This is a genomic window from Streptomyces sp. NPDC036813, assembly GCF_055609245.1.
This window is the reverse complement of record NZ_JBVJPV010000018.1, coordinates 1-55,892: the sequence shown is the minus strand read 5'-3', so window position 1 is coordinate 55,892 and position 55,892 is coordinate 1. Positions and strand designations below refer to the sequence as shown.

General features: G+C 71.5%; 53 protein-coding genes and 2 pseudogenes (1 of these 55 running past the window's edge). 30 read left to right on the top strand and 25 right to left on the bottom strand.

The annotated features are described in order from the left end of the window. The 3 genes from ACZ67Q_RS31710 to ACZ67Q_RS31700 form a co-directional block, all read left to right on the top strand. Positions 1-462, top strand: the 3' portion of a protein-coding gene (locus ACZ67Q_RS31710; RefSeq protein WP_471189217.1) for a hypothetical protein. 411 nt of this gene lie to the left of the window's left edge; the window shows 462 of its 873 coding nt (coding positions 412-873); its start codon lies off the left edge, out of view; its stop codon occupies positions 460-462. A gap of 325 nt (positions 463-787) precedes the next feature. Then, complete coding sequence (locus ACZ67Q_RS31705) at positions 788-1,462, top strand: RNA polymerase sigma factor (RefSeq protein ID WP_471189215.1); 675 nt, start codon at positions 788-790, stop codon at positions 1,460-1,462. After that, the gene (locus ACZ67Q_RS31700) at positions 1,462-2,643 is read left to right on the top strand and encodes a hypothetical protein (protein WP_471189212.1); all 1,182 of its coding nucleotides are present in this window, start codon (positions 1,462-1,464) and stop codon (positions 2,641-2,643) included. The genes ACZ67Q_RS31705 and ACZ67Q_RS31700 overlap by 1 nt, the downstream gene beginning before the upstream one ends. Before the next feature lie 208 nt (positions 2,644-2,851). Here ACZ67Q_RS31700 and ACZ67Q_RS31695 read toward each other — a convergent pair whose 3' ends face one another. After that, entirely contained in the window at positions 2,852-3,712 is an 861-nt protein-coding gene (locus ACZ67Q_RS31695; protein ID WP_471189210.1) for a L,D-transpeptidase family protein, read from the bottom strand. A gap of 199 nt (positions 3,713-3,911) precedes the next feature. Between ACZ67Q_RS31695 and ACZ67Q_RS31690 the strand changes: the two genes are divergently transcribed. Both ACZ67Q_RS31690 and leuE read left to right on the top strand, forming a co-directional pair. Next, positions 3,912-5,492 (top strand): acyl-CoA mutase large subunit family protein, encoded by a 1,581-nt coding sequence (locus ACZ67Q_RS31690; RefSeq protein ID WP_471189207.1) that lies wholly within the window; start codon positions 3,912-3,914, stop codon positions 5,490-5,492. 69 nt (positions 5,493-5,561) lie between these two features. Continuing rightward, a complete protein-coding gene (gene leuE / locus ACZ67Q_RS31685) occupies positions 5,562-6,221 on the top strand; it encodes a leucine efflux protein LeuE (RefSeq protein WP_471189204.1) in 660 nt (219 codons plus the stop codon). A gap of 31 nt (positions 6,222-6,252) precedes the next feature. Here the strand turns inward: leuE and ACZ67Q_RS31680 are convergent. Further along, positions 6,253-6,638: pseudogene (locus ACZ67Q_RS31680) on the bottom strand (FAD-dependent monooxygenase); the annotation flags it as partial. Here ACZ67Q_RS31680 and ACZ67Q_RS31675 point away from each other — a divergent pair. Continuing rightward, positions 6,639-6,841, top strand: a pseudogene (locus tag ACZ67Q_RS31675) (TetR/AcrR family transcriptional regulator C-terminal domain-containing protein); the annotation flags it as partial. Here the strand turns inward: ACZ67Q_RS31675 and ACZ67Q_RS31670 are convergent. The 3 genes from ACZ67Q_RS31670 to ACZ67Q_RS31660 all read right to left on the bottom strand — a co-directional run bounded on the left by ACZ67Q_RS31670 (position 6,834) and on the right by ACZ67Q_RS31660 (position 10,465). Further along, entirely contained in the window at positions 6,834-7,928 is a 1,095-nt protein-coding gene (locus ACZ67Q_RS31670; protein WP_471189439.1) for an acyltransferase family protein, read from the bottom strand. The pseudogene ACZ67Q_RS31675 and the gene ACZ67Q_RS31670 overlap by 8 nt on opposite strands. 204 nt (positions 7,929-8,132) lie before the next feature. Beyond that, positions 8,133-9,491: a polysialyltransferase family glycosyltransferase gene (locus ACZ67Q_RS31665; RefSeq protein ID WP_471189202.1), complete on the bottom strand. Its 1,359-nt coding sequence runs from the start codon at positions 9,489-9,491 to the stop codon at positions 8,133-8,135. Beyond that, a complete protein-coding gene (locus ACZ67Q_RS31660) occupies positions 9,488-10,465 on the bottom strand; it encodes a glycosyltransferase family 2 protein (protein ID WP_471189200.1) in 978 nt (325 codons plus the stop codon). The genes ACZ67Q_RS31665 and ACZ67Q_RS31660 overlap by 4 nt, the downstream gene beginning before the upstream one ends. A 199-nt stretch (positions 10,466-10,664) precedes the next feature. On the opposite strand from ACZ67Q_RS31660, the gene ACZ67Q_RS31655 reads away from it, so the two are divergent. The 4 genes from ACZ67Q_RS31655 to ACZ67Q_RS31640 are packed head-to-tail and all read left to right on the top strand — an operon-like array spanning position 10,665 to position 15,412. Beyond that, on the top strand, positions 10,665-11,999 hold the full coding sequence (locus tag ACZ67Q_RS31655; protein ID WP_471189197.1) for a DUF6716 putative glycosyltransferase: 1,335 nt from the start codon (positions 10,665-10,667) through the stop codon (positions 11,997-11,999). A gap of 32 nt (positions 12,000-12,031) precedes the next feature. After that, positions 12,032-13,342 carry a cytidylyltransferase domain-containing protein gene (locus ACZ67Q_RS31650; protein WP_471189194.1) on the top strand — a complete coding sequence of 437 codons (1,311 nt, stop codon included), beginning with the start codon at positions 12,032-12,034 and terminating at the stop codon, positions 13,340-13,342. Positions 13,343-13,355: 13 nt separating this feature from the next. Continuing rightward, positions 13,356-14,294, top strand: coding sequence for an N-acetylneuraminate synthase family protein (locus ACZ67Q_RS31645; protein WP_471189192.1), 939 nt, complete (start codon positions 13,356-13,358; stop codon positions 14,292-14,294). A gap of 38 nt (positions 14,295-14,332) precedes the next feature. Continuing rightward, a complete protein-coding gene (locus tag ACZ67Q_RS31640; RefSeq protein WP_471189190.1) occupies positions 14,333-15,412 on the top strand; it encodes a hypothetical protein in 1,080 nt (359 codons plus the stop codon). 218 nt (positions 15,413-15,630) lie between these two features. Here the strand turns inward: ACZ67Q_RS31640 and ACZ67Q_RS31635 are convergent, their stop codons facing one another. After that, on the bottom strand, positions 15,631-16,353 hold the full coding sequence (locus ACZ67Q_RS31635) for a class I SAM-dependent DNA methyltransferase (protein WP_471189187.1): 723 nt from the start codon (positions 16,351-16,353) through the stop codon (positions 15,631-15,633). Positions 16,354-16,660: 307 nt separating this feature from the next. Here ACZ67Q_RS31635 and ACZ67Q_RS31630 point away from each other — a divergent pair, with 307 nt between their 5' ends. The 9 genes from ACZ67Q_RS31630 to ACZ67Q_RS31590 all read left to right on the top strand — a co-directional run bounded on the left by ACZ67Q_RS31630 (position 16,661) and on the right by ACZ67Q_RS31590 (position 27,441). Further along, positions 16,661-17,905 carry a M20 family metallopeptidase gene (locus ACZ67Q_RS31630; RefSeq protein WP_471189185.1) on the top strand — a complete coding sequence of 415 codons (1,245 nt, stop codon included), beginning with the start codon at positions 16,661-16,663 and terminating at the stop codon, positions 17,903-17,905. Positions 17,906-18,427: 522 nt separating this feature from the next. Next, positions 18,428-19,495 (top strand): BMP family lipoprotein, encoded by a 1,068-nt coding sequence (locus tag ACZ67Q_RS31625; protein WP_471189183.1) that lies wholly within the window; start codon positions 18,428-18,430, stop codon positions 19,493-19,495. 196 nt (positions 19,496-19,691) lie between these two features. Next, positions 19,692-20,738: a BMP family lipoprotein gene (locus ACZ67Q_RS31620; protein ID WP_471189180.1), complete on the top strand. Its 1,047-nt coding sequence runs from the start codon at positions 19,692-19,694 to the stop codon at positions 20,736-20,738. Positions 20,739-20,952: 214 nt separating this feature from the next. Beyond that, on the top strand, positions 20,953-22,617 hold the full coding sequence (locus ACZ67Q_RS31615; protein ID WP_471189437.1) for an ABC transporter ATP-binding protein: 1,665 nt from the start codon (positions 20,953-20,955) through the stop codon (positions 22,615-22,617). Then, positions 22,614-23,732 carry an ABC transporter permease gene (locus ACZ67Q_RS31610; RefSeq protein WP_471189178.1) on the top strand — a complete coding sequence of 373 codons (1,119 nt, stop codon included), beginning with the start codon at positions 22,614-22,616 and terminating at the stop codon, positions 23,730-23,732. The genes ACZ67Q_RS31615 and ACZ67Q_RS31610 overlap by 4 nt, the downstream gene beginning before the upstream one ends. Beyond that, positions 23,732-24,994 carry an ABC transporter permease gene (locus ACZ67Q_RS31605; RefSeq protein ID WP_471189177.1) on the top strand — a complete coding sequence of 421 codons (1,263 nt, stop codon included), beginning with the start codon at positions 23,732-23,734 and terminating at the stop codon, positions 24,992-24,994. Before ACZ67Q_RS31610 ends, ACZ67Q_RS31605 begins: the two co-directional genes overlap by 1 nt. Further along, positions 24,991-25,398, top strand: coding sequence for a cytidine deaminase (locus tag ACZ67Q_RS31600; RefSeq protein ID WP_471189174.1), 408 nt, complete (start codon positions 24,991-24,993; stop codon positions 25,396-25,398). Before ACZ67Q_RS31605 ends, ACZ67Q_RS31600 begins: the two co-directional genes overlap by 4 nt. A gap of 75 nt (positions 25,399-25,473) precedes the next feature. Beyond that, positions 25,474-26,751 (top strand): thymidine phosphorylase, encoded by a 1,278-nt coding sequence (locus ACZ67Q_RS31595; protein ID WP_471189172.1) that lies wholly within the window; start codon positions 25,474-25,476, stop codon positions 26,749-26,751. A gap of 96 nt (positions 26,752-26,847) precedes the next feature. Next, a complete protein-coding gene (locus tag ACZ67Q_RS31590; protein WP_471189169.1) occupies positions 26,848-27,441 on the top strand; it encodes a Uma2 family endonuclease in 594 nt (197 codons plus the stop codon). A gap of 8 nt (positions 27,442-27,449) precedes the next feature. Here the strand turns inward: ACZ67Q_RS31590 and ACZ67Q_RS31585 are convergent, their stop codons facing one another. Beyond that, positions 27,450-28,370, bottom strand: a complete 921-nt coding sequence (locus ACZ67Q_RS31585) for an AEC family transporter (protein ID WP_471189167.1) — start codon at positions 28,368-28,370, stop codon at positions 27,450-27,452. Between the two features lie 135 nt (positions 28,371-28,505). Between ACZ67Q_RS31585 and ACZ67Q_RS31580 the strand changes: the two genes are divergently transcribed. Further along, positions 28,506-28,892, top strand: coding sequence for an STAS domain-containing protein (locus ACZ67Q_RS31580; protein ID WP_471189435.1), 387 nt, complete (start codon positions 28,506-28,508; stop codon positions 28,890-28,892). On the opposite strand, the gene ACZ67Q_RS31575 is transcribed toward ACZ67Q_RS31580, so the two are convergent. Both ACZ67Q_RS31575 and ACZ67Q_RS31570 read right to left on the bottom strand, forming a co-directional pair. After that, entirely contained in the window at positions 28,776-29,789 is a 1,014-nt protein-coding gene (locus ACZ67Q_RS31575; protein ID WP_471189165.1) for a sigma-70 family RNA polymerase sigma factor, read from the bottom strand. The genes ACZ67Q_RS31580 and ACZ67Q_RS31575 overlap by 117 nt on opposite strands. A gap of 129 nt (positions 29,790-29,918) precedes the next feature. Next, complete coding sequence (locus ACZ67Q_RS31570; RefSeq protein ID WP_471189162.1) at positions 29,919-31,214, bottom strand: MFS transporter; 1,296 nt, start codon at positions 31,212-31,214, stop codon at positions 29,919-29,921. Positions 31,215-31,277: 63 nt separating this feature from the next. On the opposite strand from ACZ67Q_RS31570, the gene ACZ67Q_RS31565 reads away from it, so the two are divergent. Beyond that, positions 31,278-32,228: a LysR family transcriptional regulator gene (locus tag ACZ67Q_RS31565; protein ID WP_471189160.1), complete on the top strand. Its 951-nt coding sequence runs from the start codon at positions 31,278-31,280 to the stop codon at positions 32,226-32,228. A gap of 10 nt (positions 32,229-32,238) precedes the next feature. Here ACZ67Q_RS31565 and ACZ67Q_RS31560 read toward each other — a convergent pair whose 3' ends face one another. Beyond that, positions 32,239-33,000: an alpha/beta hydrolase gene (locus ACZ67Q_RS31560; RefSeq protein WP_471189159.1), complete on the bottom strand. Its 762-nt coding sequence runs from the start codon at positions 32,998-33,000 to the stop codon at positions 32,239-32,241. Positions 33,001-33,113: 113 nt separating this feature from the next. Here ACZ67Q_RS31560 and ACZ67Q_RS31555 point away from each other — a divergent pair, with 113 nt between their 5' ends. Beyond that, a complete protein-coding gene (locus tag ACZ67Q_RS31555; RefSeq protein WP_471189157.1) occupies positions 33,114-34,277 on the top strand; it encodes an adenosine deaminase in 1,164 nt (387 codons plus the stop codon). A 135-nt stretch (positions 34,278-34,412) separates the two neighbouring features. After that, positions 34,413-34,760: an ATP-binding protein gene (locus ACZ67Q_RS31550; RefSeq protein WP_471189155.1), complete on the top strand. Its 348-nt coding sequence runs from the start codon at positions 34,413-34,415 to the stop codon at positions 34,758-34,760. Positions 34,761-34,821: 61 nt separating this feature from the next. On the opposite strand, the gene ACZ67Q_RS31545 is transcribed toward ACZ67Q_RS31550, so the two are convergent. From ACZ67Q_RS31545 to afsQ1, 5 genes are all read right to left on the bottom strand, one after another. Next, positions 34,822-35,022 carry a PspC domain-containing protein gene (locus tag ACZ67Q_RS31545; RefSeq protein WP_103782080.1) on the bottom strand — a complete coding sequence of 67 codons (201 nt, stop codon included), beginning with the start codon at positions 35,020-35,022 and terminating at the stop codon, positions 34,822-34,824. Positions 35,023-35,086: 64 nt separating this feature from the next. Continuing rightward, positions 35,087-35,659 carry a VanZ family protein gene (locus tag ACZ67Q_RS31540; protein ID WP_471189152.1) on the bottom strand — a complete coding sequence of 191 codons (573 nt, stop codon included), beginning with the start codon at positions 35,657-35,659 and terminating at the stop codon, positions 35,087-35,089. Positions 35,660-35,766: 107 nt separating this feature from the next. After that, positions 35,767-36,372 (bottom strand): hypothetical protein, encoded by a 606-nt coding sequence (locus ACZ67Q_RS31535; RefSeq protein ID WP_471189151.1) that lies wholly within the window; start codon positions 36,370-36,372, stop codon positions 35,767-35,769. After that, a complete protein-coding gene (locus ACZ67Q_RS31530; RefSeq protein ID WP_471189149.1) occupies positions 36,372-37,964 on the bottom strand; it encodes an ATP-binding protein in 1,593 nt (530 codons plus the stop codon). The genes ACZ67Q_RS31535 and ACZ67Q_RS31530 overlap by 1 nt, the downstream gene beginning before the upstream one ends. Then, the gene (afsQ1, locus tag ACZ67Q_RS31525) at positions 37,961-38,638 is read right to left on the bottom strand and encodes a two-component system response regulator AfsQ1 (protein WP_158075115.1); all 678 of its coding nucleotides are present in this window, start codon (positions 38,636-38,638) and stop codon (positions 37,961-37,963) included. The genes ACZ67Q_RS31530 and afsQ1 overlap by 4 nt, the downstream gene beginning before the upstream one ends. 239 nt (positions 38,639-38,877) lie before the next feature. On the opposite strand from afsQ1, the gene ACZ67Q_RS31520 reads away from it, so the two are divergent. Next, a complete protein-coding gene (locus tag ACZ67Q_RS31520) occupies positions 38,878-39,615 on the top strand; it encodes a SigE family RNA polymerase sigma factor (RefSeq protein ID WP_361638369.1) in 738 nt (245 codons plus the stop codon). Positions 39,616-39,804: 189 nt separating this feature from the next. Here ACZ67Q_RS31520 and ACZ67Q_RS31515 read toward each other — a convergent pair whose 3' ends face one another. Continuing rightward, positions 39,805-40,455, bottom strand: coding sequence for a uridine kinase family protein (locus tag ACZ67Q_RS31515; RefSeq protein ID WP_471189148.1), 651 nt, complete (start codon positions 40,453-40,455; stop codon positions 39,805-39,807). Between the two features lie 217 nt (positions 40,456-40,672). Between ACZ67Q_RS31515 and ACZ67Q_RS31510 the strand changes: the two genes are divergently transcribed. Then, positions 40,673-41,119, top strand: coding sequence for a hypothetical protein (locus tag ACZ67Q_RS31510; protein ID WP_471189147.1), 447 nt, complete (start codon positions 40,673-40,675; stop codon positions 41,117-41,119). 79 nt (positions 41,120-41,198) lie between these two features. On the opposite strand, the gene ACZ67Q_RS31505 is transcribed toward ACZ67Q_RS31510, so the two are convergent. From ACZ67Q_RS31505 to deoC, 3 genes are read right to left on the bottom strand one after another with little or no spacing between them, the layout of a single operon-like run. Then, positions 41,199-42,089 (bottom strand): aldehyde dehydrogenase family protein, encoded by an 891-nt coding sequence (locus tag ACZ67Q_RS31505; protein WP_471189146.1) that lies wholly within the window; start codon positions 42,087-42,089, stop codon positions 41,199-41,201. Beyond that, the gene (locus tag ACZ67Q_RS31500; RefSeq protein WP_471189144.1) at positions 42,082-43,518 is read right to left on the bottom strand and encodes an aldehyde dehydrogenase family protein; all 1,437 of its coding nucleotides are present in this window, start codon (positions 43,516-43,518) and stop codon (positions 42,082-42,084) included. The genes ACZ67Q_RS31505 and ACZ67Q_RS31500 overlap by 8 nt, the downstream gene beginning before the upstream one ends. 5 nt (positions 43,519-43,523) lie before the next feature. Continuing rightward, positions 43,524-44,483, bottom strand: coding sequence for a deoxyribose-phosphate aldolase (deoC, locus tag ACZ67Q_RS31495; protein WP_471189433.1), 960 nt, complete (start codon positions 44,481-44,483; stop codon positions 43,524-43,526). A 150-nt stretch (positions 44,484-44,633) separates the two neighbouring features. On the opposite strand from deoC, the gene ACZ67Q_RS31490 reads away from it, so the two are divergent. Together ACZ67Q_RS31490 and ACZ67Q_RS31485 are read left to right on the top strand one after the other, a co-directional pair. Continuing rightward, complete coding sequence (locus ACZ67Q_RS31490; protein WP_471189143.1) at positions 44,634-45,290, top strand: PH domain-containing protein; 657 nt, start codon at positions 44,634-44,636, stop codon at positions 45,288-45,290. Positions 45,291-45,390: 100 nt separating this feature from the next. Continuing rightward, entirely contained in the window at positions 45,391-45,894 is a 504-nt protein-coding gene (locus ACZ67Q_RS31485; protein WP_471189432.1) for a hypothetical protein, read from the top strand. Between the two features lie 130 nt (positions 45,895-46,024). Here ACZ67Q_RS31485 and ACZ67Q_RS31480 read toward each other — a convergent pair whose 3' ends face one another. From ACZ67Q_RS31480 to ACZ67Q_RS31470, 3 genes are all read right to left on the bottom strand, one after another. Continuing rightward, positions 46,025-47,656: a phospho-sugar mutase gene (locus tag ACZ67Q_RS31480; protein WP_471189142.1), complete on the bottom strand. Its 1,632-nt coding sequence runs from the start codon at positions 47,654-47,656 to the stop codon at positions 46,025-46,027. Between the two features lie 39 nt (positions 47,657-47,695). Beyond that, the gene (locus tag ACZ67Q_RS31475) at positions 47,696-48,520 is read right to left on the bottom strand and encodes a purine-nucleoside phosphorylase (protein WP_361638385.1); all 825 of its coding nucleotides are present in this window, start codon (positions 48,518-48,520) and stop codon (positions 47,696-47,698) included. Positions 48,521-49,051: 531 nt separating this feature from the next. Then, on the bottom strand, positions 49,052-49,489 hold the full coding sequence (locus ACZ67Q_RS31470; RefSeq protein WP_471189139.1) for a gamma-glutamylcyclotransferase family protein: 438 nt from the start codon (positions 49,487-49,489) through the stop codon (positions 49,052-49,054). Positions 49,490-49,584: 95 nt separating this feature from the next. Between ACZ67Q_RS31470 and ACZ67Q_RS31465 the strand changes: the two genes are divergently transcribed. Continuing rightward, positions 49,585-51,033: an NAD(P)H-quinone dehydrogenase gene (locus tag ACZ67Q_RS31465; protein ID WP_471189138.1), complete on the top strand. Its 1,449-nt coding sequence runs from the start codon at positions 49,585-49,587 to the stop codon at positions 51,031-51,033. Positions 51,034-51,092: 59 nt separating this feature from the next. Here ACZ67Q_RS31465 and ACZ67Q_RS31460 read toward each other — a convergent pair whose 3' ends face one another. Both ACZ67Q_RS31460 and ACZ67Q_RS31455 read right to left on the bottom strand, forming a co-directional pair. Continuing rightward, positions 51,093-52,991: a hypothetical protein gene (locus ACZ67Q_RS31460; protein ID WP_471189136.1), complete on the bottom strand. Its 1,899-nt coding sequence runs from the start codon at positions 52,989-52,991 to the stop codon at positions 51,093-51,095. A 129-nt stretch (positions 52,992-53,120) separates the two neighbouring features. Then, the gene (locus ACZ67Q_RS31455; RefSeq protein WP_471189133.1) at positions 53,121-53,711 is read right to left on the bottom strand and encodes a hypothetical protein; all 591 of its coding nucleotides are present in this window, start codon (positions 53,709-53,711) and stop codon (positions 53,121-53,123) included. 366 nt (positions 53,712-54,077) lie between these two features. Here ACZ67Q_RS31455 and ACZ67Q_RS31450 point away from each other — a divergent pair, with 366 nt between their 5' ends. Together ACZ67Q_RS31450 and ACZ67Q_RS31445 are read left to right on the top strand one after the other, a co-directional pair. After that, complete coding sequence (locus ACZ67Q_RS31450; protein WP_471189450.1) at positions 54,078-54,266, top strand: hypothetical protein; 189 nt, start codon at positions 54,078-54,080, stop codon at positions 54,264-54,266. 213 nt (positions 54,267-54,479) lie between these two features. Beyond that, a complete protein-coding gene (locus tag ACZ67Q_RS31445; protein WP_471189131.1) occupies positions 54,480-55,427 on the top strand; it encodes a DeoR/GlpR family DNA-binding transcription regulator in 948 nt (315 codons plus the stop codon). Between the two features lie 204 nt (positions 55,428-55,631). Here the strand turns inward: ACZ67Q_RS31445 and ACZ67Q_RS31440 are convergent. Continuing rightward, on the bottom strand, positions 55,632-55,892 hold a 261-nt coding region (locus ACZ67Q_RS31440), incomplete at its 5' end, for an acyl-CoA carboxylase biotin carboxyl carrier protein subunit (protein ID WP_471189128.1).

Here is a 55,892-nt window from a genome sequence, read left to right as displayed (position 1 = left end):
CCCGGTTCCTCCTCCGACGGCGCGGGCGGCCCGGACGGCGACCGCCCCGGCTCCCGGCCCGTCACCAGCGGCCCCGGCCGCACGGCGGACACGGCCACCGGTACGGCGCCCGGCACCTCCGCCGGCCCGCCCCGCACCGGGCTCCCGGGCCGCCCCGACCGGCCCGGGACGGCCCAGGACACCAAGGCCCACTGCCGCGCGTGGGAGCGGGTCCGCAACGACGGCAAGGCACTCGACGCCACCGCCTGGCAGCGGCTGGTCTCGGCCGCGGGCGGCGCGGACCGGGTCGAGGCGTACTGCGCCGAGCAGCTCGCGCACCCGGGAGCGAGCCCGGCCGCGCACCCCACCACGGCGGACCGGCCCACCCAGCCGGGTCGCGGGACCGGACACGACGGTCAGCCGGACGCCCACGGCACGCAGTCGCACGGCGGGACCGGGAAGGCGCAGGAAGCGAAGAAATAAGCCGTCCGGGAGCGGGCGGAGGCCGCTGTCACCGGTGTGTCCTGCCGCCAAGGCAACGGCCGGGGCCGCCACCCCCCACAGGAGAGGCCCCGGCCGTCGCGCGGCACGGGCCGCGCGGCGGCCCGTACTTCCTACAGCGCCGAGCGTGCGTTTTCTGTCACACCCCGTCGGCATCCGTGCGCGTCACGAGATGGTTGCATCCCGGACCGACATGGACGAGCAGCGGTTTAAGGCCGTAACGTGCCTTTCGCGCCGGACCGCGGGGGGCCCGGACCACCGCGACCACCTGCGGTCTTGAACCGCGACCATCGATCGAGGAACCAGGGTGCTGGGGGACGACGCGGAGCTGACAGCCGCGGTGCGTGCGGCGCAGGGCGGGGACGAGACCGCGTTCCGTACCGTGTACCGCACCGTGCATCCGCGACTGCTCGGATACGTCAGGACGCTGGTCGGCGACTTCGAAGCGGAAGACGTCGCCTCCGAGGCCTGGCTTCAGATCGCGCGCGATCTGGAGCGGTTCGAGGGGGACGCCGACCGCTTCCGCGGCTGGGCCGCGCGGATCGCGCGCAACCGGGCGCTGGACCACATACGCATGCGCGGCCGCCGCCCCGCGGTCGGCGGCGACGAGACCGAGCTGACCGGCCGCCCCGCGGAGTCCGACACCGCCGGTGAGGCCATGGAGGCGCTGGCCACCGACCGCACCCTCTCGCTCATCGCGCGGCTGCCGCAGGACCAGGCGGAGGCCGTCGTGCTGCGCGTGGTCGTCGGCCTCGACGCCAAGACGGCGGCCCAGACCCTCGGCAAACGGCCGGGCGCCGTGCGCACCGCGGCGCACCGCGGCCTGAAGAAGCTCGCCGAACTGCTCGGAGAGCGCCCGGACGGTGATCCGGAATCGGCCGGCGGGCTCGACGCGCTGCCGCCGCAGAGAGAACCGCGCGCCCGCGCGGTGACGTCCGCCGGTGTGACGCAACGATGGGCGCGGACGCAGAAGGACATGTGATGGCCGACGAGCAGTACAGGTGGCTGGACCGCGACACGGCGGAGCGTCTGCTGCGCGGAGAGCCGCTGGACGCCGTCCCCGCTGACGCCCGCGAGGAGGCCGAACGGCTCGCCCGGGCCCTGGGCGCGCTGTCCGCCGTACCGGAGAAGGCCGATGCCGAACTCGCCGGTGAGAACGCGGCCCTGGCCGCCTTCCGGATGGCGCGCACCGCGCACGCCGGCGACGCCCACGCCCCGGACAACGGTGTCGTCCGGATCGGTGCCGGGCACCCGGCCGGCCGTCGCTCCCGCTGGGGCCGCCCGCTGCGGCTGGCGCTGTGCGCCGTCGTGGCCGCCGGGACGGTCGGCGGTGTCGCGGTCGCGGCCGGGACCGGGGTGCTCCCGGCCTTCGGCGGCGCCGAGCCCGATCCCCGTGTGTCGATGTCGGCCGACGCCACCGCCGAGCGCCCGTCGGTCCGGCCGTCGCCGGACGGGCCGGGGACGGCCTCCTCCGGCGGCACCGCGGGCTCCGGCACCGCGCGTGGCGGCGACCGTGACGCCGCGGGCGACCCCGGCTCCGCCGACGGCCTGCGACGCCGTATCACCGAGGCGTGCCAGGACCTGCGGGGCGGCCACGACCTCGACGGCGACCGCCGGCGCGCCCTGGAAACGGCGGCCGGCGGCGCCCCGCGGGTGGGCGCGTACTGCAAGACCGTCCTCGCCGCTCCCGGCGTCGGCACCGGTCAGGACGGGGCGGGCAGGACGCAGGGCGGTGATGTCCGCGGCACCACCGGCGCGGGCAAGGACACGTCCGGCAAGGGCGGCAGGAACGGCGGCGGCAACGCCGCGACGGGCGGCACCGGCAACGCGGGCCAGGGCGGCAAGGGCACCGGCGGCCGGGGCGGCGGCGCGGGCGGTGGCACCGGTGGCACCGGTGGCGGCGCCAAGGACGGCGGCCAGGGCGGTGACGACGACGGCCACGGCAGATCCGGCGGTCACGGTCACGGCCCGTCGGGCGGCCACGGTCACGGCCACGGCGGCTCGAAGGGGTCCGGCGCATCGAAGGACTCCGGCAACTCGAAGCGCTCCGGCAGCTCGAACGGCTCGGGTGGCTCCAAGGGGCCCGGCGGCCCCGGCGCAGGTCACCACCCCGTCGGCAACGGCCGGAGCAGCCAGGTGACGACCCCGTCCCACACCCTCTGACCTGCTGTTATGTAACTCGTAGAAAAATTTTCGGGCAGGGTGTGACGTTTTCTGCCGCAGCGGCGCAGTAATGAGTGAGCCGACTGGTCATCGGCCGTCGCACTGAGCCGGGGTTCCCCCCGTACCTACGGCTCGTGCACCTGGCGCGGGCGGGGCACGTTCCCCCGGTCCCGCCCGCGCCCGTCTCTCTCCTCCCGGTCTCCCGTCGTCACCAGTACACGACGACCTTGTCGCCGGTGCGCACCTGCGCGAAGAGCGCCGCGATCGCCGTCTCGTCCCGGACGTTGACACAGCCGTGCGAGCCACCGGCGTAGCCCCGTGCCGCGAAGTCGTAGGAGTAGTGCACCGCCTGGCCGCCGCTGAAGAACATCGCGTACGGCATCGGCGAGTCGTACAGCGTCGACACGTGGTGCCGGGACTTCCAGTACACGTGGAAGACGCCCTCCCGGGTCGGCGTGTACTGCGAGCCGAAGCGGACCGACATGGTCGACACCGTCCGCCCGTCGATCATCCAGCGCAGGGTGCGGCTGGACTTGCTGACGCACAGCACCCGCCCGGTCAGGCAGCGGGGGTCCGGTGCGGCGGCCGGCTGACCGCCCATCAGATACAGCTCCCACTTGCCGGGTTCGTGCGTCATCCGCAGCAGCCGCTGCCAGGTCACCGTGTCGAGACGGCCGGTCCGCGGCAGTCCGCGTTTGCCCTGGAAACCCTTCACGGCCTGCTCGGTGAGGTCGTCGTAGCTGCCGGTCGGGCCGTCGAACAGCCACGCCACCTGCCGCAGCCGGGCCTGGAGTTCGCGCACCTCCCGGCCGGTGTCTCCGGGAGCGAGCAGCACCCGCGGCGCGGCACTCGGCTTGCCGTCGGAGGAGCCGGGGGTGGCCGGGGAGCCGGTGGAGTCGCCGGACGAGGGCGCCGGCCCACGCGACGGCGAGGACGTGCCCGGCAGGTCGACGTGGACCGGTGAACGCTGCCCGCCGCCCGTGCCCTGCACCGTGCAGCCGCCGAGGGTCACCACCGCCACCGCGGCAGCCCTCGCGCCGACCGATCTGATCATGCCCCTGATACGCATCGCGGACCCCCGCCGTCTCACCGCTGAAGGGTTGGTGTCCTTCAGATGCTTTCCAGGCGTGACGCCTCGCGAACGGCGCGGCATCGTTGTGAGCAAGGTCCCAGCGTGGGGCACTCCACCGGGCGCACGGCCGTCGCTACAGTCCGTGGCGAGGGTTGGTTTCTACTGGCGAGTAACAGATGTAGTGCGGAGGCACACCATGGCACGCGAGTCGGAGTCCGGACTGCCCATCGAGCCGGTGTACGGGCCAGGGGCGCTGGCGGGCTGGGACCCGGCGGAGAAGCTGGGCGAGCCGGGCTCGTACCCCTTCACTCGCGGTGTGTATCCCTCGATGTACACCGGGCGGCCGTGGACGATGCGCCAGTACGCCGGCTTCGGTACGGCGGTGGAGTCCAACGCCCGGTACAAGCAGCTGATCGCCAACGGCACCATGGGCCTGTCGGTCGCCTTCGACCTGCCCACCCAGATGGGCCACGACTCCGACGCCCCGATCGCGCACGGCGAGGTCGGCAAGGTGGGCGTGGCGATCGACTCGGTCGACGACATGCGGGTGCTGTTCGACGGCATCCCGCTGGACAAGGTGTCCACGTCGATGACGATCAACGCGCCCGCCTCCCTCCTGCTGCTGCTGTACCAACTGGTGGCCGAGGAGCAGGGCGTCAGCGCCGACAAGCTGACCGGCACGATCCAGAACGACGTGCTGAAGGAGTACATCGCGCGCGGGACGTACATCTTCCCGCCCAAGCCGTCGCTGCGGCTGATCGCCGACATCTTCAAGTACTGCAAGGCCGAGATCCCGAAGTGGAACACGATCTCGATCTCCGGCTACCACATGGCCGAGGCCGGCGCGTCCCCCGCGCAGGAGATCGCCTTCACCCTCGCCGACGGCATCGAGTACGTGCGCACCGCCGTCGCGGCCGGCATGGACGTCGACGACTTCGCGCCCCGTCTGTCCTTCTTCTTCGTCGCCCGTACGACGATCCTGGAGGAGGTCGCCAAGTTCCGCGCCGCGCGCCGGATCTGGGCGCGGGTGATGAAGGACGAGTTCGGGGCGAAGAACCCGAAGTCGATGATGCTGCGCTTCCACACGCAGACGGCGGGTGTGCAGCTCACCGCGCAGCAGCCGGAGGTGAACCTGGTCCGCGTGGCCGTCCAGGGCCTCGCCGCGGTCCTCGGCGGCACGCAGTCGCTGCACACGAACTCCTTCGACGAGGCGATCGCCCTCCCCACCGACAAGTCCGCCCGCCTCGCCCTGCGCACCCAGCAGGTCCTCGCCTACGAGACCGACGTCACCGCGACGGTCGACCCCTTCGCCGGCTCCTACGTCATCGAGAAGATGACCGACGAGGTCGAGGCGGCGGCGCTGGAGCTGATGGGCAAGGTCGAGGACCTCGGCGGCGCGGTCAACGCGATCGAGCACGGCTTCCAGAAGAGCGAGATCGAGCGCAACGCCTACCGCATCGCCCAGGAGACCGACAACGGCGAGCGGGTCGTGGTCGGCGTCAACCGCTTCCAGCTCGACGAGGAGGAGCCGTACGAGCCGCTGCGCGTCGACCCGGCGATCGAGGCCCAGCAGGCGGAGCGCCTGGCGAAGCTGCGCGCCGAGCGCGACCAGGCGGCCGTGGACTCGGCTCTCGCGGCCCTGAAGAAGGCGGCGGAGGGCGAGGACAACGTCCTCTACCCGATGAAGGACGCCCTGCGCGCCCGCGCCACGGTCGGCGAGGTCTGCAACGCGCTGCGCGAGGTGTGGGGCACGTACGTGCCGTCGGACGCGTTCTGATCGGTGCCGCGGACGCGGTGACCGAAACCACGATGAGGAGTGTCGTACCCCCGTGCGACACTCCCTTCCATGTTCGGCGTCATCGACCTCCCCACCTATCTGGCCGGCCTCGTGCTGATCGTGCTGCTGCCCGGCCCCAACTCGCTCTACGTCCTGTCCGTCGCCGCCCGCAAGGGCATCCGCACCGGGTACAAGGCGGCGGCCGGGGTGTTCACCGGGGACACGATCCTGATGACGCTGGCGGCGCTCGGCGCGGCCTCCGTGCTGACCACCACCCCGCTGCTGTTCCTGGTGGTGAAGTACGCCGGCGCCGGATACCTCGCGTGGATGGCGTACGGCATGCTGCGCTCGGCCCGGGCGATGTGGAAGGGGCGCGGTGAGCGGCCGGAGGTGGCCGACCGGCCGTCCGCCGAGCAGACGGCCGCCGACGAGCGGCCCTACCGGCGCGCCCTGGTGGTCTCGCTGCTGAACCCGAAGGCGATCCTGTTCCTGATCTCCTTCTTCGTGCAGTTCGTCGACCCGCACTACGCCTACCCGGCGCTGTCCTTCGTCGTCCTCGGCGCCCTGCTGCAGACGGCCAGCTTCCTCTACCTGTCGCTGCTGATATTCGGCGGCACCCGCCTGGCCGACGCCTTCCGCCGACGCAAGCGCCTGGCGGCCGGGGCGACGTCGGCGGCGGGAGCGCTGTTCCTCGGCTTCGCGGTGAAGCTGTCGCTCGCGAGCGCGTGACACTGCGCCGGGAGCCGGGCCGGCGGTGCGCTCACCGTGCCTTCGCGGCGCCGGTCCTGGCCAGGTACTTCACCAGCCCCTCCAGCGTCTCGCCCGCCCAGCCGACGTGGCCGTCGGGGCGGACGAGGAAGACGCCCGGGTCAGGGTCTCCTCGGTGAGCGAGGGCTCCCGGTAGCCCAGCCCCAGCTGCCGGGTCGCCGCCCCGCGCCGGGCCTCGCCACGGTGGACGGCGGTGGACAGGGCGAGCACCTCCGCCGCGATCGGGCGCCGCTCCTCTTCATAGGTGTCCAGCAGGTGCTCCGGTGCCCTGGGGGCGGTGAGTACCGCCCCCAGCTTCCAGCCCAGGTTGTACGCGTCCTGGACACCGGTGTTCAGTCCCTGCCCGCCGGCGGGGGAGTGGACGTGGGCCGCGACGCCGTCACCGAGGAACAGGGCCTGAACCCCCCCTCCGGGTGAGCGCCGGGAGGGCTACGACGTGGCCGAACGCGAGCGCCGGACGGCCGGCTTCCCCGCTGTCGGCGCGCGCGAGCGCGGAGATCTTCACCGACTTCGACACCCACTTCGAGGAGGGTCTCGCCCTGCTCGTGGCGGGCATCGAGGCGCGGTACGGCATCAGCTGACGGGACGGTTCAGCACAGCCCTCAGCTTCGGGGTGAAGCGTTCCTCCACCAGTTTGTTCATCAGCCACGCCAGCACCAGCATGATCGCCACGGTGAGCAGGAACGTGCCGTAGGAAGGGATGCCGAGCCCGCGGTGGAGGGCCTGGATCACCGGCCAGCCCAGGTGCTCGTGGACCAGGTAGAACGGGTACGTCAGCGCGCCGGCCACGGTCAGCCAGCGCCAGTTCGCCCAGTTCAGCCAGCCCAGCGCGATCGCGGCGACGGCGAGGAAGCCGAGCGTGACGATCAGGATGACGCCGTAGGCACTGCGGTAGGAGAACATGTCCGGCGTCGCCGGGTGCCACAGGCTGCGCACCGCGACCTGCTGGCCGATCAGCCAGTTGACCGCGGTGATGCCCCAGGCGTAGGCGTCGCGGCGGTCGCGGTGCACCAGGTACAGGCCCATGCCGCCGATGAAGAACGGCGCGTAGTCCGGCATCACCACCGCGTCCAGCACCGGCTGGTTCAGCCCGCCCGCGATCGCCGCCGCCAGCGTCCAGCAGGCGCAGAACAGGATCACGCGGCGCCGGTTGGCACCCGGCAGCACGATGCACAGCGCGAACAGGGCGTAGAAGCGGACTTCCGCCCACAGCGTCCAGCACACCCCGAGCACCCGGTGGGCCCCGAGCGGCATCTGGAGCATGGTGAAGTTGACCAGCGTCTCGCTCGCCGACACCGTCCTGTACGTCAGCACCGGCAGCGCCATCACGGCCGTCACCAGCACGATCGCCACCCAGTACGCGGGCAGCAGCCGGGAGGCGCGGGAGGCGAAGAACGAGCGCAGGGGCCGGCCCCAGCCGCTCATGCAGATCACGAAACCGCTGATGACGAAGAAGATCTGCACGCCCAGGCAGCCGTAGGCGAACAGGGTGTGCAGGGTCGGGAACTGCGAGCGCGGAGAGCTGCCCCAGGCCTTGGTGACCTCGCCGCCCCGGCCGCCGTAGTGGTAGGCCGCCACCATCAGCGCGGCCACCAGGCGCAGCCCGTCAAGGGCGCGCAGCCGCACCGTGCGGGGTTTGGCCGGCGGCTGCGGAATCGTGGTGCGCACCGCCGGGCCGGCCGCGGCGCTCCCCAGGGTGTCCGCGGGCGTGTCGATCACAGGGACCTCTCATCGAAGCTCGTCAACTCAACCGGACGCTAACGGGGCCCACCGGCCGCCTCGAGCCCTCGCGGCGACCTTTCGCCCGGCCGTCCGCGAGAGTTCATTCAGGCGTTGCCGGCGACGAAAACGGGCGGGGCCCACCGGCAACGGTCACACGTCGCCGCGGCGGATCACCCGCCGTCGCAGCGTCCGCGCGCGCCGCGCCATCCGGCGCACCGTCGCGTTGCGCGGGATGAACGCCAGCTGCGCCGGCACCCCGCCGGGCAGGCCCAGCGAGGTCAGGCGGCGGCGCTTGAAGTACCGCCAGGTATGGGCGTTCAGCCGGCGGCTCAGATACCGCTCGGCGGCCGGACGCAGCTCCGGGTAGATCTTCGACTGCATCGCATAGCCGACCGCCCGCAGCAACTCGGTGAGGGCGTCCACGCCCAGACCCCGGCGCTGCTCGCGCACGGCGTCGCCGTCCGCCAGGTCGGGCAGCAGCGCGTCGACGATGGTGACCGGGACCCGGTTGCTGTTCTCGTACGGGGCGAGCCGCTCCAGCAGCAGTCCGGTGCCGGTGCGCGCGACCGGCAGGCCGTACAGCGCCGACGCGGTCAGCAGCGCGGTGGAGAAGCAGCCGACGACCAGTGCCGGGCACATCCGCTGGTACACCACCTCTGCCAGTACGGGGGTGTCCAGCACGGTCAGTTCGGCGCCGAGCCGCTCCGCCTCCCGCTCCAGCGCCCGCGACCAGCGGACCGGGGCCGAGGGGTGCGGCTTGAACACCACACGCGTGTGGCCGAGGGCCACCGCACCGCGCAGCATCCGCACATGGAGGTCTTCCTCCTCCTCGCCGGTGAGGATGTCCAGCGCGGACAGGTACTGGCCGAGCAGCAGCGCCGCCCCCTCGACCGCCGGGAGCTCCTCGCCCGTGGAGCCGAGTTCGCCGAGCACCTTCAGGAAGGCGTCCGTCGGCACGATCTCGGGCGCGACCCCGAACTCCGTGAGCAGCAGCGGCGCGAGGCCCGGCACGAGGTCCAGGTGCAGCACCCGCCGCACCCGGGTCCCCACCAGCGGGTCGATCTTGAAGCGGGTCGGACCGTAGGACATCAGCCCGTCCGCGTAGACGTCGACGGGCGCGCCGCCGAAGACCTGGCAGATCGCCAGCGCCGGACTGACCTGGATGGATTCCACCGCCAGTTCGATCCGGTCGTCGCCCAGGTCCCACAGCATCCGCAGATAGCGCTCCCAGAGGATCTGGTCGTCCGGACGCGGGGCCCAGCCCCCGGGGTGGAAGGGGGAGATGGCCTCGTTCCACGACAGCACGCCGTCGAAGCGGTCCCGCAGGTGCGCGAAGGCGGGCGAGGCGTCGAAGGGCTCGCTCAGCTCCGGTGTCGCGCCGTTGTCGCTGACCAGCAGCAGCCGCCGGTCCGCGGGGCCGAAACAGTCGGCGTCGAGCGCGGCGGCCAGCGTGGCGGCGCCGTAGAGGGTCGAGGCGCAGAAGATCCGGGTGGTACGGCGGTCGCTCATGCCACGGCCTCCGAGGCCGTCGTGGGCCTGCGGCGCAGTCGGCGCAGCTGGGTGGCGCGGTCGAGGTCCATGGAGTCCAGGGTGTCGTTGAGCAGGTCCTGCGGCATCCGGCGCAGGGCGGCGGCGCTCAGGGAACGGAGTCTGCGGGCCACCGGCGCCTCGAACTTCTCGATGGTGGCCAGGTGGTGGCTGATGATGGCGCAGTAGGTGCGCACGGCCTTGGGCAGGAAGAGGTCCGCGTCCGGGTCCTCGGCGGTCTCCAGCAGCACCCGGTCGAAGGAGCGGATGAAGTCCAGCTGCCGGGTGTCGCCGATCTGCGTCAGCGAGGACGTGACGCCCCGCCGGTAGAAGATGCCGAAAACGCTCGGCACCGCGAAGGACTTCGCCTTGCGGTGCAGCCGCCAGATCCAGGGCCGGTCCTCGGCGGTGCGCAGATCCTCGGGGAAGTGCAGCAGCCCCTCGTCGACCAGCCGCCGGTGGTAGGCGCCGGCCCAGGAGTACGGGTAGTCCACCGGGGTGGAGCGCTCCGCCGGAAGGATCACCGCGCGCGGGTCGACGACGGTGTCACGCGGCCCGAACGGCACCCGGTACAGGGTGCGCTGACTTCCGGTGAACCGCACGTGGTCGGTGCGGACGAAATCACAGCCCAACGACTCGATGGAATCGACCAATTGCGCGAAATAGCCAGGGGCGGCGTAGTCGTCTCCGTCCATGAACGTCAGATACTCGCCACGGGCCGCGTCGATTCCGGTGTTGCGTGCGGCGGACACCCCTTTCTCAGTACGTCGGATCAGCACCGCGCCGGGAAGTTCACGCTCGGCGCGTTCGAGGATTTCCCTCGTGCCGTCCGTCGAACAGTCGTCGATCAGGATGAACTCGAAGTCCTCCCGGGCGTTGGCGCGCAGGGACCGGACGGCGGCCGGGGCGTATTGCTGCACGTTGTAGAAGGGCACGATGACGGAGAGCTTGACCACGCAGGTGACGTTAGGGCGCGGTTCCGGCCCGCGTCTTTGCCGTCGGTTTGCCGAGGGGTGAACGACGCGTGGCGGAGTCGTGAATCCAGCCCGTACCGGCCTCATTCACGTGCCGATTCGCCGTACGGCGACATGCTGTTAACCGTTTGTTGCGTTCCGGTTGGGCCGCACCTCGGAATGCCTTCCTAGCGTCTTCGGCGTGCCAGTCAGTGCAACGAACACCCTGCGAGTCGCCGTTCTCGCGGATTCCGACACCCGGTGGAAATGGGGTGCGCTCACCGCGCGCCGTCTTCTTCCCGAGGGCGCCGAAGTCCGCCTCCACGGCTACCTTCTGCGGGGCCGCGCCACCCCCACCGCCCGCCAGCTCGGGGAAGTCGGCGTCCGGGCCGACTCCCTGCGCGAGGTGACCGCCGTTCAGTTCCTCGGCGACATGCGCGAGAAGCCGTACGACGTGCTCGTGCTGGCGCTCGTGGGAGGCGGGGTACAGGCGATGCTGCACGGGCTGAAGCGGACCTGGGAGGGCCGCGCCGCGCGGCCCGTCGTGGTCACCGGCTACGTCGGCGTCGTCTACGAGAAGCTCGCCGACGGCCTGCTGCTGCGGCACGGCGCGGACCTCGTCCTCGCCAACTCCCGCCAGGACGCCGAACGTTTCCGCGCGGTGTACGAGGGCGTGGGCGCCGACGCCGGCGCGGTCACCGAGGTCGCCCTGCCGTTCCTCGGCGGCGCTCCCTACACCGGTGAACACACCCCGTACACCGTGGTGTTCGCCGCCCAGCCCTCCGTCCCGGAGACCCGCAAGGACCGCACCTACCTCCTGCACCGGCTCATCCGGCACGCCCGCCTCCACCCCGAGCGCGAGGTGCTGCTCAAGCTGCGCTCCCGGCCCGGCGAGCACACCACGCACCTGGAGGAGCTGCCCTACCAGAAGCTGGCGCAGAAGGCCGGCCCGCTGCCGTCCAACCTCCGCCTGGTGTACGGCAACATGGGCGAGGTCCTCGACCGCACCGACCTGCTGGTGACGGTGAGTTCCACCGCGGCCCTGGAGTCCCTGCACCGCCGCATCCCCACCGTCGTGCTCACCGACCTCGGGGTGCGCGAGGTGCTCGGCAACCACCACTTCACCGGCTCCGGCTGCCTGGCCTCCTGGGACCAGCTCGACGCCGGACACCGGCCCGAGCCCGATCCGAAGTGGGTGGCCCGGCAGGGCGTGGCGGCCGGGGGCACCCCCTCTGGGGAGACGTCGTACACGGCCGCCTTCGACGACGCCCGCGAGCGGATCGCCGAACTCCTCGCGCAGCCCGGCGGACTGCCGGCCCTCACGCCGTACTACACGAGCGAGACCGCACCCGGCTACCTGCCCGGCATCCTCGCCCGCCACCACCTCGCCCCTGACGGCAGCCCGCTGCCGGGCGCCCCCGCCGCCGACAAGGAACCCGGGCCCGTCCGGCAGATCGTGCGCCGGGCCGCGCGCGGCGCCTACCGGCACGGCGTGCAGCGCGTGGCGCCCGTCATCCGGCGGATGGGGGAGCTGTGACCCCGCTGCCAGGAGTCCAAGGAGAAGACCCCATGTCCGACACCCCGGCGCCGCCCCGTGTGCTCGCCGTGATCCCCGCGCGCGGCGGCTCCAAGGGCGTCCCCGCGAAGAACCTCGCTCCCGTCGGCGGTGTCCCGCTGGTCGCCCGCGCCGTGCGCGCGTGCCGCACCGCCCGGCTGGTCACCGACGTCGTCGTCTCCACCGACGACCAGGCCATCGCGGCCGCCGCCCGCGAGGCCGGCGCCGAGGTCGTGCTGCGGCCCGCCGCCATCGCCGGCGACACAGCCACCTCCGAGGCGGCGGTCCTGCACGCCCTGGACGCGCACGAGACGCTGCACGGCGCGCCCGTGGACGTGGTGCTCCTCGTGCAGTGCACCAGCCCCTTCCTCCTTCGCGAGGACGTCGACGGGGTCGCCGCGGCCGTCGTCGAGCAGGGCGCCGACACGGCGGTGACGGTGGCCCCCTTCCACGGCTTCGTCTGGCGGGAGGACGCCGCACAGGAGTCGGACGGCGGCTTCGGCGTCAACCACGACAAGTCCTACCGCCCGCGCCGCCAGGACCGCCCCCAGGATTTCCTGGAGACCGGCGCCGCCTACGCCATGGACGCGGCCGGCTTCCGCAAGCACGGGCACCGCTTCTTCGGCCGCACGGAACTCGTGCGCACCGACCCCGCGCGCGTGCTGGAGATCGACGACCCGCACGACCTCGCCCGTGCCCGCGCGCTGGCCCCCCTCTTCGAAGCGGACCTCCCCCGAGCTGCCGGCTCCGCTCGAGCAGGGGGCACCCCCGTCGGCGCACTTCCCACGTACGACGACATCGACGCCGTGGTCCTCGACTTCGACGGCACCCAGACCGACGACCGGGTGCTGATCGACTCCGAGGGACGGGAGTTCGTCTCCGTGCACCGCGGCGACGGACTCGGCATCGCGGCCCTGCGCGACAGCGGCCTGAAGATGCTGATCCTGTCCACGGAACAGAACCCGGTCGTCGCCGCCCGCGCCCGCAAGCTGAAGCTGCCGGTGCTGCACGGCATCGACCGCAAGGACCTCGCACTCAAGCAGTGGTGCGAGGAAACGGGCATCGCGCCGGAGCGCGTGCTCTACGTCGGCAACGACGTCAACGACCTGCCCTGCTTCGCCCTCGTCGGCTGGCCCGTGGCGGTCGCGAGCGCCCACGACGTCGTCCGCGGCGCCGCACGTGCCGTCACCACCGTCCCCGGTGGCGACGGAGCCATCCGGGAGATCGCCGGCTGGCTCCTCGGCCCCCGCCTCGACTCCCTCGCCGGGCTCGACGAGCTCCCCGACCTCTCCGACTTCCCCCACCTCCCCCAGCTCTCCAAGTAAGGACACCCCTGCCATGAGCACCCACTCCCGTCTGCGCATGTTCCGTTCGCGCGAGGTCGGCCCCGGCCGCCCCGTCTACATCTGCGGCGAGATCGGCATCAACCACAACGGTGAGCTGGAGAACGCCTTCAGGCTGATCGACGCCGCCGTGGAGGCCGGCTGCGACGCCGTGAAGTTCCAGAAGCGCACCCCCGAGATCTGCACCCCGCGCGACCAGTGGGACATCGAGCGGGACACGCCGTGGGGCCGGATGACGTACATCGACTACCGCCACCGCGTGGAGTTCGGCGAGGACGAGTACCGCCAGATCGACGAGTACTGCCGTACCAAGGGCATCGACTGGTTCGCCTCCCCGTGGGACACCGAGGCCGTCGCCTTCCTGGAGAAGTTCGACGTACCCGCCCACAAGGTGGCCTCCGCCTCCCTCACCGACGACGAACTGCTGCGTGCCCTGCGCGCCACTGGCAAGACCGTCATCCTGTCCACCGGCATGTCGACCCCGAAGCAGATCCGCCACGCCGTCGAGGTCCTGGGCAGCGACAACATCGTCATGTGCCACGCCACCTCCACCTACCCGGCGAAGGCCGAGGAGCTGAACCTCCGGGTGATCAACACGCTGGAGAAGGAGTACCCGAACGTCCCGATCGGCTACTCCGGCCACGAGACCGGCCTGCAGACCACCCTCGCCGCCGTCGCCCTCGGTGCCTGCTTCGTCGAGCGGCACATCACCCTCGACCGCGCCATGTGGGGCTCCGACCAGGCCGCCTCCGTCGAGCCGCAGGGCCTCACCCGCCTCGTCCGCGACATCCGCACCATCGAGGGTGCCCTCGGCGACGGCGTGAAGAAGGTCTACGACTCCGAGCTGGCCCCGATGAAGAAGCTGCGCCGCGTCACCGGCGTCGTCGCCGAGGCGGAGATCGCGGCGGCGGCGGGCGAGCCGGTCGGCGTGTGACGGATCCGCTGCGCTGATCAGGGGACGGACCTGCGTCGATGAACCCACGCGCCGGCGAACCCGGCACCACCCTCGCGTTCGTGGAGAGCCCGGTACAGCTCCTCAACGTCCTGGAGTGGGCCCACGCACACGCCATCCGGCCGCTTCAGGAGCCCGGCGCGGGGTTCACCCTCGTCGTCCTGTCCCCGACCGACCCGATGACCCGGGGCCAGCTGCGGCGCATGGCCGACCTGGCCCGGGACGAGGGCCACACGGTCCGCTGGGAGGAGGCACGCGGCGGTCCCGCGGCCCCCTTCCAGACGGTCGGCTCGCTCGCGGGCCCGCTGCGGCGGGCGGAGCGGATCGTCATGGGCGACCCTTTCTCCCGGTACGTCCAGCTGCTGCTGACCATCACACGCGCCCGTGACCTGGTCGTCGTCGACGACGGCACGGCCACGATGGAGTTCGTCGCCCAGCTCGCGCGCGGTGAGCGGCTGGTGCGCTGGCACCGCAAGGGCGGCCGGCGCGGCCCGCGGGACCTGGTGTTCGCGCCGGTGTCCTCCGCCGCCCGGCGCCGCCTGACGCCCGGCGGCGAGCAGCGGGTGGAGATCTTCTCCTCCATGCCGATCCAGGAGGCCCCCGACGGCGTGCGGGTCACCGCCAACGACTTCGCCTGGACCCGCGCCCGCTTCGGCCCGCCCCGCATCACCAAGAGCGCCGACATGGTGGGCACGTCACTGGTGGAGACCGGTGTGGTGGACGGCGAGCGGTACGTCGACGCCGTGCGCACCCTGGCCAAGACGCACGGCGCCACGCGTTACTTCGCTCACCGGCGCGAGAGCACGGAGAAACTGCACCGGCTGGCCGTGGAGACCGGTCTCGAGATCGTCCGGCCCGAGCTGCCGCTGGAGCTGATCGCCCGCCGGGGGCCGGTAGGCCGGACGATCCTGAGCTTCCCCTCGACGGTCGTGCACACCCTGCCGCTGGCCCTGGCCGGCACCGACGTCCAGGTCGCGGTGTGCGACATCGACCCCGACTGGCTCACCCGCACGGCCTCACCGCGCGCCCAGGGTTTCCTGTCGGGGGTGACGGGGACGGCCCGGGGAGTGCGGAGACTGACGCAGATGAGCATCGCGTAGCGGGTCGGGGTTGCGGAGACTGACGTAGATGACCATCGCTCAGCGGGTTGCTGGGCTCGGGTTGCGCGGGTTGCTCGGGCCGCCCGGGTTGTACGGCGGGGGCGGGTCGGCCGCGGCGCTCCATCCGACCAGTGCAGATGGCGTGCCGGGGCCCGTGACGCCGGCGTGATCCGCCGGACGGGCCCGCCGGGTCGTGCGGCGGGGCGGGTGCGCAGGGTTCAGCTCGGCCTGCTCGCCAGTACGAAGGCCCGGGGGCGCTTCTCCTCGTCCAGCGGTTCGCGCACGATCCGGGCCCGGAGCGACAGGCCCGCCTCCGTCAGAACGGCGGCCACCGCCTCCGGGGTGCGCCAGTAGTAGTCGAGCGCGATTTCCCGCCCGAACCGCTCGGACAGGTGCAGGTGCTCGGTCCCGCCCGCCGCCGGGTCCGACGTCTGGAACGACAGCAGCAGCTGCCCGCCCGGCACCAGCACCCGGCGGAACTCGGCGAACACCTCCGGCAGCCGCTCGTCCGGCACGTGGATGACCGAGTAGAGCGCCAGCAGTCCGCCGAGCGTGGCGTCCGGCAGGTCCAGCGCCGTCATCGACCCCACGTGGAAGCGCAGGCCCGGATGCGTCTCACGGGCGAGCGCCACCATCCGGGGCGAGATGTCGACCCCGAACACCGGCACACCGAGCGCGTGCAGCCGGGCCGTGACATGCCCCGGGCCGCTGCCGACGTCCGCGACGGGCTGCGGCCCGTGCGCCGTGACCTGCTCGGCGAACGCAGCGAGCAGGGCGCGCTCCAGCGGGCGGTCGGCGAGGATGTCGGGGAACGCCTCGGCGTAGGCCGGCGCGATGGCGTCGTAGGCGGCGCGGGTGTCGGTCAGGAACGCGGGACGGGTGTCCGCCGGGAACGCGGGACGGGTCGTGCCGGGCGGGAACGCGGCGGTGGGGTCGGTCACGCCGGGACCCTACGACCTCTCACGGGCTCCGGCGGCGTGATCCGGGGAACCCGGTCCCGTCCCGATAGGCGAACACCGGCCGCGTGGTCTGCGCGCGGCGTGGTATCCGTGGAAAAGAGGTGAAAAGAGCAGAGGACGGACGCTCGACCCAAGATCGACCCGGTCTCGAGTCGGGCGAGTTTACCCGTCCACGACGACCACTATGCGTCGAGCGGCCAGATTTTCTTCCCCTAACGGGCTGAACTTTTGTTGATCGCGGGTCAGTTGGCCGCCCCGGCGCCCTACCCTTCAGAGGGTGAAGCAACTGATGTCGCTACAGTCCGAGGCCGATCCGTCCGGGGCCGCCGCCGTGCTCCCCGGCACGCTCCCCGAGCAGCTGCGCGCCGAGCTCGTCGCCTTCCGCCGCGACCTGCACATGCACCCCGAGCTCGGCAACCAGGAGTTCCGCACCACCGCGGCGATCAAGGCCCGTCTGGAGACGGCCGGCCTCCACCCGCGGGTCCTCCCCAGCGGGACCGGTCTGACCTGCGACATCGGCGTACCCGCGGACGGCACGTACCAGGGTCCCGGCATGCTCGCCCTGCGCGCCGACATCGACGCGCTGCCCATCCCGGACATGAAGGCCGACTGCCCGTACCGGTCGACCGTGCCCGACCGCGCCCACGCCTGCGGCCACGACGTGCACACCACGGTGGTGCTCGGCACCGGGCTCATCCTCGCCGAGCTGCACCGGCAGGGGCGGCTGCCGCGTCCGGTGCGGCTGATCTTCCAGCCCGCCGAGGAGGTGCTGCCCGGCGGCGCCGCCGACGCGATCGCCTGCGGCGCGCTGAACGGGGTCGGCCGCATCCTCGCCGTGCACTGCGACCCCCGCGTCGACGCGGGCCGGGTCGGGCTGCGGGCCGGCCCGATCACCTCCGCCTGCGACCGGCTGGAGATCTCGCTCGACGGTCCCGGCGGCCACACCGCGCGTCCGCATCTGACCACGGACCTCGTCACCGCCGCGGCCCGGGTGGTCACGGACGTGCCCGCGCTCGTCGGGCGGCGCGTCGACACGCGCAGCGGGCTCGCCGTGACCTGGGGTCGGATCGAGTCCGGACACGCGCCGAACGTCATCCCGCAGCACGCGGAGCTGGCCGGGACCGTGCGGTGCCTGGACATCGAGGCGTGGCGGCTGGCGCCGGACATGGTGGTCGCGGCGATCGACGAGGTGGCGAACCTGCACGGCGCGAAGTCGGAGATCAATTACGTGCGGGGTGTGCCGCCGGTGATCAACGACCCCGCGGTCACGGAACTTCTGCGCGAGGCGATGACGGCTCGGCGCGGCGTGGAGTCGGTGGAGTCGACGGAGCAGTCGCTGGGCGGCGAGGACTTCTCCTGGTACCTGGAGCACGTGCCCGGCGCCATGGCGCGGCTCGGCGTCCGCCCGCCCGGCGAGCGCACGGTGCGGGACCTGCACCAGGGCGACTTCGACGTCGACGAGTCGGCGATCACGGTGGGGGTGGAGCTGTTCACGGCGGCGGCGCTGCTCGATGCCGTGGGCCGGGCGGGGTGAGCGTGTAGGGGGCGTGTGTCGTCTGCGGGTGCGGTGTGGCTGGTCGCCGTTGCCTGCGGCGCTTGTGCGGGTGCGTGTGCCTGCGGCGCCGGGTGCGTTGTCTTCTGCGGGTGCGTTGTGGCTGGTCGCGCCGTTCCCCGCGCCCCTTTTTGTGCCTGCGGCGGCCCGTTGCTGTCCGGTGGCCGGTTGCTGTCGCGCCTGCGGTCTGTTGTGGGTCGGGGCCGGGGCGGGGGGTGTCCGTCCTCGGTCCGGCCGGCCGTTTCCGACGGCGGCGCCGTTGCCCGGTGCCGGACGCTGCGGGCGGACACCCCCGGCCCCGGCCCCTTCCCGCCGTACGCGGGTGCCGGTCCGTGCAAGTGAGTACCGGTGCTGTGGACATATGGGACAAAGTGGGCGGCACGAAACGGTAACGCCGGAGGCAACCCCGTTCCCCCGCCCCTCTACGCGCGTTACTGTGCGCCGAAATCGCCTTGGGGATACGGTCCCGTGAACCGGTGCCGTGGGGATGAAGGGGTGCTCGACGTGCGTCTGAAATCTCGGAGGACCAGGTTCTCCCAAGCCGCGGTGGCCGCCACGGTCATCGCCCTCGCGGCCGCCGGATGCGGCGAGTCCAGTTCTTCCTCCAGCAGCGCGGAGGCCTCCGGGAAGTACTCCGGCAAGGGCATCGGCCTCGCGTACGACATCGGCGGCAAAGGCGACCAGTCGTTCAACGACGCCGCCTTCTCCGGCTTCCAGAAGGCCGAGCAGGAGTTCAAGATCGGCGGCCGTGACGTCGAGCCGAGCGACAACGAGTCGAACGCCGACAAGGCGCAGCGCCTCGAGCAGCTCGCCAAGGCCGGGTACAACCCGATCATCGGCGTCGGCTTCGTCTACGCGCCGGCGGTCAAGGAGGTCGCCGCCAAGTACCCGAAGGTCACCTTCGGGATCATCGACGACGACACCGTCCAGGCCAAGAACGTCGCCGATCTGGTCTTCCACGAGGAGCAGGCCTCCTACCTCGCGGGGGTCGCCGCCGCCAAGGCCACCAAGAAGAAGCACATCGGCTTCATCGGCGGTGTGGACATTCCGCTGATCCACAAGTTCGAGGCCGGGTTCACGCAAGGCGCCAAGTCCGTGAATCCCGGCATCAAGATCGAGTCGCAGTATCTGACGCAGACCGCCCAGGAGGGCGGGTTCTCCAGCCCGGACAAGGGTGAGGCGGCGGCGAACGGGCAGATCGACGCCGGTGCCGACGTCGTGTACCACGCTGCCGGACTGTCGGGGCAGGGCGTGATCAAGGCTGCCGCGGCCCACAAGGTGTGGGCGATCGGCGTCGATTCCGACCAGTACAAGCAGAGCGCGCTCGCCCAGTACAAGGACTGGATCCTCGGGTCCGCCCTGAAGAACGTCGGCGGTGCCGTCTACGACCTGGCGAAGTCGGTGTACCAGGGGAAGCCGCTCAGCGGCACGGTGCGCGGGTCGCTCGCCAACAACGGCGTCGGGTTCGCCGACTCCAACCCGAAGTACCAGGCCATGAAGGACGTCGTCGGGGCCGTCGACAAGGCCAAGCAGGACATCGTCAACGGGAAGGTCACCGTGAACACGAAGTAGGCCCTTAGGGTTCCTTCCTGCGGATACGCCCCTTGCTTCCTGCGAGGGGCGTTTCGCTGTCCGTAGTCTGGAGGGCAACTGTGGCCACAGCTCGGTAACGGACCGGACAGAAGGGTTTTTCCGTCTGGTCTACGCGCGTTACGCTGCGGCGGAACCAGCGCCTGGTATGGGCGCTTGCACAAAGGAGTCTCGTTCCATGCGCCGGGTGTCCCGTATCGCGGTCGCGGGTGTTGCGACCGCAGCTCTCGCCGTCACCGTTTCCGCCTGTGGAAGCTCGTCCTCGAGCTCGTCCTCCGGCGGCAACAAGGATCTGGGCCTCGCTCTGGCCTACGACGTCGGTGGTAAGGGCGACCAGTCGTTCAACGACGCCGCCACCGCCGGTATGGAGAAGGCCGACAAGGAGTTCGGCTACAAGTCCACGGCCGTCGAGCCGCAGGACGGCGAGTCCGACGCGGACAAGGTGCAGCGCCTGGAGACCCTCGCCAAGCAGGGCTACAACCCTGTCATCGGCGTCGGTTTCGCCTACGCGCCGGCCGTGAAGGAAGCCGCCACCAAGTTCCCGAAGACCACCTTCGGCATCGTCGACGACAACACCATCAAGGCGTCCAACGTCGCCGACCTCGTCTTCCACGAGGAGCAGGCGTCGTACCTCGCCGGTGTCGCGGCGGCCAAGGCCACCAAGAGCAACACGGTGGGCTTCATCGGCGGCGTGAACGTCCCGCTGATCCACAAGTTCGAGGCCGGCTTCAAGCAGGGCGTCGCCGACACCAAGAAGGGCGTCACGGTCAAGTCGCAGTACCTGACCGAGACCGCGCAGGAGGGCGGCTTCTCCAGCCCCGACAAGGGTGAGAACGCCGCCGAGGGCCAGATCGACGCGGGCGCGGACGTCGTCTACGCCGCCGCCGGTCTGTCCGGCCAGGGCGTGATCAAGGCCGCCAACGCGCACCACGTGTGGGCGATCGGCGTCGACTCGGACCAGTACAAGCAGGACGCGCTGGCCAAGTACAAGGACTCCATCTACACCTCGGCCATGAAGAACGTCGAGGGTGCGGTGTACGGCCTGGCCAAGTCCGTGCACGACGGCAAGCCGGAGTCCGGTGAGATCCGCGGCAGCCTGGAGAACGGTGGCGTGAGCCTGTCGAACTCCAACCCGAAGTTCGCGAACGACAAGGCCGTCCAGGACGCCATCAAGAAGGCCGAGGAAGGCATCAAGAACGGCACGATCCAGGTGAAGACCTCCTGACCGTCCGGTCGGAGGCCTTGGCCGACGGATCGCTGTAATGGCAGCGTTACGGCCACGGAACGGGGTGCGGAGAGGATGGCTCACCGTGCCCCGTTCGCGCGGCAGAATGCTCGGAACCGATCGGGTACTTGAAAAGACCCGGTCCGGTCCGGGCTCTATTTAAAGCAGGGGCGCTACGCGCGTAGAGCGGCCCCTTTCCCGAGGAGAGTGCGCCATCGACGCGACCAGCAGCCCTCCGCACACCGCTCAGTCGACGATCGCGGTGGAGCTCGCGGGCATCACGAAACGCTTCCCGGGTGTCGTGGCGAACCACGACATCCACCTGACGGTCCGCAAGGGCACCGTCCACGCGCTCGTCGGCGAGAACGGCGCCGGCAAGTCGACCCTGATGAAGATCCTCTACGGCATGCAGAAGCCGGACGAGGGCACCATCACCGTCGACGGCGAACAGGTGAGCTTCTCCAGCCCGGCCGACGCCATCGCCCGCGGTATCGGCATGGTCCACCAGCACTTCATGCTGGCCGACAACCTCACCGTGCTGGAGAACGTCGTGCTGGGCAGCGAGAAGCTGTACGGCATCGGCGGCACCGCCCGCAAGAAGATCAAGGAGATCTCCGACCGGTACGGGCTGGGTGTGCGCCCGGACGCCCTGGTCGAGGACCTCGGCGTCGCCGACCGCCAGCGGGTGGAGATCCTCAAGGTCCTCTACCGCGGCGCCAAGACCCTCATTCTCGACGAGCCGACCGCCGTGCTCGTCCCGCAGGAGGTCGACGCCCTCTTCGCCAACCTGCGCGAGCTGAAGTCCGAGGGCCTGTCCGTCATCTTCATCTCCCACAAGCTGGGCGAGGTGCTGTCCGTCGCCGATGACATCACCGTCATCCGCCGTGGGACGACGGTCGGCACGGCTGTCCCCTCCGAGACGACCCCCCGCCAGCTCGCCGAGCTGATGGTGGGCAGCGAGCTTCCCACCCCGGAGACCGCCGAGTCGACGGTCACCGATCAGCCCGTCATCGAGGTGGAGGGCCTCACCGTGTACGCGGCCGGTGCCTCCCTCGGCGCGGACGCGGAGCCCACGTCCGTCGGCGCCGCCCTCACCGACGTCACCGACGTCGGAGCCAAGAGGGTCCTCGACGACGTCACCTTCACCATCCACGCCGGCGAGATCATGGGCATCGCCGGTGTCGAGGGCAACGGCCAGACCGAGCTGATCGACGCGCTCATCGGCACCAAGAACGCCGACGCGGGCACGATCCGCTTCCTCGGCGAGGACATCACCGGCTGGGCCACGCGCAAGCGCCGTGAGTCCGGCGTCGGCTACATCCCCGAGGACCGCCACCGCCAGGGCCTGCTGCTGGAGTCCCCGCTGTGGGAGAACCGCATCCTCGGCCACGTCACCGAGAAGCCCAACGCCAAGGGCTTCTGGCTGAACCCCAAGGGCGCCCAGGACGACACCCGCCGGATCGTCGAGGAGTACGACGTCCGCACCCCCGGCATCGACGTCACCGCGGCCTCCCTGTCCGGCGGCAACCAGCAGAAGCTGATCGTCGGCCGCGAGATGAGCCACGACCCGAAGTTCCTGATCGCCGCCCACCCCACCCGCGGTGTGGACGTCGGCGCGCAGGCGCAGATCTGGGACCGCATCCGCGACGCCCGCCGCGAGGGCCTGGCCGTGCTGCTGATCTCCGCCGACCTGGACGAGCTGATCGGCCTGTCGGACACGCTGCGCGTCATCTACGACGGCAGGCTGGTCGCCGACGCCGACCCGGCCACCGTCACGCCGGAGGAACTGGGCTCGGCGATGACCGGTGCCGCCACCGGCCACCTGCAGCACGAAGCGAACGGCGGCGAGGGAGCCGCCCCGGAGGACGAGGCCCGATGAAGAAGTTCGACAAGGACCGCGTGCTCGTCGCGGTGGCCGGACCGGTCATCGCGCTCGTCGCGGCGATCCTGCTCACCTCGATCGTGCTGGTCGCGTCCGGCAGGAACCCGATCGAGCCCTACCGGCTGATGCTGGAGCAGATCGGCTACTCCGACGTCCAGGTGCTGATCATCAACCAGGCGTCGCTGTACTACATCGCCGCCCTGGCGGTCGCCCTCGGCTTCCGCATGAACCTGTTCAACATCGGTGTGGACGGCCAGTACCGGCTCGGCGCCCTGATGACGGCGCTGGTCGGCGCACACGTGGCGCTTCCGGCCGCCCTGCAGGTCCCGCTGCTGCTCATCGTCGGCGCCCTCACCGGCGCCATGTGGGCCGGCATCGCGGGCGTGCTGAAGGTGACCCGCGGGGTCAGCGAGGTCGTCGCCACGATCATGCTGAACTCGATCGCCACCGCCCTGATCGGCTACCTCACCCTCACCGAGAACTTCGGTGTGCTGGTCGGCGACAACAACACCACCGGCATCATGGAGAAGTCCGGCTGGGTGCCCGGCATCGACCTGGGCCCGGACGTCGGCGAGATCTACGGCCTGGTCTTCCTCGCCGTGCTGCTCGGCATCGCCTACTGGATCGTCCTCAACCGCACCCGCTTCGGCTTCGACCTGCGCGCCACCGGCGCCTCCGAGACCGCCGCCGCGGCCTCCGGCGTCAACGCCAAGCGCATGACGCTCACCGCGATGCTGATCTCCGGCGCGGTCGCCGGCCTCTCCGGCCTGCCGCTGCTCCTCGGTGACGCCCACACCTACGGCCTGACCTTCCCGGCCGGTGTCGGCTTCAACGCCATCGCCATCGCGCTCCTCGGGCGCAACAACCCCGGCGGCATCGCGCTGGCCGCCCTCCTGTGGGCCTTCCTCGACAAGGCGTCCCCGGCGCTCGACTACGCCGTCCCGACGGCGTACGAGAAGGAGATCGCCACGATCATGCAGGGCGTCATCGTCTTCACGGTCGTCATCTCCTACGAGGCCGTCCGCCAGTGGGGTCTGCGCCGCCAGCAGAAGAGGGTCGGAGCCGAGCTCGCCGCTCAGGCCGCCCACAACACGAAGGAGGTGGCGGCCTGATGTCCACCGCGACCGTCGCCAAGCCCCAAGCGAAGCAGCCCGGCAGGGGCAGCCGCCGTCTCTCGCTCCCGGTGCTCCTGCTGCTCATCGCGGGCGTGCTCGTCCTGACCTCGGTCGTCCGCCTGATCTCCGGCGCGGACGGCATCACCTCCACCGGCCAGATGTCCACCGCGCTGCGCTTGGCCGTGCCGATCGGCCTGGCCGGCCTCGGCGGCCTGTGGGCCGAGCGCGCGGGCGTCGTCAACATCGGCCTCGAGGGCATGATGATCCTCGGCACCTGGTTCGGCGCCTGGGCCGGTTACCAGTGGGGCCCGTGGACCGGTGTCGTCTTCGGCATCCTCGGCGGCGCGCTGGGCGCGCTCCTGCACGCCATCGCCACCGTCACCTTCAACGTCAACCACATCGTCTCCGGTGTGGCCCTGAACATCCTCGCCCTCGGTGTCACGCGCTACCTGTCGAAGTTCACCTTCGAGGACGCCCCGCAGGGCTCGTCCAAGCAGTCACCGCCGATCGACTCGCTGGGCACGTTCAGCATCCCCGGGCTGTCGGACGGGCTTCAGACACTGAACGAGAAGCACTGGTTCCTGATCTCCGACATCGCCGGCCTGCTCGGCGGCCTGGTCACCAATCTCTCCCCGCTGACGGTGATCGCGGTGGCCCTGGTACCGGTGACCTGGTGGGTGCTGTGGCGCAGCGCCTTCGGTCTGCGTCTGCGCTCCTGCGGTGAGAACCCGGTGGCGGCGGAGTCCCTCGGCGTCAACGTCTACAAGTACAAGTACATCGCGGTGATCATCTCGGGTGGTCTCGCAGGTCTCGGCGGTGCCTTCCTGTCGATCGTCGCCTCCAACGTCTACCTCGACGGCCAGACCGCTGGCCGCGGCTTCATCGGCCTCGCGGCGATGATCTTCGGCAACTGGATGCCCGGCGGCCTCGCCCTCGGCGCCGGCCTGTTCGGCTACACCGACAGCCTCAACCTGCGCGGCGGCACCACCAACGTGCACGCGTTGATCCTGCTGCTGGCGATCCTGCTGGTGTTCGGCGCGGCGTACCTGCTGTGGCGCAAGCGCCTGGTGAGCGGTGTCATCACGCTGGCCATCTCGGTGCTGATGTTCATCTGGTACTCCAGCACCGACGAGGTCCCCCGCCAGCTCGTGACGGCCACGCCGTACATCGTCACCCTCCTCGTCCTGTCCCTGTCCGCCCAGCGGCTGCGCATGCCGAAGGCGGACGGGCTGCCGTACCGCAAGGGGCAGGGCAAGTGACCCCGCCCGACGCGTCCGGCGCCGACTGGGAGGCGCTGCGCGCGGTGGCCCGCGAGGCCATGACCCGCGCGTACGCCCCCTACTCCGGCTACCCGGTCGGGGTCGCGGCCCTCGTCGACGACGGCCGCACGGTCTCCGGCTGCAACGTGGAGAACGCCTCCTACGGCCTCGGCCTGTGCGCCGAGTGCGGGCTGGTCTCGGAGCTGGCCCGCACCGGCGGCGGCCGCCTGACGCACTTCACGTGCGTGGACGGCCGGGGCGACATCCTCGTGCCGTGCGGCCGCTGCCGGCAGCTGCTGTTCGAGTTCGGCGGCCCGGACCTGCTGCTGGAGACCCCGGAGGGCATCCTGCCGCTGTCCCGGATGCTGCCCCAGGCCTTCGGCCCGGACCACCTCTCCCGGTAACTCCCGCGCGGCCCCTCCGAGTCGGATCGGAGGGGCCGCGTATTTCTTGAACGTCTCGGAAGGAACGCCATGGCCATGGACGCCATCTCCGTCATCCGCACCAAGCGCGACCGCGGTGAACTCAGCGACGAACAGATCGACTGGGTCATCGACGCCTACACGCGCGGCGAGGTCGCCGACGAGCAGATGTCCGCGCTCGCGATGGCCATCCTGCTCAACGGCATGGACCGCCGCGAGATCGCCCGGTGGACGGCGGCGATGATCGCCTCCGGCGAGCGCATGGACTTCTCCTCGCTCACCCGCCCGACCGCCGACAAGCACTCCACGGGCGGCGTCGGCGACAAGATCACGCTGCCCCTGGCCCCGCTGGTCGCGGCGTGCGGTGCCGCCGTCCCGCAGCTGTCCGGCCGCGGCCTCGGCCACACCGGCGGCACCCTGGACAAGCTGGAGTCGATCCCCGGCTGGCGCGCCCTGCTGTCCAACGAGGAGATGCTGCGTGTCCTCGACGAGGTCGGCGCGGTGATCTGCGCGGCCGGCGACGGACTGGCCCCGGCCGACAAGAAGCTGTACGCCCTGCGGGACGTCACCGGCACGGTCGAGGCGATCCCGCTGATCGCGTCGTCGATCATGTCGAAGAAGATCGCCGAGGGCACGGGCAGCCTGGTCCTGGACGTGAAGGTCGGCTCGGGCGCCTTCATGAAGACGATCGAGGACGCCCGCGAACTGGCCACCACCATGGTCGGCCTGGGCACCGACCACGGCGTGAAGACGGTCGCCCTGCTGACCGACATGTCCACCCCGCTCGGCCTGACCGCGGGCAACGCCCTGGAGGTCCGGGAGTCCGTGGAGGTCCTGGCCGGCGGCGGCCCCGCGGACGTCGTCGAGCTGACGATCGCCCTGGCCCGCGAGATGCTCGACGCGGCCGGTGTGAGGGACGCCGACCCGGCGAAGGCCCTCGCCGACGGCTCCGCGATGGACGTCTGGCGCCGCATGATCGCGGCCCAGGGCGGCGACCCGGACGCGCAGCTGCCGGTGGCCCGCGAGCAGCACGTGATCACGGCGCCGTCCTCGGGCGTCCTGACCCGCCTCGACGCCTACGACATCGGCGTCGCTGCCTGGCGCCTGGGCGCGGGCCGCGCACGCAAGGAGGACCCGGTGCAGGCGGGCGCCGGTGTGGAGATGCACGCCAAGCCCGGTGACACGGTGACCGAGGGCCAGCCCCTGCTGACCCTCCACACGGACACCCCCGAGCGCTTCGACTACGCCCTCCAGGCCGTGCAGGGTTCCTACGACATCGCCGCCCCGGGTACGGCCTTCACGCCGTCGCCGGTGGTGCGGGAACGTATCGCCTGACCAGGCGTTTCCTCCTTCGGGTGAACGGGATCGGTGGACCGGCGCCGGTCCCGTTCGGCATGCTGGTATCGGTGACGCACCGATAGGAGAACCGCCATGAGCGCACTCGGCGTCGAGCCCGAGTCCCCGGAGGGAACGGGCTGGGACGAGATCGTCCGTATCTGGGAGGAGACGGACGCTCCCGAGGGGAGCAAGGTGGAGATCATCGAAGGGATCGTCACCGTGTCGCCTCCGCCGTCCGAAGAGCACAACGACACCGCTGAACTGCTGCATGAGCTCCTGTACGGCGCACGCCCTCCCGGCTGCGACTGGGGCGTCTATCAGACGCTCGGCTTGGAATGTCCGGAGACGGGCGGCCTCTTCGTGCCCGATCTGTGTGTCGTGCCCAGGGCCGCTCTGCGCCGCGGAACGCGCGTGCATGCCGGCGAAGCCGAACTCGTCGTCGAGGTCACGTCCAAGAGCAATGCGAATCACGATCGCATCAAGAAGGCGCATGGCTACGCTGTCGCGGGCGTACCGCTCTACCTCCTGCTGGACGCGTGGCAGTCAGGACGTCCCACGGCGACGCTCTACGGGGAACCGCAGAACGGCACCTACCGTGTGCTCGCTTCCGTCGAATACGGCGAGAAGCTGTCACTGCCCGAGCCGGTCAAGCTGGTCCTCGACACCGGGATCTTCCCCCTCAGCTGATCCGGGGGTCACCCCAGCACCGCCGCCACCCCCACCAGTACCGGTACCGAGGTCACCGTCGACAGCAGGATCGACTCGCGGGCCAGGGACTCCGCCACCCGGTAGCGGCTGGCATAGGTGAAGAGGTTCTGTGCCGCCGGCAGGGCCGACGTCACCACGACGTCCAGCAGGGCCGCGCCGTGCAGGCCGAAGACGGCCCGTGCAAGGAACCAGGCGATCAGCGGCTGGCCCACCGACTTCAGGGCCACCGACAGCAGCACCGGAAGACGGTCCTGACCCCGGCCCGGTGCCGCGCTGCCGTACAGGGAGATGCCGAAGGCGAGCAGCGACGCCGGGACCGACATGTTGCCGATCAGCTTGATCGGGTCCATCACCGGGCCGGGGACGTGCACACCCGCCGCCGACACCAGCACCCCGGCCAGGGAGCCCACCGCGACCGGGTTGCGCAGCGGCGTCAGCGACCGTTGCCACAGCGGCCCCTTCTCGCCGCGCCCCGACAGGTCCAGCACCGCCAGGGCGAGCGGGGTGACCAGGATCAGCTGGAAGAGCATCACGGGCGCGACGAGCGAGGCGTCGCCGAGGACGTACACGGCGATCGGGATGCCGAGATTGCCGGAGTTGACGTACCCGGCGCACAGGGCGCCGATCGTCGTGCGGCCCACGCCCCAGCGGCGCAGCGCCCCCACCGCGACGAAGATCCCCACGACGACCGCCGTGCTCAGCGCCGTCACCAGCAGCCGGCTGGAGAAGATCACCGACAGGTCGGCCCGGGCGAGCGTCGTGAACAGCAGCGCGGGCGTCGCCACATGGAACGCGAGCGCCGTCAGGACGTCACGGCCCTGCTCCCCGAGCGAGCCGAGCCGCCCGAGCACATAGCCCACACCGATGACGACCGCGATGACCGCGAACCCGCTCAGCACCCCCTGCACAGAACCTCCCCGGCGAGCGAGGGAACGGCGGATACCGGGTCCGGTGCTGGTTCACAGGGCATGACGATCACCCTGGTCGGCGCGGCCGAGCCGGGTCAATGTGATTCTCGTCGGCGGCTCCCGGCACCCGTCGCGATGAGTTCCGCCCGACCGCGCGGTCTACCGCACGTGGACGCCATGAGACCGCCCGTACTCGCGCTGGCCGGCCCCGTCACCCGGGACGAGGTGACGGGGCTGTGCGACGACGTGCGGGCGCTGCTGGAGGCCGACCGGACCGGCGTCGTGGTCTGCGACGTCGGCGGGCTCGGACCGCCCGGCCTCACCGCCGTCGACCTGCTGGCGCGGCTCCAGCTCACCGCGCGCCGGGCCGGGGGGCGGATACGCCTGCGCGACCCGGCCCCCGCGCTAACCGCCCTGCTGGACCTCGTCGGCCTCCGCTTCGAGCTGGAGGGGCAGGCCGAACAGCGGGAACCAGCGCTGCACGTCCAGGAAGCAGTGGAACCCGGTGATCCGGCCGTCTGAGATCTCCAGCGCCTGCACCGCCCAGGCGGAGAAGCCGCCCGTCTCGGGCTCCGGCTTGTAGTGCGCGAACCCGGGCAGGCCGTTGACCTGCACCGGCAGCAGCCGGGAGTTCGCGCAGGACGCGCCCAGCGTGGTCATGAAGCCGGTGATGTCCGCCGGGCCGGTCAGCCACAGGTCGAACGGCGGCATCGTCATGATGGCGTCCTCGTGCAGCAACGCCGTCAGCGCGGCCATGTCGTAGCCCTCGAAGGCCTGCACATAGCGCTCCAGGAGCTTGCGCTGCTCCTCGTCCAGCGGATCCGACACCGCCGCCTCGGCGCCCGGCTCCGGCTGCTCCGCGAGCGTCGCGCGGGCCCGCTGCAAGGCGCTGTTGACCGACGCCACCGACGTCTGAAGCAGCTCGGCGACCTCGCTCGCCCGCCAGGCCAGCACCTCCCGCAGGATCAGCACCGCGCGCTGCTTGGGCGGCAGCTTCTGCAGGGCCGCCATGAACGCCAGCCGCACCGACTCCTTGGCGACCGCCGCCTCCGCCGGGTCCTCGACCGTCGGCAGCACCCGCGCGTCCGGCATCGGCTCCAGCCAGGTGTTCTCGGGGCGCGGCGAGAGCGCCGCCTGCGCCAGCGGTGTCGACTCCGTCAGATCCATCGGCCGGGCCCGCTTGTTGCCCGCGGTCAGCATGTCCAGGCAGACGTTCGTCGCGATCCGGTACAGCCACGAGCGCAGACTGGAACGGCCCTCGAACTTGTCGTAGCTGCGCCAGGCGCGGACCATCGTGTCCTGTACCGCGTCCTCGGCCTCGAAGGACGAGCCGAGCATCCGGTAGCAGTACCCGGTCAGCTCGACCCGGTGCTTCTCCAGTCTGACGTCCAGATCCGCCGTCGCCGTGCCGTCACTCATCGTCCACCCACCCCTGTGGCCGTGTCCCTGTCCGCCGCGTCGTCGCAACCGGACACTTCGGAAGCTACCGCAGCCCACTGACAATGGCCTCCGGAGTGGACAAAGAGGCAGGTCAGGCGCAGGGAGTGGTCAGTGCGCCGGCACCGGCTCGCGGCGGGCCGCCACCCGCGCCGCCCGGGTGCCGAGCAGCGTGATCGACACGACGCCGAGCACCGCCAGCAGGCCCACGCCCACCGTCCCGGCCCAGCCCCCCGAGTGGAACGCCATGGCGCCGACCGTGCTGCCGGCGCTGGAGCCGATGTAGTACGCCGACTGGTACAGCGCCGACGCCTGCGCCCGCCCCCGCGTCGCCGTCTTGCTGACCGCCGAGGACGCCACCGCGTGCCCCGCGAAGAAGCCCGCCGTGATCAGTACCAGGCCCAGCAGCACCAGCGGCAGGGAGGCGGCCAGGGACAGCAGCAGACCCGCCGCCGTCGTGCCGCCCGCCAGGTACAGCGCACCCCGCCGGCCCAGCCGCCCGACCAGCCGGCCCGCCGTCGACGCCGACACCGTACCCACCAGGTACACCAGGAAGACCGAGCCGATGATGCCCTGCGGCAGCGAGAACGGCGCCCCGGTCAGCCGGTAGCCGATGACCGTGTACACACCGCCGAAGACGGTCATGAACAGCGCGCCGATCGCGTACAGCCGCCGCAGCAGGGGGTTCGCCAGGTGGTCGCGGACCGTGGCGGCCAGCACCCGGGGCCTGAGCGACCCCGGCGCGAAGTGCTCCGGCGCGGGCAGCAGCAGCCGGAACGCCACCGCGCAGCCCACCGCGATCACCCCGATCACGCCGACCGCGGTCCGCCAGCCCCACTCCTGCGCGACCCAGCCGGTGATCACCCGGCCGCTCATCCCGCCGACGCTGTTGCCGGCCACGAAGAGCCCGATCGCGGTGACCAGCGCCCGCGGCGTGACCTCCTCCGCGAGATACGCCTGCGCCGACGCAGGCAGCCCGGCCAGCGCCGCGCCCTGCAGCGCCCGCAGCACCACCAGCGCCCCGATCGAGGGTGCGAAGGGCACCAGCAGTCCCAGGGTCACCGCCACCGCCAGGGACGCCGTCATGACCGTGCGGCGGCCGTAGCGCTCCGACAGGGCGCTCATCGGCAGCACGAAAAGCGCCAGACCGCCCGTAGCGGCCGCCACCGTCCAGCTCGCCTCGCTCGCAGCGACCCCGAAGTCACCGGAGATCAGCGGCAGCAGCGCCTGCGTGGAGTACAGCAGGGCGAACGTCGCCACCCCCGCGAGGAAGAGGGCGAGGCTCATCCGGCGGTAGCCGGGGCCGCCCGGGGCCATACGGGAGTCGGAAGCCGGAGAGGGAACGGGGGCAGGGACACGAGCAGCGGCGCCCACGGTGGTGGACGCCCCGGTACTGGCGGGAGTCATGCCACGACCGTAGGGACGGTCCCACTCATCCGTCCAATGCATGGAAACGCCATAATCGTTCCCATGGTGCATCAGCAAAGGTCACAGCCGCGTCTGTCACCGTCCAGTGACACAGAAGACATGGCGTCGTTGCTAGCGCCCCGCTTGGCGTACTTCACCGCCGTCGCCCGCACCGAGCACGTCACGCGCGCCGCCCAGGAACTGAACGTCCCCCAGTCGACCCTCTCGCGCGCGATGGCCCGCCTGGAAGCGGACCTCGGCGTCGACCTGTTCGCCCGCCACGGCCGTACGGTCTCCCTCACCCCCGCCGGCCGCACCTTCCTCGCCTCCGCCGAGCGCGCCCTCGGCGAGATCCGCCGCGCCGCCGACGAGGTCCGTGCCGACGCCGACCCGGCCACCGGCAAGGTCGCCTTCGGCTTTCTGCACACCATGGGCGCCGAGACCGTACCCGGCCTCATCCACGCCTTCCGCGCCGATCACCCGGGCGTCCGCTTCAGCCTGGTCCAGAACTACGGCGAGGCCATGCTGGAACGGCTGCGCGCCGGCGACCTCGACCTCTGCCTGACCTCGCCCGTCCCCGACGCCCCCGACCTGGTCGCCCGCCGACTCGACGAACAGAAGCTGCGCCTCGTCGTGCCCCTCGACCACCGCCTGGCCACCCGCCGCCGTGTCCGCCTCGCAGAGGCCGCCGACGAAGCGTTCGTCACGCTGGAGCCCGGCTACGGCCTGCGCCGCATCACCGACGACCTGTGCCGCGAGGCCGGCTTCAAGCCGAGGATCGCCTTCGAGGGCGAGGAGGCGGAAACGCTGCGCGGCCTGGTCGCGGCGGGCCTGGGAGTGGCCCTCCTGCCCCCACCGGCGTTCCCCCGCCCGGGAGTCGCGGAACTGACGGTCACGGCCCCGAGAGCGGTACGGGAAATCGGCGTCGCCTGGCTGAACGGCCACCCCGACACACCCCCGGTGGCCGCCTTCAAGAAGTTCCTGCTCTCGAGAAGGGGGAGCCTGTTGCCCTGAAGGGGTGGCGCTACCGCCGTAACGTCGCCCCGAACCCCGAAGCCAACGGCATCCGCAACCCCAGCGGCGGCGGAGCCTCCAACGCGTCGCGGACCGGTCGCGCGAACCCCCACCCGAACACCGCCCCCATGACGAAGTCCGAGGCCAGCGCCAGCACCTCGTCCCGGTAGGCGCGCAACCCGTGCCCGTCCCCGTGCACCTCGAACCGGCACACCTCCCGGTTGGACTTCTTCGCCCGCGCCGCGAGCCGGAAGGACAGCTCCGGATCCGTGCGCTGGTCGTTCGTGCCGTGCGCGATCAGCACCCGGCGCCCCGTGAGGTGCTTCACGGGTTCGGCAGGCGCCGCCATGTCGTCCTCCGGCAGCCAAGGAGCCAGCGCGAGCACGGAGTTGACGGCCTCGTGGCCGCCCGCCCGCAGCGCGGCCCGGCCGCCCATGCCGACGCCGGCGAGGCACACGGGGACGTCGCCGTAGCGCCGTACCGCCTCGTCGGCGGCCCAGGCGGCGTCGCCCGCGAGGTGGGCGTCGCTGCCGTTCCAGCCGCGGCAGCGGTAGTGCACGACGTGCACGGCCAGCCCCTCGGCGTGGCCCGTGCGGGCCAGGGCGCGGCCCAACGACCGCACGGAGGCCGCCGCGAGCAACGGTGAGGGTCTGCGGGTGGAGACCTCCTCGCCGTCCGGGAGCAGCAGCACCACGCCGCTCACCGCCGTCGGTTCCGGACCGAGTGCCCGCCCCAGCCGGGCCGTACGAGCCGGCGTCACATCGTGTGCCATGGCAGAACAGTGTCAGAAGCAACGGTGTACGCCACCCTTCCTCGCGGTCACCGTTACATATCGGCGGCGATGTACATCGCGCCCTCTACGCGCGTAGGCGTTACAGTGCGGAAATGACGAGCCAGACCATCCAGAAGGGCAGAATTCCGACGCCGGACCAGATCCGCCGGGCGCCCAAGGTTCTGCTGCACGACCATCTCGACGGCGGTCTGCGCCCTGCCACCGTCGTCGAACTCGCCCGTGAGACGGGCTATTCCGAGCTCCCGGAGACGGACCCGGGCAAGCTCGGCCTGTGGTTCCGGGAGGCCGCCGACTCCGGTTCGCTGGAGCGGTACCTGGAGACCTTCTCGCACACCGTCGGTGTGATGCAGACCCGTGAGGCCCTGGTGCGGGTCGCGCGCGAGTGCGCCGAGGACCTCGCGGAGGACGGCGTCGTCTACGCCGAGGTGCGCTACGCCCCCGAGCAGCATCTGGAGGGCGGGCTGACGCTGGAGGAGGTCGTCGAGGCCGTCAACGAAGGCTTCAGGGAAGGGGAGCGGCTCGCCCGGGAGAACGGTCGCCGCATCCGCGTCGGCGCCCTGCTGACCGCCATGCGGCACGCCGCGCGCGCCCTGGAGATCGCCGAACTCGCCAACCGCTACCGGGACCTGGGCGTCGTCGGCTTCGACATCGCGGGCGCGGAGGCCGGTTACCCGCCCACCCGGCACCTGGACGCCTTCGAGTATCTGAAGCGGGAGAACAACCACTTCACGATCCATGCCGGTGAGGCGTTCGGACTGCCGTCCATCTGGCAGGCGTTGCAGTGGTGCGGCGCCGACCGGCTCGGGCACGGGGTGCGGATCATCGACGACATCGAGGTCGAGGACGACGGCACGGTCACCCTGGGGCGGCTCGCCTCCTACGTCCGTGACAAGCGCATCCCGCTGGAGCTGTGCCCCAGCTCCAACCTCCAGACCGGTGCGGCGACGTCGTACGCCGAGCACCCGATCGGGCTGCTGCGGCGGCTCCACTTCCGGGCGACCGTCAACACGGACAACCGGCTGATGTCGCACACCAGCATGAGCCGGGAGTTCGAGCATCTGGTCGAGGCGTTCGGTTACACGCTCGACGACCTGCAGTGGTTCTCCGTCAATGCGATGAAATCAGCGTTCATTCCTTTCGATGAACGACTCGCGATGATCAATGACGTGATCAAGCCCGGATATGCGGAGCTGAAATCCGAATGGCTGTTTCAGCAGACCGCCTCCACCAGCGGTTCTGTGGCTCCGGAAGACTGAGCCAGGGCGTGACCGGCAGTGAAATGCGGACGGGTGTTCACAACCCGTCCGCATTTCGATGTTTGCGGCCGGAGGCGTCGCGTGTTTACGGTCGTGGACCGCTCAATCCCCGTCTCCATTCGAGGACGCATTTTCATGAAGCAGTCTGCTGCCAAGACCCTCGGTGTCGCCGCCCTCGGTGCCGCCTTCGCCGCTGCGGGCGCCGGCGCCGCGAACGCCGCCCCCGCCCTCCCCGACGCCTCCCAGGCGCTGGGCGGTCTGACCCAGACGCTGCCGGCTGAGAACGTCGCCCAGGCGGTGCCGGGCGCCGGTGCGGCGCTGGCCCACGGCCCGAGCGCGGCCGGTGCGGGCCTGGCCGCCGCGCAGCCGGTCGTCGGCAAGGTGCTCGCCGACGGGCCCGCGAAGCCCCTCACCGGGCTGCTCGGCGGGCTGCCGGTGCAGGGCCTGGGCTCGAGCGGGCTGAACGGGATCCCGCTGGGCTGACCCCCCGCCGACGCCGACGGGGCGCACCCCTGATCCAGGAGTGCGCCCCGTCGGCGTGCGTTCACCAGGCCGTGCGGGCCTTGTCCTCGGACGGCAGCAGGATCCACAGCGCGATGTAGAGCAGGAACTGCGGGCCCGGCAGCAGACACGACAGCAGGAAGATCACCCGCATCGTGGTCGCGGAGGTCCCGAAACGCCGCGCCAGGCCGGCGCACACGCCGGCGATCATACGGCCGTGGGTGGGGCGGGTCAGGGCGGTCATGTCGGCTCCTTCGCGAGCTGTCGGCGGTGAGGCCGCCGGGTGGCTGCCTCGTCCGACATCAACGCTACGGGGACGAAGGGGGCGCAACGTCGCTCCACGGGGCGATCCCGACCCTGGGAATCGTCGGGGTGCGACCCTGAGCCGGCTCCTCCTGGGGCAGGGGCGAACGCCTGGCCCTGCGGCGCAGACAGGCCCGGCCGACAGGCACGACGAGCAGGTGGGCGACGACCACGCCCGTCGTGTTCAGCAGCAGCGCGTCCACGTCCGCGACCTGCCCGGGCACCCCGGTCTGCAGCAGTTCGATGCCCAGGGACAGCAGCGCCCCCGCGACCGTCGTGCGCAGCAGGGAACCGAACGGGGACGCGTCGAGCCGGCCGTGCACCAGCGGCAGCAGCACGCCCAGCGGCGCGAGCAGCGCCAGTCCCGTGCCGAGCCGGCGCACCGCGAACTCGCCGCCCCGGGCGAGGTCGTAGCGGATCCCGGCGAAGGGATGCAGATTCGCCGGCATCACCCAGGGGACGTCCAGCGGCCGCAGCGTGAACCAGGCGACGAACGCGAGGTGGGCGACGAGGAGGACACCTCCTGCCACACGGACGCGAGACGCGGCGCTGCCGCCGATGGAGCCATGACGCTGCACGCCCCCCTAGACGCACCCCCCGGCAGGATCGGTTCCGCACCCCGCACACCCACCGGTATGAGGCGTCGGCCACACCGGCCCCCGGCCGGGGCGGCGCCCGCCGGGCGTCAGGTCTCCGTGACCTCCGTCGACGGCGGTTCCTTCGTGCCGGGACGGGAACGGACCGCGCCTGTGCAGGCGTAGCGGCGCAGCGGCTCGCCCCGGGGGCCGCCGAGGATGACGGAACCGTCGCCCTCGGCCGCCGCGGAGTCCGAGAAGGTGCACACGACCTGCGCCAGCGAGTACGACGTGAGGGCGCCCGGGGACGTGCTCAGCCGCAGTGCGTCCTCCGGGTCGTGCGGGCCGGGCCCGGAGACGGTCATGCCGCCGCGCACGTCGGTGGAGTACCCGGCCTCCCGCTCCGCCGCCGACGGCGTCTGGGCCAGCTGGTCCAGCAGCCCCTGCGCCACCAGCACCCGCCGCCTGGAGTCCGCCGCGCCGTCCGGCACGCGCACCACCCGGTCCACGGCCACCAGCGACGCACCGCACAGCAGGAACACCTGCACCGGCAGCCCGCGCGAGGTCTGCGTGGACAGCTCCGGCTCGGACAGCGAGCAGCGCACCCGGGAGGGCGCCGCCCCGAAGTCCGTCGGCACCTGGGTCGCCCTGATGCCGCACCCGGCCGCCAGCACGGCGAGCAGCGGTACGGCCAGCAGACGTCGAGCCCTCCTCATCAGACGTCCCCCTCCTGCTCGCGGCCCTTCGTCTCCCGGCCGGCCTGCTCCCGGCTCTGCTCCTCCTGGCGGGCCAGCTCCGACGCGTCCCGCGGCAGCCGCAGGGTGAACACCGCGCCGCCCTCCTCCGAGTTGGCCGCGGTGATCTCGCCGCCGTGGATGTGGGCGTTCTCCTGTGCGATGGACAGACCGAGCCCGCTGCCCTCCGACCGCGGCCGCGAGGCGCTGGCCTTGTAGAAGCGGTCGAAGACGTGCGGCAGGACGTCCTCGGGGATGCCGGGCCCGTGGTCGCGCACCTGGATGACGACCTCGCTCTCCGTCTCCCGCACCGACACCCTGACCGGCGAGCCGCCGTGCTTGAGCGCGTTGCCGATCAGGTTCGCCAGGATCACGTCGAGGCGGCGCGGATCGAGCCGGGCGTGGATGCCGCGCTCGGCGTCCAGGTCGACGGCGTCCAGCCAGGCCCGCGCGTCGATGCACGCGGTGATCTGGTCGGCGACGTCGACGTCGTCCAGCACCAGCCGGGCCGTACCGGCGTCGAAGCGGGTGACCTCCATGAGGTTCTCGACCAGGTTGTTCAGGCGCCGCGTCTCGCTGACCACCAGCCGCACCGCGGGTTCGACCATCGGGTCGATACCGCCGGTCTCGGCCTCCAGCTCCTCCTCCAGCACCTCGGTGACGGCGGTGATCGCGGTCAGCGGCGTACGCAGCTCATGGCTCATGTCCGCCACGAACCGCCGCGACGCCTCGTCCCGCGCCGCCATGTCCGCGACCCGCTTCTCCAGCGCCTCCGCGGCCTTGTTGAACGTCCGGGACAGATCGGCTAGTTCGTCCGTGCCGGACACCCGCAGCCGGGTGTCCAGCTTGCCCTCGCCCAGCCGCCGCGCGGCCACCCCGAGCCGCTGCACCGGCTTCAGCACGGTCGTCGCCGCGGCCTGTGCGAGCAGCGCCGCGCCGATCAGCGCCAGGCCGGTGGCGATCCCCAGCGACCAGGCCAGCGAGTTGAGGTCCTTCGCCTCCGGCTCCAGCGACTTGAGCATGTACCCGGTCGGGCCACCGCCGATGACCCGCGTCCCGGCGACGAGATACGGCGTGCCGTCCTCGACGATCCGCTGCCAGTACAGGTGGTACGGGGACTTGTTGGCGCCGGTGAGCTTCTGCTGCCGGTCCACCGCCGTCCGCAGCGACGTCGGCACCTCCTCCAGGGAGAAGCCGTTCAGGCCGCCGGAGCTGCCGTACACCCTCTTGCCGCTCGCGTCCGTGGCCACCAGCAGCACGCTGAAGCGCTGGCTGCTGTTCGCCATCTGTCCGGCGGTGTGCTGCAGTTCGTCCTGGCTGGGGTGCTCCGGCAGCGCGCCCGCCCGGTTCTGCATCTCCTGCTGGAAGTCGCGCAGCACCGCGTCCTGGGCGCGGGTGAGCACCGCTTCCCGGTTCAGCCAGTACGCGATGCCCGACGCCGACACGGCAGCGGTCAGCGCGACCAGCGCGAACACCACGACCAGCCGCAGCCGCAGGCTGGTCAGGCGCAGCCGCGAGAAAACTCCCTTGCGATCCGCGACCTCGCCGCGGTCCCCCTCGTGCTGCTTGCTCACTGAGGCGGATCCAGGCGGTAGCCGACACCACGCACGGTACGGATCAACGTCGGGGACGAGGGCACGTCCTCCACCTTGGCGCGCAGCCGCTGGACGCACGCGTCCACCAGCCGGGAGTCACCCAGGTAGTCGTGCTCCCACACCAGCCGCAGCAGCTGCTGCCGCGACAGCGCCTGACCGGGCCGCCGGCTCAGCTCCAGCAGCAGCCGCAGCTCGGTCGGCGTCAGCTGCAGATCCTCGCCGTTCTTCGTCACCGTCATCGCCGAGCGGTCGATGACGAGGCTGCCGAAGGTCGCCGAGTCCGTCGACTCCCGCTCACCGCGCCGCAGCACGGCCCGGATCCGCGCGTCGAGGACACGCCCCTGGACCGGCTTGACGACATAGTCGTCCGCGCCGGACTCCAGGCCGACGACGACGTCGATGTCGTCGTTGCGCGCGGTCAGCAGGATGATCGGCAGCTGGTCGGTGCGCCGGATGCGCCGGCACACCTCGAAACCGTCGATGCCGGGCAGCATCACATCCAGCACGATCAGATCCGGCCGCTGCTCGCGCAGCAGCTTCAGACCGTCCTCACCGCTGGCAGCGGTCGCCACCCGGTGTCCCTGGCGCGTCAGTGAGAGCTCCAGGGCCGTGCGGATGGCGTCGTCGTCCTCGATCAGCAACAGGGAAGGCACGGGCTCATTCTGGCCCATGGAGGCGGCGTTGTTCACCTGTGGGTTGTGCAGAAGCAGCGGGGGCGGCATCGGGAGCTGTGCACGATCTTCGTCGGGACGGCCCCGTACCCCTGTGACACGTCTGTGACAGTCGGCGGACACGGCGATGAAAGTGCCGCGGCAAGCTTTTCGGCATCGGGCAGGCCACCACCGCCCGCACCAGGAACGAACACCGGAAAGTCCACGACGGGGGGCGCGAGATGAACACGCTGCACAGCACCAGCACCAGCGCAGTGGTCACGCGTCTGCACGACGTGCACCGGAGTCACGAGAAGTCCGGTGCCGTGAGCGGGCGGGGGTGCGCTCGCGGCACCGGGCGTCAGCACACCGCGATCATGACGGTGGTTGACGGTTTCACGGGGGAAACACACGGGGGAAGCGCGTACGGGGAGGACCCGGGGGAGCGGACGTCCCTGACGGAAGCGGAGTTCACCGCCTACGTCCAGGAGCGCCGCGCCTCCCTGTACGCCACCGCCTACCACCTCACCGGCGACCGCTTCGAGGCCGAGGACCTGCTGCAGAGCGCGCTGTTCTCGACGTACCGGGCGTGGGACCGGATCAGCGACAAGGCCGCGGTCGGGGGCTACCTCCGCCGCACCATGACGAACCTGCACATCAGCGCGTGGCGCCGCCGCAAGCTGAACGAGTACCCGACCGAGGAGCTGCCGGAGACGCCCGGCGACACGGACGCGATGCGCGGCACCGAGCTGCGCGCGGTCCTGTGGCAGGCGCTCGCCCGGCTGCCGGAACTCCAGCGCACCATGCTGGTCCTGCGCTACTACGAGGGCCGCACGGACCCGGAGATCGCGGAGATCCTCGACATCAGTGTCGGCACGGTGAAGTCCAGCATCTGGCGCTCGCTGCGCCGGCTGCGCGAGGACGAGGTCCTCAGCTTCGGCCGTGACCAGGAGGACGCCTTCGGGGAGCTTGTCGCCTGAAGGACCACGGGGGAACCCACGGGGGAGCCACGGGGGTGGCACGGTCCGGGGGGACCGACGGGGGGACTCCACGGGGGACGTGGAGACACGGGGGAAACAGGGGATCACGGGGGATCCACGGGGGAAACAGGAGCGGGACTGGGGGGCCGGGGGGGTCCATCCAGTCCCGCTCTTCCTGTTCCCGCGCCGCTACGGCGACGGCTGGGCCGCCGCCGGCCTGGCCCGTACCTGTCGTCCCGCCGCGGCCGCCGCGAGCCGGCCGAGGGCCTCGTCGAGGTCGCAGCGGTGGGCGCCCAGGGTCGTCTGCCGGGCGATGATCGAGCGTTCGGCGCGCATCAGCCGCCAGCCGCGCCGCAGCAGGAACGGCACCGACTTGCGGCCCTCCTTCAGATCGCGCACGAACCGCCGCCGGAACGTGGTGACCGCGCCCCGGCTCAGACACAGCGCGTCCGCCAGGAGGCCCAACTCCCGGCACCGCTCGACGATCTCCGCGGCGAAGATGCCCTCCGCGATGAACAGCGGGGTACGGCCGATGCTCAGCGTCTCCGCGCCCGTGCGGGCGCTCAGCGCGATGTCGTACACCGGCACCCGGGTCGAACCCGTGGCGCACAACTCGGCGATCGCGGCGACGGCGACCTCGGCGTCCCACGACTGCGGATGGTCCCAGTCGATGTCGGAGCTCCCCTCCACCAGCGGCAGCGTCGGGTCGTCGGCCTCCTTGTAGAAGTCGTCCAGGCGCAGAACCGGCAGCCCGGAACGGGCGGCGACGAGGGACTTGCCCGAGCCCGAGGGGCCGCACAGCAGCACGACACGGGCGGGGGAGGGGAGATGAAGGCTCACGGAACACCAGTTTGACGCATGGTGGCCCCGCTGCCGACCCCGCGGGTCGGCTTTGGAGTGCGCATCACACCTCAACTACGCTTCGCGTCGACGCGGTGACGATCCGTATGCGTCCCGCGACAGGAACAGCAGCAACTCGCAGCAGTACGCAGAGCAGCAGATGCAGAGCAGTACGCGGCAGTACGCAGCTTCAACGCAGCAGAAGGTGGCACCGGCGATGGCGCGACACGACTTCCCTCAGACCTCGACCGGCCTTCGTGCCCTGGTCGCCCTGGCGACCGTGGGTGCGGCGATGGCCGCCGGGGCGACGACCGCCTCCGCGGACGTCCTCACCCCGGCGACCGACCCGGGCTCCCCGCTCCTGGAGGTTCCGCACCGGGCCTCCTCCCTCGGCAACGTCGACCCGCAGGCCGGCCTGACGGCGCTGACCGGCTCGGTCGGCTATGTCACGGGTCCGGTCGCCGGCCTCAAGCCCAACCCGCTCGCCGGGACGGGCGTCGACCCGCTCGACAACGGCGCCGGCACCCAGGTCGCCGACTTCAAGCCGGTGGCCACGCAGGCGCTCACCGCCCCCGTCGCTCAGGCCCAGTCGATCGGCAGCCTGCCCGTCGTGGGCCAGGTGGCGGGCCTGCTCGGCGGGGTGCAGGGCGGCCCGCTGGGCTGACCCGCGCCGCCGCGCACGTGCGAGAGCCGCGCCGCCCCCGGACGGAGGGGTGGCGCGGCTCTCGCGTGGGGGGTGGCGGTCAGTAGGACGAGCCGGAGGCGCCCAGGGAGCCCGTGGGGTGCCACACCGTCTTCGTCTCCAGGAACGCCGTCATCCGGTCGGTGCCCGGCGCCGCGAAGTAATCCACAGGCTGTGGACGCAGCACGCGCTTGAGGTTGTCCGCCGCGGCGATCTCCAGTTCCTTCGCCAGTTCCTCGTCGGCGCCCGCGAGGTCGATCGCGTTGACGTCCTGGTGCGCGGCCAGCGGCTTCGCGATCTCCGCCGTACGGCCGGACAGGACGTTGACGACACCGCCGGGCACGTCGGAGGTGGCCAGTACCTCGGCCAGGGACAGGGCGGGCAGCGGGGCCTTCTCGGAGGCGACGACCACCGCCGTGTTGCCGGTGGCGATCACGGGCGCGAGCACCGAGACCAGGCCCAGGAAGGACGACTCCTGCGGGGCCACGACGGCGACCACACCGGTCGGCTCGGGGGAGGACAGGTTGAAGAACGGGCCCGCGACCGGGTTGCCGCCCCCGATCACCTGGGCGATCTTGTCGGTCCAGCCCGCGTACCAGACCCAGCGGTCGATCGTGGCGTCCACGACCGCGGCCGCCTTCGACTTCGACAGGCCCTCCGCGTCCGCCACCTCGCGCACGAACTGGTCCCGGCGGCCCTCCAGCATCTCCGCGACCCGGTACAGCACCTGGCCGCGGTTGTAGGCGGTCGCCCCGGACCAGCCGCCGAACGCCTTGCGCGCGGCGACCACCGCGTCCCGTGCGTCCTTGCGGGAGGACTGGGGAGCGTTGGCCAGCCACTTGCCCTTCGAGTCGGTCACCTCGTACACCCGGCCGCTCTCGGAACGCGGGAACTTCCCGCCCACGTACAGCTTGTAGGTCTTGAAGACGGACAGCCGCTGCTCATCAGACATCGAGGTAAGCCTCCAGGCCGTGGCGACCGCCCTCGCGGCCGAAGCCCGACTCCTTGTAGCCGCCGAAGGGCGAGGTCGGGTCGAACTTGTTGAACGTGTTGGACCAGACGACACCGGCGCGCAGCTTGTTCGCGACGGCGAGGATCCGCGACCCCTTCTCCGTCCAGATGCCCGCGGACAGCCCGTACGGCGTGTTGTTCGCCTTGGCGACCGCCTCGTCCGGGGTGCGGAACGTCAGGACCGACAGCACCGGGCCGAAGATCTCGTCACGGGCGACGGTGTGCGCCTGGGTGACGTTCGTGAAGAGGGTCGGGGCGAACCAGTAGCCGCTCTCGGGCAGTTCGCAGGCCGGGGACCAGCGCTCGGCGCCCTCGGCCTCGCCCCGTTCGACGAGCGTGGTGATCCGGGAGAGCTGCTCCTCGGAGTTGATCGCGCCGATGTCGGTGTTCTTGTCCAGCGGGTCGCCGAGGCGCAGCGTGGACAGGCGGCGCTTGAGGGAGTCCAGCAGCTCGTCCTGGATCGACTCCTGCACCAGCAGGCGGGAGCCCGCGCAGCAGACCTGGCCCTGGTTGAAGAAGATGCCGTTGACGATGCCCTCGACGGCCTGGTCGATGGGGGCGTCGTCGAAGACGATGTTGGCGCCCTTGCCGCCCAGTTCGAGCGTGAGCTTCTTGCGCGTGCCCGCGACTGAGCGGGCGATCTCCTTGCCGACGGCCGTGGAGCCGGTGAAGGCGACCTTGTTCACGTCGGGGTGCGCGACGAGCGCGGCGCCCGCGTCGCCGTACCCGGGAAGGATGTTCACGACACCCTTGGGCAGGCCCGCCTGGCGGCAGATGTCCGCGAAGAACAGAGCGGACAGCGGGGTGGTCTCGGCCGGCTTCAGCACGACCGTGTTGCCGGTGGCCAGCGCCGGGGCGATCTTCCACGCCAGCATGAGGAGCGGGAAGTTCCAGGGGATGACCTGGCCCGCCACGCCGAGCGGCCGCGGGTTCGCGCCGAAACCGGCGTGGTCGAGCTTGTCGGCCCAGCCGGCGTAGTAGAAGAAGTGCGCGGCGACCAGGGGGAGGTCGGCGTCGCGGGTCTCCTTGATCGGCTTGCCGTTGTCCAGGGTCTCCAGGACGGCCAGCTCGCGGCTGCGCTCCTGGATGATCCGGGCGATGCGGAAGAGGTACTTGGCGCGCTCGGAGCCGGGCAGCGCCGACCACTTCTCGAACGCCTTGCGGGCGGCCTTCACCGCGCGGTCGACGTCCGCCTCACCGGCCTGGGCGACCTCGGAGAGGACTTCCTCCGTCGACGGGCTGACCGTCTTGAAGACCTTGCCGTCGGCCGCGTCGGCGAACTCGCCGTCGATGAACAGGCCGTAGGAGGGGGCGATGTCGACGACCGAGCGGGACTCGGGCGCGGGAGCGTACTCGAACACGGATGCCATGGGGATCAGTCCACCGTCACGTAGTCGGGGCCGGAGTAGCGGCCGGTGGCCAGCTTCTGGCGCTGCATCAGCAGGTCGTTGAGCAGCGAGGAGGCGCCGAAGCGGAACCAGTGGTTGTCCAGCCAGTCCTCGCCCGCGGTCTCGTTGACCAGGACCAGAAACTTGATCGCGTCCTTGGTCGTCCTGATCCCGCCGGCCGGCTTCACTCCGACCTGGACGCCGGTCTGCGCCCGGAAGTCGCGCACGGCCTCCAACATCAGGAGCGTGTTGGCGGGGGTGGCGTTGACGGCGACCTTGCCGGTGGAGGTCTTGATGAAGTCGGCGCCGGCGAGCATGCCCAGCCAGCTGGCGCGGCGGATGTTGTCGTACGTCGACAGCTCGCCGGTCTCGAAGATGACCTTCAGGCGGGCCGACGTCCCGCAGGCCTCCTTCACGGCGACGATCTCGTCGTACACCTTGAGGTACTTGCCCGCGAGGAACGCGCCACGGTCGATGACCATGTCGATCTCGTCGGCGCCCGCGGCGACGGCGTCCTTCACGTCGGCGAGCTTCACCTCCAGGGCGGCGCGGCCGGCCGGGAAGGCGGTGGCGACGGAGGCGACCTTCACGCCGGAGCCGGCGACAGCCTCCTTGGCGACGGCCACCATGTCGGGGTAGACGCAGACCGCGGCCGTGGTGGGGGTCGTCCGGTCGGTCGGGTCGGGCAGGACCGCCTTGGCGCCGAGCGCCCGGACCTTGCCCGGGGTGTCCGCGCCTTCCAGCGTCGTCAGGTCGACCATCGAGATGGCGAGGTCGATGGCGTACGCCTTCGCGGTGGTCTTGATGGATCGGGTGCCGAGAGACGCGGCGCGCGCCTCCAGGCCGACCGCGTCGACGCCGGGCAGCCCGTGGAGGAAGCGGCGCAGCGTGCTGTCGGACGCGGTGACATCCGAGAGTCCGTGAGCTGTGGGTGCGGTAGTGGGCATGGTCACCAGACGAGCATATCTACGCGCGTAGCGGATGTATAGCCCTCGAGGTCGTGGGGGTGGATCCGGGAGGGCCGCCACGCGGGAGAACCGGTGCACCCGGCGTACCGCGTACCGGGTCCGGCCGGGCCGTCGGGCACAATCGGGGCCATGACCACCCCGGAGCACCCGTCACCAGCGCCGCAGGCACCCGAGGCCAAGGACCGCATCCACCGGTCGTCCGCCGGCATCGCCTCCGGCGTGATGCTGCTGGCCCTCGCCGGCTGGCTCGGCATCGACGCGATCGTCGTCGGGCACGGCCGCACGCCGTGGCTGGCGCTGGCCGGGCTGCTGCTGGTGGTGCCGCTGGTGGTGGCGTACACGATCCGCCCGGCGATCTTCGTGAACGACGACCGGCTGCGCGTGCGCAACCCGCTGCGGATGATCGTCCTGCCGTGGGGCACGGTGGCGGGGCTGCGCTCCGGCTACTCCAACGAGGCGGTCACGGTCTCCGGCACCAAGTACCAGCTGTGGGCCCTGCCGGTCTCGCTGCGGGCCCGCAAGCGCGCGGCACGGCAGCAGGCACGCGCGGTGGCGGCCGGCGGTCAGGAGGGCGGCCTGCTCGGTACGCCGGGGACGGGCGCCGGCCGGACCGAGCCCCCGCGCGCGCAGACCGACAAGGCCATGGACGACCTGAGGCAGCTCCGCGACGACCGCTGCACCGCGGAGTCCGCCCAGGGCGACGTCACGGTCCGCTGGGCCTACGAGGTGATCGCCCCGGCCCTCGCGGGCGCCGTACTCCTGGCAGTCCTGGCGGCACTGGGCTGACCCCCCGGGTCAGCCCCCGGGGGTCAGCGTCTGGTCCGTTCCGGCGGGTGCAGGGCGTGGGGTGCGCGCCGGAGCCGTGAGCGCTGGAACGCTCGCCGTCATGAACATCGCCACCTTCTACGCCCTCTTCTCCACGACCTGCTTCACGCTGGTCGGCCTGTGGTGGAACGTCGTCCAGAAGCACGACGACTGGATGTGCGATCCCACCCAGCGCCGCGTCGTCGGCGGGGTCTACCTGTCCTTCCTGCTGCCGGCGGTGATGGGCCTGTTCGCCCAGGTCGGCGGGGCCGAACAGCCGCAGATCTGGCGGGCGGCCTTCGTCATCCTGGCCGTGGTCGGCTGCGCCTGCACCCTGCGGCTGCTGTCCCGCACGCGCGGCGACGGCTTCGTCGCCCGGCACCAGGCCGGTGCCGGCCTGCTCTACGCCCTGATCGCGGTCGTCGGCGCGTTCCCCGGACTCGCCGGTCACCTCGGGCTGCGTTCCCTCCAGGCCGAGGCCCTGATGCTGATCGCCCTGGTCGTCCTGGGCCACGCGCTGGTGTGGCGGTTCATGGTGGGCGAGGGCCGTTTCGTGGAGGAGGAGCACGCCGCCCCGACCCGGTGACCGGACCGCCGGCCGGGCGACAGAGCCGGGGTCCCGCCTGCGCCGGCCGTGCCCGGAACGCACCACCGGGGCACCCCCGACGAGGGTGCCCCGGCAGCACGTCTCCCGGCTCGGTGCCGGGCGTGGCGGCTCAGATGCCCGCGGCCTGCGACAGATCCCGCTTGATGGCGCTCAGCTGCTGCGCCGCCGTCGCCCGTGCCGCCGGGAGGTCGCTGTGCGCCGACACCGGGACCACCACCTCGAGGTAGCACTTCAGCTTGGGCTCGGTGCCGCTCGGGCGGACGATCACGCGGGCGCCCCGCAGGGTGTAGCGCAGGCCGTCGGTCGGCGGCAGCTTCTCCGTGCCCTGGGTGAGGTCCTCCGCGTTCACCACCGGCAGGCCCGCCAGCTCGGTCGGCGGCTGCTCGCGCAGGCGGCGCATGGCCTCGGCGATCAGGGAGAGGTCCTGGACCCGGACCGACAGCTGGTCCGTGGCGTGCAGCCCGTGCTCCACCGCGAGGTCGTCCAGCAGGTCGAGCAGGGTGCGGCCCTGCTCCTTCAGCTCCGACGCCAGTTCGGTGATCAGCAGCGCGGCCGTGATGCCGTCCTTGTCGCGCACGCCGTCGGGGTCGACGCAGTAGCCGAGGGCCTCCTCGTAGCCGTACCGCAGACCCTCGACGCGGGCGATCCACTTGAAGCCGGTCAGGGTCTCCTCGTACGGCAGGCCCGCCTTCTCGGCGATCCGGCCGAGCAGCGAGGAGGAGACGATCGACTCGGCGAACGTGCCGCGCGCGCCGCGCCGGACGAGGTGGGCGGCGAGCAGCGCGCCGACCTCGTCGCCGCGCAGCATCCGCCAGTCCGCGCCGTCCCGCACGGCCACCGCGCAGCGGTCGGCGTCCGGGTCGTTCGCGATGACCAGGTCGGGGCCGGTCTCGCGGGCCCTGGCGAACGCCAGGTCCATCGCGCCGGGCTCCTCCGGGTTGGGGAAGGCCACCGTCGGGAACTCCGGGTCGGGATCCGCCTGCTCGGCGACCAGCACCGGCTCGGGGAAGCCGGCGCGGGCGAACGCGGCCAGCAGGACGTCCCGGCCGACGCCGTGCATCGCCGTGTAGACCGTGCGCGCGGTGCGCGCCGAGCCCGGGGCCAGGACCGCGTCCGTACGGGCCAGGTAGGCCTGAAGGACCGAGTCGTCCAGGACCTCCCAGCCCTCCGTCGGGCGGTCGACCGTGGTCAGGCTGCCGATCGCGGCGATCTCCGCGGCGATCTCCGCGTCCGCGGGCGGCACGATCTGGGAGCCGTCGCCGAGGTACACCTTGTAGCCGTTGTCCCGGGGCGGGTTGTGGCTGGCCGTGACCTCCACCCCCGCGACGGCGCCGAGATGCCGTATGGCGAAGGCGAGGACCGGGGTGGGCAGCGGCCGCGGGAGCACCGCCGCGCGCAGACCGGCGCCCACCATCACGGCGGCCGTGTCGTAGGCGAAGTCGGCGGACTTGTGGCGGGCGTCGTAGCCGACGACGACGAGGCCCCCCTCCTGACCGTTCTTCTTCAGATACGACGCGAGGCCCGCCGCCGCCCGGATGACGACCGTGCGGTTCATACGCATCGGCCCGGCGCCCAGCTCCCCGCGCAGGCCGGCGGTGCCGAACTGCAGGGTGCCGGAGAAGCGGGCGGTCAGCTCCTTGACGTCCTCGGCGTCGATCAGCCGGGCGAGTTCCTCACGGGTGTCCGCGTCGGGGTCCTCGGCCAGCCACGCCTTGGCCCGGGCGATGACTTCGTCGTGCACGGTCGGTTCAGCCTCTCCTCGTCGGTGGTTCTGCGTGCCTTAGAGGCGGTCCAGCACCTGCGCCAGCAGGGAGCCCATGCGGGTGGCGCTGTCGCGGCCGGCCTGCAGGACCTCCTCGTGGTTCAGCGGCTCGCCCGTCATGCCGGCGGCGAGGTTGGTGACCAGGGAGATGCCGAGCACCTCGGCGCCCGCCTCGCGCGCGGCGATGGCCTCGAGCACGGTGGACATGCCGACCAGGTCCGCGCCGATGACACGGGCCATGCGGATCTCGGCCGGGGTCTCGTAGTGCGGGCCGGGGAACTGGGCGTAGACGCCCTCCTCCAGCGTGGGGTCGACCTCCTTGCACAGCGCGCGCAGCCGCGGCGAGTACAGGTCGGTCAGGTCGACGAAGTTGGCGCCGACGATGGGGGAGGTGGCGGTGAGGTTGATGTGGTCGCTGATCAGCACCGGCTGACCGGGACGCATGCCCTCGCGCAGACCGCCGCAGCCGTTGGTCAGCACGATGGTCTTGGCGCCGGCGGCGACGGCGGTGCGCACCCCGTGGGACACGGCGGCGACGCCACGGCCCTCGTAGTAGTGCGTACGGCCCAGGAACACCAGGGCGCGCTTGGTCCCGATGCGGTACGAGCGGATCTTGCCGCCGTGGCCCTCGACCGCCGGGGGCGGGAAGCCGGGGAGCTCGGTGACCTGGAACTCGGCCTCGGGGGCGCCCAGGGCGTCGACGGCCGGAGCCCAGCCGGAGCCCATCACGAGGGCGACGTCGTGGGTCTCGGCACCGGTCAGTTCGCGCAGGCGCGCGGCAGCGGCGTCGGCGGCGGCGTACGGGTCGCCCTGGATGTCGTCCGGAAGAAGAGATGCGTTCACGGCATCGAGGGTAGCCGAGCTTCGCCTACGCGCGTAGATGTCAGAGCCGACGGCATGGGGATCGTTGTCTTGTCGTTTCCGACGAGGGCCGCCGGAACGGCAGGTGGCGACGGCGGCGGCGCACCCGCGTACGGCGGGAAGGGGCCGGGGCGGGGGGCGTCCGCCCGCAGCGTCCGGCACCGGGCAAGGCTGCACGCGTCGGGAACGGGCGGCCGGACCGAGGACGGACACCCCCCGCCCCGGCCCCGACCCACAACAGACCGCAGGCGCGACAGCAACCGGCCACCGGACCGCAACGGGCCGCCGCAGGCACAGAAAGGGGCGCGGGGAACGGCGCGACCAGCCACAACGCGCCGGCACCCGACAACACACCCGGCGCCGCAGGCACAACACAGCCGCACCCGACAACACACCGGCGCCGCAGGCATCCGCACCCGGCGCCGCCGGCACCCGACAACGCACCGGCGCCGCAGGCACCCGCACCCGGCGCCGCAGGCACCCGCACCCGAGCCCCCAGCCGCCGGCAGGCCCTCAGCAAGGACGTTTCCGCAGCTCCATCACATAGTCGTGCGGCGCGCCCGCCGACTCCGCCGCGTCCGCGATGTCGCCCAGGTAGCGGGCCGAGGGCAGGCCGCCCTCGTAGGCGTTCAGGGCGTAGGTCCAGGCGCGCTCCTCGCCCTCCAGGGTGTGGACGCGGACCCGCATGCGGCGGTAGATGTCCAGACCGACGCCCTCCCAGCGGTCGAGGGATGCCTCGTCCATCTCGGCGATGTCGTACAGCGCGACGAAGACCTGCGACAGCGGGTCCTCCACGATCGTCGCGAGCGCGCCCTCCCAGCCCAGCTGCTCGCCGCCGAACGTCAGCCGCCAGCCGTTCAGCCAGCCCGTGGCGCGCAGCGGCGAGTGCGGGGCGCGGCGCGACATCAGCCGCGCGTCGAGATGGCCGGCGTACGCGGCGTAGAGCGACATGCACGAAGGGTACGGCAGCGGCGTGTGCGTCACTGCGGTAACGGACGGCTCACAGACCGCCCCCGAGGCGGTAGCAGGTTGAAGCGTGCGGGACAATGGGATACGTGACTCGGATCGTGATCATCGGTGGCGGACCCGGCGGATACGAAGCGGCCCTGGTGGCCGCGCAACTCGGTGCGGAGGTGACCGTCGTCGACAGCGACGGCCTGGGCGGGGCGTCGGTGCTCACCGACTGCGTACCGTCCAAGACCCTCATCGCCACGGCCGAGGTGATGACGACCTTCGACTCCTCCTACGAGGAGCTCGGCATCATCGTCGCCGACGACACCCCGCCGCTGGAGCAGGCGGCCCGGGTGGTCGGCGTGGACCTCGGCAAGGTCAACCGGCGTGTGAAGCGCCTCGCGCTCGCCCAGTCGCACGACATCACCGCCTCCGTCACCCGGGCCGGCGCCCGGGTCATGCGCGGCCGTGGCCGTCTGGACGGCATGCAGGCCCTCGACGGCTCCCGCAAGGTCGTCGTCACCGCGGCCGACGGCACCGAGGAGACACTCACCGCCGACGCCGTACTGATCGCCACCGGTGGTCACCCGCGTGAGCTGCCCGACGCCCAGCCGGACGGCGAGCGCATCCTTAACTGGACGCAGGTCTACGACCTCACCGAGCTGCCCGAGGAGCTCATCGTGGTCGGCTCCGGCGTGACGGGCGCCGAGTTCGCCGGCGCCTACCAGGCCCTCGGCTCCCGGGTCACCCTCGTCTCCTCCCGCGACCGCGTGCTGCCCGGCGAGGACCCGGACGCCGCCGCCGTCCTCGAGGACGTCTTCCGCCGCCGGGGCATGAACGTCATGGCCCGCTCCCGCGCCGCCGCCGCCAAGCGGGTCGGCGACCGGGTCGAGGTCACGCTCGCCGACGGCCGGGTCATCACCGGCTCCCACTGCCTGATGGCGGTCGGCGCGATCCCGAACTCCGCGGGTCTCGGCCTGGAGGAGGCCGGCGTCAAGCTGCGCGAGTCGGGTCACATCTGGACCGACAAGGTCTCCCGCACCACCGCTCCCGGCGTGTACGCCGCAGGTGACGTCACCGGCGTGTTCGCGCTGGCGTCCGTCGCCGCCATGCAGGGCCGTATCGCCATGTACCACTTCCTGGGCGACGCGGTGGCCCCGCTCAACCTCAAGACGGTGTCGTCCAACGTCTTCACCGACCCCGAGATCGCCACCGTCGGCTACACCCAGGCCGACGTGGACGGCGGCAAGATCGACGCCCGGGTCGTCAAGCTCCCTCTGCTGCGCAACCCGCGCGCGAAGATGCAGGGCATCCGGGACGGCTTCGTCAAGATCTTCTGCCGCCCGGGCACCGGGATCGTCGTCGGCGGTGTGGTCGTGGCGCCGCGCGCCTCGGAACTGATCCATCCCATCTCGATCGCGGTCGACAACAATCTGACGGTCGAACAGATCGCGAACGCGTTCACCGTGTACCCGTCCCTGTCGGGCTCGATCGCCGAAGTCGCCCGGCAGTTGCACACGCGGAAGGCGGCGGGCGAGGTCTGATCCCGCGCGGTGTCGGGACACGGGAACGTACGTGGCCCGACACCCACAGGGGCAGTTTCTCAGTCCTCTTCCCGGACGTATTTGTCCAAGTTCTTGGACAACCGGTCCGCCGTCCTGGCCGCCTCTCGCCACTTGTCGTCGGTGAGGGAGTCGTAGGCCGGGTCCTTCAGCTCCCGGTATCTCTCCAGTGCGTCCCACGCGGACCGGAGCGACTGGAAGAGCAGCTTCTCAGGCGCCTCGGCCTCGGTGACCGGTGTGACGACGTCTTCGCTCAGCACCTGTTCGCGCAGCCAGTCATTGTTGTACGACGGGGTGTTCGGCTGCGCGTCCTCGGGCAGTTCCCCGCCGTCGGAACCGAGTCGGGGGAAGGGGCGGCCCTCGCGGGCGGCCCGGACCGTGGCGATGAGCTGCCGGATGCCCCACTCACTCCGCATCATGCGGCCGACCACGACCGCCGGCTGTCCTCGGAACCGGGCGGAACCACGGTCGACGCCGAGACCGCCCAGTGCGAGGAGCGGAACGATGCCCCTCGCCGCGACTTCCTGGCAGCTCGGGCCCGGTTGTCCGTTGTGCACCTCGGCCAGTGCCTTGCCCTGCAACTCATCGAGAGCCTGATCGTCGGGGCGGGACGTGACACTCCAAGGAGCGGTGCCCACGTCCGTCCACAGAGCATGCGCAGCGGCGTTGCGGGCCCGGTCGAGGTATTGGTGGTCGTGCCCGGAGAAGGAACGCAAAGCGAGTTCAAGGGTGGGGCGGGAGCGATTCTTGGCGGAGAACGCTTTCGTGTTCAGCGCTTCGTTCAGCAGCCTGCGGAACCTCGGTTCCGGGGTCGTCATGAGACGGATGAGCCAGGCGCAGCGCTCGTCACGGTGTGGGCTGAAGCCCAGATCCCGCGCCACCTGGGTCACGTCCTCGCGCCCCAGCGCGTAGGCGAGTTCCGTCGGAGTGATCAGACCGTAGTCCGCAAGGGTGTTCACGGATCGTTCCGCGAGGAGGGTGCCCTGCGCCTCGGCAGAGAACGCCTTCGGCTCGATGTTCTGCGCCCCGAGGGCGAGGTTGAGCGTGCTCGCGTAAGTGGGTTCGACACGGGTCGGGTGGCTGCCGGTCTGCTTGTCCCAGCCCCAGCCGACGATCAGGTCGGCCTCCGCGGTGAGGGCGTTCACCACCCCCTCCACCGTCATCAGTCCCTCCTCGTCCGGCTCCCCGGCGGAGGCGAGCGCCTCCACATCATGCGTCAGGTCCTTCAGGCGTCGGGTGAGCCACTTGCGCTGGGAGTCGGGCGAGGCCGCGACGATGTCGGATTCGGTGAGTTCCAGGATCCGATGCGCGGACGCGGTGCGCGACGTCCCGTCCACGACGCCGACGGCGGGGCGCGGCGGGGCATCGGTGAAGCGGTACTCCACATGCCCGGCGAGCAGGGGCATGAGGATGCCGTTGATCCGGATGTCGGACTCCCAGGAGTTCTCCTGGATCACGTACGCCGCGTTCTCGTCCAGTGCGGTGGCCACCGCTTGCCGGGTGCCGCGGTAGATCAGCGACGGAACGCTTCCGGAGGAGTCCGGCGCCGCGAGCGCCACCTTTGACGTGGTCCCAGGCGTCACCTGCGGGTCGGAGAGGTAGGCCTGGCCGACCACGAAGCGGCCGTTGGTCGCGTCGACCAGCAACAGGGGTGTCCACACGGTGGCGCGGAGCAAGTGGAGTATGCGGCCGCCGCGTACGCGTTGAGACCGTATCTGGTTGGCTCGGACGCCCCGCGGGTCGACGACCGCGCTGAGCAGCTGGGCTGCGGATTCGACCGTGTGCGTGGTGCCGTCGGGGTGCTCGAGAATGCGCTCGGCAGCTGCCCTGACCGCTCGCATGTCCCGGACCTGTAGATCCCTGAGCCGGTCGAGCAGGACTCCGACGCGGTTGCGGTATTCGTCTTCGGGCAGTTCGTAGACGGGCTCGACGTCACTCATACGTGTCAGACCTTCCGCTTGACCCTCGATGGACGGGGAGGCAGAGTAGATGTGGTGCCGGCCCCAGGAGGGGCCGGAAGTGAGGCCAGGCCATCCGCCGGACGACGGACGCCTGGCCTTCGCGCTTGCTCAGACGGATTCCGGCGGCGCGAGGGGGGCGTGAGGCGTCCCGCAGGCTCCGCAGGTCAGCACCGTTCCCTTGGAGCCCAGCAGAGCCGCCAGCCAGTAATCGGGCGCCCCGCTCACGGCGGTGCTGTACGCGCCGGCCGCGATGTCGGCGGACCACAGGGCGGGCTCGTCGTCACCCGGGGTATGGCTCACTCGCAGAGAGGGGGGCAGTATCCCGGATCGGCGCAGTCCGGCCAACGCGGACACATCGGCGCGATCCCGTTCAGGGCCGCGGGACTCGAAAACCGCGTGAGCCACTCGGCGTCGCCCCAAGTCCAGCAGCAGGCCCTCCATCGCTTTGCGTCGGGCGCGCTCCTGCTTGTCGTGCGCCATGCCGCACCACGTGGCGACGACGATGTCGGCGTTCAGGGCGGCCAGGCCCTTGGCAGCCAATGCGCGCCGAGGTGCCGACTCGTCCCGCCAATGCAGCTTCTTGCGCTGCCCGGGCAACTGCAGCCCCTTCATGCGGTCGCGCACCGCGGGCAGTGCGGTGGAGGGCACGATGACCGCAGACAGCAGATAAATACCGCCGACGCCGTGTCTCAGGCGCATCGATTCGTCGCACAGGGCGATGGTCCCCGGCGCGTCCGTCTGAGGGACGGCATACGTTTGGGCAGTACACATGTCCAGCCTCCTCGGAGCCGTATGGCTCTACGCAGGAGGCCGACCGCCGAGGTCCGTCTTCCTGCACTCCGTCACGCGAGGGCGCTCGGCGCTCGCGCATTCCAGTGGTGGACCGAGGGAGTCGTACGCCTGCGGCAGGTCCGACGAGTGCGGTTCCGTGAGAAACCGGTGCGCCGAACGTGACGGAGAAGGAGTCTGACCAGGGGGGACTTCCAGGAGCCGCTGGTGGGACGCCCTCATGCGTACGAGGTAGTCGTTCCATGTTGCAATGCTGAACAAGTAGCTTAGCCATGAGTGCAGTTGACTGACAATCAGGTTGCACAAAGCTTCGGCTCCGGCATACGGAACGCATCGGTCGCGGTCGACAACAATCTGACGGTCGAACAGATCGCGAACGCGTTCACCGTGTACCCGTCCCTGTCGGGCTCGATCGCCGAAGTCGCCCGGCAGTTGCACACGGGGAAGGCGGCGGGCGAGGTCTGACGGCCCGGTGCGGCTCCCCGCCGGTGGTGGGGAGCCGTCCGCGCAGGTCACGAGGGATCGCGCCCACCGGTCACGGTGCGTCGTCGCGCATGCGTGCGGCATAGGCGCCGGGACTAGGCCCCTATACCACTTCGCGTCGTACCGTGCGAACAACTTCCGTTATTCGGCGCATACTGCTGAAACCAGACGGTCGTCCGCGTTACTGTCAGTTTCGTGTTCGCTGCAGAACGTCGCCAACTGATCCTCGAAATGGTGCGGGCCAACGGGGCCGTGTCGCTCCGTGAGCTCGCCCGCGTCGTCCAGACCTCCGAAGTGACCGTACGGCGGGACGTGCGGGCACTGGAGGCCGAAGGACTCCTCGACCGCCGGCACGGCGGTGCGGTGCTGCCGGGCGGGTTCACCCGCGAGTCGGGCTTCCCGCAGAAGTCCCATGTCGCGACCGCCGAGAAGACGGCCATCGCCGATCTCGCCGCCACCTTCGTGGAGGAGGGCGAGGCCGTCGTGGTCGGCGCCGGCACCACGACCCAGGAGCTGGCCCGCCGGCTCGCCCGCATCCCCGGGCTGACGGTGGTCACCAACTCCCTGCTGGTCGCCCAGGCGCTGGCCCACGCCAACCGCGTGGAGGTCGTGATGACCGGCGGCACGCTCAGAGGCTCCAACTACGCCCTGGTCGGCAGCGGCGCCGAGCAGTCCCTCCAGGGGCTGCGCGTCTCACGCGCCTTCCTCTCGGGCAGCGGGCTGACCGCCGAGCGCGGGCTTTCGACGTCCAACATGCTCTCGGCGTCCGTCGACCGGGCTCTCGTGCAGGCCGCCGCCGAGGTCGTCGTCCTCGCCGACCACACCAAGCTCGGCACCGACACGATGTTCCAGACGGTCCCGACCGACGTCATCACCCGTCTGGTCACGGACGAGCCACCGGCCCACGACGACCGTGCCCAGACCGAACTCCAGGCCCTTGCCGACCAGGGGGTGCAGATCGCCGTGGCCGGGGCGACGGGCAGCCAGGGGGGTGACCCGGTCCCGGCGCGCCAGCAGCGCCGGGACGTGCCCCTCCCGAACCCCCGCCGCGGCCACATGCCCGGCATCCGCCCCACGGGCGTCCTCACCGACCAGCCCCAGCAGCCCGAACGCAACCGCGTGGCGGACATGCGGCGGCGCTGACCCCGGGCGGCGGCTCCGACCCTCGCCGGCGACGGCGCTGACGGCGGCCTGCATACGACGAAGCGCCGGGCGCATCGGAATGATCGGCCCTGCATACGACGAAGCGCCCGGCACAGCGGAATGATCGGCCCTGCACACGACGAAGCGCCCGGCGGACCGGAGTGATCGGTCCGCCGGGCGCTTCGCCGTTCGCTGTGCCTGCGGTCAGTCCTTGATCTCGCAGATGGCGGCGCCGCTGGTGAGGGAGGCGCCGACCTCGGCGGTGAGGCCCTTGATGGTGCCGGACTTGTGAGCGTTGAGGGGCTGTTCCATCTTCATGGCCTCGAGGACGACGACGAGGTCGCCTTCCTGGACTTCCTGGCCTTCCTCGACGGCGATCTTGACGATGGTGCCCTGCATGGGGGAGGCGAGGGTGTCGCCGGAGGCGACGGGGCCGGACTTCTTCGCGGCGCGGCGCTTGGGCTT

Coding starts and splice junctions, on each gene's coding strand:
- ACZ67Q_RS31700 (WP_471189212.1), top strand. CDS start 1,462: ATGGCCGACGAGCAGTACAGGTGGCTGGACCGCGACACGGCGGAGCGT.
- ACZ67Q_RS31695 (WP_471189210.1), bottom strand. CDS start 3,712: ATGCGTATCAGGGGCATGATCAGATCGGTCGGCGCGAGGGCTGCCGCG.
- ACZ67Q_RS31690 (WP_471189207.1), top strand. CDS start 3,912: ATGGCACGCGAGTCGGAGTCCGGACTGCCCATCGAGCCGGTGTACGGG.
- leuE (WP_471189204.1), top strand. CDS start 5,562: ATGTTCGGCGTCATCGACCTCCCCACCTATCTGGCCGGCCTCGTGCTG.
- ACZ67Q_RS31665 (WP_471189202.1), bottom strand. CDS start 9,491: ATGAGCGACCGCCGTACCACCCGGATCTTCTGCGCCTCGACCCTCTAC.
- ACZ67Q_RS31650 (WP_471189194.1), top strand. CDS start 12,032: ATGTCCGACACCCCGGCGCCGCCCCGTGTGCTCGCCGTGATCCCCGCG.
- ACZ67Q_RS31645 (WP_471189192.1), top strand. CDS start 13,356: ATGAGCACCCACTCCCGTCTGCGCATGTTCCGTTCGCGCGAGGTCGGC.
- ACZ67Q_RS31640 (WP_471189190.1), top strand. CDS start 14,333: ATGAACCCACGCGCCGGCGAACCCGGCACCACCCTCGCGTTCGTGGAG.
- ACZ67Q_RS31630 (WP_471189185.1), top strand. CDS start 16,661: ATGTCGCTACAGTCCGAGGCCGATCCGTCCGGGGCCGCCGCCGTGCTC.
- ACZ67Q_RS31620 (WP_471189180.1), top strand. CDS start 19,692: ATGCGCCGGGTGTCCCGTATCGCGGTCGCGGGTGTTGCGACCGCAGCT.
- ACZ67Q_RS31610 (WP_471189178.1), top strand. CDS start 22,614: ATGAAGAAGTTCGACAAGGACCGCGTGCTCGTCGCGGTGGCCGGACCG.
- ACZ67Q_RS31605 (WP_471189177.1), top strand. CDS start 23,732: ATGTCCACCGCGACCGTCGCCAAGCCCCAAGCGAAGCAGCCCGGCAGG.
- ACZ67Q_RS31595 (WP_471189172.1), top strand. CDS start 25,474: ATGGACGCCATCTCCGTCATCCGCACCAAGCGCGACCGCGGTGAACTC.
- ACZ67Q_RS31590 (WP_471189169.1), top strand. CDS start 26,848: ATGAGCGCACTCGGCGTCGAGCCCGAGTCCCCGGAGGGAACGGGCTGG.
- ACZ67Q_RS31580 (WP_471189435.1), top strand. CDS start 28,506: ATGAGTTCCGCCCGACCGCGCGGTCTACCGCACGTGGACGCCATGAGA.
- ACZ67Q_RS31575 (WP_471189165.1), bottom strand. CDS start 29,789: ATGAGTGACGGCACGGCGACGGCGGATCTGGACGTCAGACTGGAGAAG.
- ACZ67Q_RS31570 (WP_471189162.1), bottom strand. CDS start 31,214: ATGACTCCCGCCAGTACCGGGGCGTCCACCACCGTGGGCGCCGCTGCT.
- ACZ67Q_RS31565 (WP_471189160.1), top strand. CDS start 31,278: ATGGTGCATCAGCAAAGGTCACAGCCGCGTCTGTCACCGTCCAGTGAC.
- ACZ67Q_RS31560 (WP_471189159.1), bottom strand. CDS start 33,000: ATGGCACACGATGTGACGCCGGCTCGTACGGCCCGGCTGGGGCGGGCA.
- ACZ67Q_RS31555 (WP_471189157.1), top strand. CDS start 33,114: ATGACGAGCCAGACCATCCAGAAGGGCAGAATTCCGACGCCGGACCAG.
- ACZ67Q_RS31550 (WP_471189155.1), top strand. CDS start 34,413: ATGAAGCAGTCTGCTGCCAAGACCCTCGGTGTCGCCGCCCTCGGTGCC.
- ACZ67Q_RS31545 (WP_103782080.1), bottom strand. CDS start 35,022: ATGACCGCCCTGACCCGCCCCACCCACGGCCGTATGATCGCCGGCGTG.
- ACZ67Q_RS31535 (WP_471189151.1), bottom strand. CDS start 36,372: ATGAGGAGGGCTCGACGTCTGCTGGCCGTACCGCTGCTCGCCGTGCTG.
- ACZ67Q_RS31520 (WP_361638369.1), top strand. CDS start 38,878: ATGAACACGCTGCACAGCACCAGCACCAGCGCAGTGGTCACGCGTCTG.
- ACZ67Q_RS31510 (WP_471189147.1), top strand. CDS start 40,673: ATGGCGCGACACGACTTCCCTCAGACCTCGACCGGCCTTCGTGCCCTG.
- ACZ67Q_RS31505 (WP_471189146.1), bottom strand. CDS start 42,089: ATGTCTGATGAGCAGCGGCTGTCCGTCTTCAAGACCTACAAGCTGTAC.
- ACZ67Q_RS31500 (WP_471189144.1), bottom strand. CDS start 43,518: ATGGCATCCGTGTTCGAGTACGCTCCCGCGCCCGAGTCCCGCTCGGTC.
- deoC (WP_471189433.1), bottom strand. CDS start 44,483: ATGCCCACTACCGCACCCACAGCTCACGGACTCTCGGATGTCACCGCG.
- ACZ67Q_RS31490 (WP_471189143.1), top strand. CDS start 44,634: ATGACCACCCCGGAGCACCCGTCACCAGCGCCGCAGGCACCCGAGGCC.
- ACZ67Q_RS31485 (WP_471189432.1), top strand. CDS start 45,391: ATGAACATCGCCACCTTCTACGCCCTCTTCTCCACGACCTGCTTCACG.
- ACZ67Q_RS31470 (WP_471189139.1), bottom strand. CDS start 49,489: ATGTCGCTCTACGCCGCGTACGCCGGCCATCTCGACGCGCGGCTGATG.
- ACZ67Q_RS31465 (WP_471189138.1), top strand. CDS start 49,585: ATGGGATACGTGACTCGGATCGTGATCATCGGTGGCGGACCCGGCGGA.
- ACZ67Q_RS31460 (WP_471189136.1), bottom strand. CDS start 52,991: ATGAGTGACGTCGAGCCCGTCTACGAACTGCCCGAAGACGAATACCGC.
- ACZ67Q_RS31455 (WP_471189133.1), bottom strand. CDS start 53,711: ATGCGCCTGAGACACGGCGTCGGCGGTATTTATCTGCTGTCTGCGGTC.